The following is a 56,823-nucleotide window of genomic DNA, read 5'->3' as shown; positions in this document are numbered from 1 at the left end:
CAGGAGGTCCGGCAGAACGAGGCGGTGAAGCGCGTCTATCTCGGCCAGCGGGAGCACTGACGGGATGCTGCAGATCAGCAAGCTCAATGCCTGGTATGGCGCAAGCCACGCGCTGCAGGACATCAGTCTCGAGGTCGCCCGCGGCGAAATCGTCTGTCTGATCGGCCGCAATGGCGCCGGCAAGACGACGACGCTGAAATCGATCATGGGCTTGATGGGGCGGACGCGCGGCTCGGTCGCCTTCAAAGGTGAAGAGCTGCTGCGCCAGCCGGCCCATGTGCGCTTCGCGTTGGGGCTCGCCTATGTTCCCGAGGAGCGACGGATCGTGCAGGGGCTGTCGGTGCACGAAAATTTGCGGCTCGGGCTGGTGGCATCAAAGCAGAAGAAGCGGGAAACGGAACTGATCGACGAGATCGCAGTGATCTTCCCGCGACTGGCCGAGCGGATGGATCAGGAGGCGGTCACGATGTCCGGCGGCGAGCAGCAGATGCTGGCGATCGCGCGCGCGATGATCGCAAAGCCCGATTTGATCATGCTGGATGAGCCGTCGGAGGGCATCATGCCGGTGCTGGTCGACGAGATGTTCGAGCTGTTCCGCAGCATGAAGGCGCAGGGAACGACGGTTCTGCTGGTCGAGCAGAACGTCGAACTTGCGCTTGGTATCGCCGATCGGGCCTACGTCCTCGATCAGGGGGCCGTGGTGCACCATGCGTCCGCGCAAGAGCTGTTGGCCGACGACGAGATCAAGGAGCGATACTGTTCGGTGTGAGCCGGATCAGTGCTCCTGCGACCACGCGAACAAAGCGTTATTCCGCAGCGCTCGCGATTGCGTCAGCCTTACGATTGGTGACGACAACCTTGATCGCGTCATCGACGCGGTCTCGCGCATATCTCAGCGCCGTCGGCAGGTCGGCTAGCGGAAAAGTATGCGTGTGGATCTTGGTCGCGTCGAATCGCTTCGCGGCCATCAGTTCCATGGCGCGGTGGGTGGCGCTCTTGCCTTCGCCGCGGATGCCGTAGGCGTAGATGTTGTTCCGCACCAGATGCGCGATGTCCAGCGTCGCGGCCTCGTGTGGGAAGGCGGCCAGACAGATCTTGCCGCCGCGATTGGTCATGTGAATGGCCTGGTTGAGTGTCGCTTCGGTGCCGGCACATTCGACGACATAATCCGCACCGATCCCCCCTGTGAGTTGCTTCACGACCGCAACGGCGTCTTCGTCGTTGATGTTGATGACGCGATCGGCTCCCAATTCCCCGCCGATCGCGAGCCGCTTGTTGCGCGTGCCGGTCAGGATCACCGGGCTTGCGCCAAGCGCCTTGGCCACAGCAACTGCGAGAAGTCCGATCGGCCCCGGGCCGATCACCACGACGCTCTCGCCGGCCACCAATCCCCCCAATTCCGTCAAGCCATACATTGACGTTCCGGCAGTGACCACAAGCGTCGCTTCCGCGTCGCTCATGGTCTCCGGGACGCGCGCCAGCGTATTGATGTGATTGACCGCGTATTCGGCGAATCCGCCGTCAGTCGTAAAGCCGTTGGCGCGGTGACCCTTCTCCGGCTTTCCATAGTTGAGACAGGATGTGTACATGCCCTGGCGGCAGCGTTTGCATTGGCCGCAGCCTGCGTGGATTTCGACGCTGACCCGCTGACCGATCTTGAACTCGTCCACATCAGGACCGAGTGCGGCCACCATGCCCATATACTCGTGCCCCGGTGTGAAGTTCTTGTTGAAGGGCGCGCCGCCCTGAATGCTCGCCGGCGACCCGGCATGGATGATCTCAAGATCGGTGGCGCAGATCGCGACCGCGTCGATCCGTACCAGGACCTCGGCACGCGACGGGATCGGCGTTGGCTTCTCGCGAAGCAGGAGCTGGTCGGGGTCGCCAAGGACCCAGGCTTTCATCAGGTCGGGGACGGGAAGGTCGGACGATGTCTTGACGCCAGTGGGCTGGTACATGGGCGCTTCCTCTTTTGGCTGGCAGCCTAGCGCCAAACGACCGGCGGCGGCGAGGGTCCCATCGTTGACATTGCATTTGCTGCACGGCAGCAAGCGCGTCGCAAAACCTTCATACGCGGCCTATACTTGGTCGCCCGGTTGATGTTGAAATCCTCATTGCATCCTCTCCCAGACCGGAGCCTCCCATGAAGACCGTCCGCCTTGTCCTTGCGTTGCTGGCGCTGACACTGATCGCGCCGTGGCAATCCGCCAAGGCGGCCGACGTGATCTGCTACAATTGCCCGCCGGAGTGGGCGGATTGGGCCTCGATGCTGAAGGCCATCAAGGCGGACCTCAACTACGATATCCCGCACGACAACAAGAACTCCGGCCAGGCGCTGGCCCAGATCCTGGCCGAGAAGAGCAATCCGGTCGGTGATATCGGCTATTTCGGCGTGACCTTCGGCATGAAGGCCAAGGCCCAGGATGCGCTGGAGCCCTACAAGCCCGCGCATTGGGATCAGGTCCCCGCCGGCCTGAAGGACCCGGACGGCTATTGGACCACGATCCACTCCGGCACGCTCGGCCTGTTCGTGAACAAGGACGCGCTCGGCGGCAAGCCGGTGCCGGCCTGCTGGAAGGATCTCCTGAAGCCCGACTACAAGGGCATGGTCGGCTATCTCGATCCGTCGTCGGCGGCGGTCGGCTATGTCGGCGCGGTCGCCGTCAATCTGGCACTCGGTGGCTCGCCCAGCAATTTCGATCCGGCGATCAACTTCTTCAAGGAGCTGCGCAAGAACGATCCGATCGTGCCCAAGCAGACGTCATATGCCCGCGTCGTCTCCGGTGAAATGCCGATCCTGTTCGACTACGACTTCAACGCCTATCGCGCAAAGTATTCGGAGAAGGGCAACTTCGAGTTTGTGATTCCCTGCGAGGGCTCGGTGGTGTTTCCCTATGTTGTCGGTCTCGTGAAGAACGCGCCCGACAAGGAGAAGGCCAAGAAGGTGATGGACTATCTTCTGTCCGACAAGGGGCAGGCGATCTGGACCAATGCCTATCTGCGGCCGGCCCGCCCAATCGAACTGCCGGCTTCCGTGAAGGGCAAATTCCTCCCCGACAGCGACTACGCCCGCGCCAAGAGCGTCGACTGGGGCGAGATGGAAAACGTGCAAAAAGCCTTCGTCGACCGCTATCTCGCCGAGGTTCGCTGAGGCAATATGGTGTCCCTCGCGGGGCACCATTCTTCCAATGTCGCAAAAATCCTTCGTTTGGCTCTGCCTGCTGCCGCTCGCGGTCGTGACCTCGGCATTCTTTATGTTGCCGATGGCACGGCTGGTGGTCGCTGGCGCCGAAGGGCCGCACGGGCTCGCCGGATACCTCGCCATCCTGACCGAAGGCCGCTATCGCGCGACGCTGATCAATACCGTGCTGTTGGCGGCGGCAACCACGGTCGTCACGCTGATCGTGGCGACGATCGCCGGAATGTTCCTGCAGCGGCACCGCTTTCCCGGCAGGGCGGTGCTGATCGCGATGCTGACCTTCCCGCTGGCATTTCCCGGCGTGGTGGTCGGCTTCATGATCATCCTGCTTGCGGGCCGGCAAGGGCTGATCGGTGATCTCTCGAACCGGATTTTCGGCGAGAAGTTCGTCTTCGCCTATTCGATCTACGGGCTCTTCCTCGGCTATCTCTACTTCTCGATCCCGCGTGTGATCCTGACCATCATGGCCGCCGTGCAAAAGCTCGATGTCGGCCTGGAGGAGGCCGCGCGGTCGCTTGGCGCCAGCCCCTGGGCGGTGCAGCGCGACGTCGTGCTGCCGGCGCTGGCGCCGGCCTTCGTCGCGTCAGGTGCGATCGCGTTTGCGACTGCGATGGGGGCCTTCGGGACCGCCTTCACGCTGGCAACGAACATCGACGTGCTGCCGATGCTGATCTACACCGAGTTCACGCTGGCGGCCAATTTCGCGACCTCAGCCGCGCTGTCTGTCGGACTTGGCCTGATTACCTGGCTCATCCTTGCGCTCGCCCGCACCTTCAGCGGCAGCGCGGTTGCGGCAGCCGGGTGACCGAATGCGCGATCGCCTGATCTTCACCAGCCAGTTCATCTTCACGCTGCTCGTCGCGGCATTCCTGGTCGTGCCCGCAGGCCTTTCGATTTCCGCGGGGGTGACCGTCAACTATTTCCGGGGCATCCAGTCCGGCGTGACCCTGCAATGGGTCGCACAGGTCTGGGAGCTCTATGCCGGCACCATTCTGCTCTCCTTCGTGATCGCCTTTGCGACACTTGTCGTCACGCTGCTTGCCGGTGTTCCCGCAGCCTACGCCCTGCATACGCGGGGAGGCCGGCTTGCCCGCATCGTCGAGGAGATCATCACGCTGCCGCTGGCGATCCCCGGACTCGCGATTGCGCTCGCATTGCTGCTGACCTATGGGAGCTTTGGTGGCTTCCGCCGTTCCTGGCTGTTCATCCTGGTCGGACATGTGATCTTCACCATGCCGTTCATGGTGCGGTCGGTCATGGCGGTGTTTGCGACGGTGGACATCAAGACGCTCGATGAGGGCGCCGCCTCGCTGGGCGCCTCGCCGTGGCGGCGTTTTTGCGATGTCATCGTGCCCAACGCGTTGCCGGGAATCCTCGCCGGCGCATTGATGGTGGTCACGCTGTCGCTCGGTGAGTTCAATCTGACCTGGATGCTGCACACGCCATTGACGAAAACGCTGCCGATCGGGCTCGCCGACAGTTATGCCTCGATGCGGCTCGAAGTGGCCTCGGCCTATACTTTGATCTTCTTCGTGATGATCATTCCGCTCCTGGTCGCGATGCAACTGCTGGCCGACAGGGATCACAAGCGATGAGTACGACCAGTCACGGTGCAGCGGTGCGGATCGAGGCGTGCGGCAAGACTTTTGCCGACGGCACCCGCGCGCTGGATCCGGCAACGCTCGACATCGCGCGCGGCGAGACGCTGGTGCTGCTCGGCCCGTCCGGCTGCGGCAAGACCACAATGCTGCGCATCATTGCAGGCCTTGAGCTGCCGGATGCAGGCGGCAAGGTCCTGTTCGACGGCAAAGACATGACCTCGGTGCCGATCGAGCGGCGCAATGTCGGGATGGTGTTTCAATCCTACGCCCTGTTCCCCAACATGACGGTAGCGGACAACATCGCTTATGGCTTGAAGATCCGCGGTGTTGCCAGGGACGAGCGTGCCGCGCGCGTTGCCGAGCTGGTCGCCCTCACCAACATCACGGGATTGGAGAACCGCCGCATCGAGCAGCTTTCGGGCGGCCAGCGTCAGCGCGTCGCACTGGCGCGTGCGGTCGCGATCCGGCCCGGCATCTTGCTGCTCGATGAGCCCTTGACCGCCCTTGACGCCGCCCTGCGGGACCGGCTGCGAAGTGAGCTCAACCGGTTATTGCGCGCGCTTGGGATCACGACGATCTATGTCACCCACGATCAGGCCGAAGCCATGGAGTTGGGCGACCGCATTGTCGTGATGCGGAAAGGCGCGATCGCCCAGATCGGCACGCCGCGCGAAGTCTACTTCGCACCCAAGGATCGGTTCGTCGCGGAGTTCATTGGAGCGGCGAACATCGTGGAAGCCCCGATCGAGAACGGCGCATTGACCCTGCCCGGTGGACGATTGCAGGTCGAAGGTGGTCCGACGAGTGCGAACGCGACCGTGATGATCCGCCCCGAAACCATTCGTGTTGTGGACGCTGGGGGCGGGCGGCTCGCGGGCATCGTCGATTCCGTCAGCTTCATCGGCGACCGGCAGCGAATTGTCGTGAGCGGTGCATCGAGCAAGCCGCTTAATGTCGACGCGCCCAACACGATCCAGGCCAAGGTCGGCGATCGAATAGGGCTTTCAATCACGCCCGACGCTGTCCGTCTTCTCCCTTCCGAACCCTGAGATCCATCGATGCCGTCGAAACCGGTCCTGATCGCGCAGATATCTGACCTCCACATTAAGCCGCCGGGCGCGCTAGCCTATGGCCGGGTCGATACCGCGAAGGCTCTTGAACGCTGTGTGGCGGCGCTCAACGCATTCGAGCCTGCACCGGATTTCGTCGTCATCTCTGGCGACCTCGTGGATACGCCCTCGGTCGAGGAATACGACTATCTGAAGCGCTTGCTCGCTCCGCTGCGCGTTCCGTTTGCCGGAATTCCCGGCAATCACGACTCGCGTGAGTGGATGCGCGCCGCGTTTCCAGCCGCGCCCTATGTCCATGTAACGGGTCCGCTCGACCAGAAGATCGAGGTGAGCGGCCTCGATCTCCTGTTGCTGGATTCAAGCGTCGCCGGCAAGCCGCATGGTGTGCTCGAAGCGTCCACGCTGCAATGGCTGGATGCGGCGTTGGCGACAGGGGCAAACCGGCCGGCGCTGCTCTTCCTGCATCACCCGCCATTCAAGGGCGGCATCTGGCATATGGACCGGCAGGATCTTTTCAATGCCGACGCGTTGGCGGCAATCGTCAGGCGTCACCCGCGGGTGCGGTTGATCGGCTGCGGGCACGTCCACCGGGCCATGCTGACGACCTTTGCCGGGGTCCCCGTGACACTATGCCCCGCGCCGAACCACGCGGTCGATCTGGACCTTGGCCAGCTTCGCGAGCCGTCGTTCAAGGTGGAACCGGTTGCCTTTCACCTGCACACTTGGTTTCCTGGACAGGATTTCGGACAGCTGGTCACGCACCAGGTCCCGATCGGCCAGTTTGACGGGCCGCACCCGTTCTTTGGGCCGGACGGCAAGCTGCTGTGAGCCGGCTCGAACGGCCGTCAAACAGCGGCCGCTGCCTGCAATTGAGCGTTGTAAAGGAACATATTTATTCCAAATTGTACTTTGGATGCCCTCTATCCCGATGCTACCGGTCCGGACCTTTTGTTGCTGTAGGCCTCCGGCGGGGTTATAGTCGCGTCCACTTTCATTGATCGATGGCTTCGTCGGTGCCCGCGCTGCTGGCGCGCCGATCGAACGCAACATATTCAGTCTGGATCAATATGACCGGTGCGCTTCCCATAGAACGAACTGCCGGCGCGCCGTCGTTTTCGAACAACAAGCTGTCGGTGCTACGCAAGCATCCCTACTTCGCCGATCTCGAGCCCGAGGCGTTCGATCAGCTCTGCCGCTATGCCAAGCACACGACGCTGAAGCGCGGCACGACGATTTTCTCGAAGGGCGATCCGGGCACCAGCCTGATCGCGGTGATTTCGGGCACGGTCAAGATCAGCATCTCGTCGCCGGATGGTCGCAACGCGATCCTGAACCTGATCGAGGCGGGCGAAATCTTCGGCGAGATCGCGCTGCTCGACGGCTTGTCGCGGACCGCCGATGCCACCGCCAACACCAATTGCGAGCTGTTCGTCATCGACCGCCGCGAGTTCATTCCCTTCGTGCGCAGCCAGCCGACGCTGGCGATGAAGTTCATCGAACTGCTGTGCGCGCGGTTGCGTTGGACCAGCGACCAGGTCGAGCAGGTGATCCTGCAGGACTTGCCCGGCCGTCTGGCGAGCGCGCTGCTACGCCTGAGCGACAAGCACAAGCCGCAGGGGCGTACCATCTCGATCACCCAGCAGGAGATCAGCGAGATGGTCGGCATGACTCGCGAGAGCATCAACAAGCAGCTCCGCGCATGGGCGACCCGCGGTTGGGTCAGGCTCGAGCATGGCGCGATCGTCGTGCTGAAGCCCGAGTCGCTGCAAGAGCTGGTCGACGCCGGGGCTGACGACGGCGAGTAGCCGCTTCGGCGGCTCAGCCCGCTCGGGGTTCACGAAGCGGTGAACCGGACAAAGCCTGTGAAACCATTCACATAGTCCTCGCGTGCCCTGCGGTAAGTGAACCCTCGGTGGATCACATCCGCAATGTGGAGGAATCCATGCAGGGCTCATTCGACAATCGAGGGCAGGACCCGAAGCACAACTACCAAAGCTTCAGCATCAAGCTGATCGCTTTGCCGATGCTGGTGATCGTTGCGCTGTTCGGGATGCTGGTCAGCCACCCCGCGGCAGTGAAATGGATATCGGACGCGGCGCAAGCGGAGTTCGCTGGAACTGAAGCCGTGTACGCCGATCCGGTGCCCAACGTCGCTGAGCCGGCACCCACGGCTCAGCCGCGCAATCAGATGCGGACGGTGAGAGCCTACTGATCGTCCTCACGCCGCAACACCGAGCAGCTTGGCCGCGGTCCGGCCGAGAATATTGGCCTTGTCGTCATCGCTCAGCGACGCGCAGGCGAAGATGTGGTCGACCGGCGCCAACTGCCACGGATAGGGATAGTCGCTGCCCAGCACGATCTGGCCGGCGCCAACCTGGGCAGCGAGATGCCGGATCGCCTCGGGCGTGAAGATCAGCGAGTCGAAATAGATCTGCTTGAGGTATTCGGTCGGCGCCTTCTGCAGCTTGATCTCCGGATTGCATCCCTTGGGTCCAACAAGGCAGGGATGGTCCGAGCGATCGGCGTAAGACGGAAGGTAGCCGCCGCCATGCGCGGCAATGATCTTCAATCCCGGGAAGCGGTCGAGCGTACCCTCGAAGATCAAATGAGAGAGCGCGATCGTGGTCTCCAGCGGATTGCCGATGGTGTTGCCGAGCCAGCCATTGCCTGACAGCCGCTTGTTGAGCTCGGGCACGCCCTGCGGGTGGATGAACAGGGGAACGCCGAGTTCCTCGGCCTTGGCCCATACCGGGTGAAACTTCGGGTCGGAGAATTCGACGCCGTCGACCACGCCGCCGATCGCCGCACCCTTCAGGCCCTGCTTCTTGACCGCAGTCTCCAGTTCCTGGACCGCAAGGTCCGGCGCCTGCAACGTCAGCGAGGCGAAGGCCGCGAAGCGCTCCGGTTTCGAGCCGCAGAGTTCGGCGAGCTTTTCGTTCTGGATCTTCACGATCTTTCCGGCCAGATCGCGATCGCGATCGTACCAGAACGGGTTGATCGACAGCACCTCCATGTCGACGGCCTGCGCATCCATCGCGGCCAGGCGCTTGTCGATCTCGATGAACGCTTCAGCGGCGCCGTTGACCGGCGGCAGTTGGTATTTTCCGGCGTCAGCGCCGAGCAGGGCGCCCGCCTCGCGGAAGTGGCAATGCGAATGAATGTCGATCGTCTTGACGCGCTTGCCGTCGATGCTGACCGGCAACTTTTGGCGCGATTGCTGCGCGTTCGCGTCGTGGACGAGCCCACAGCCGCAGAACACGATGCCTGCCGCCGCCGTTGCGCCCGCCTTCAGGAAATCCCGCCTTGTGGTCATGACGATCGCCTCCCTGTCTTGTTTTGTTATGGGCGGGGAGCGTAGGGATGCCGGCTTGCGGTCGCAAGATCACACGCTGTGCGTGTCGCGCAATGTTGATCTGCTCAGACCGGCTTGATGCCGGCCTTCGCGATGATGTCGCGCCATTTCGGCACTTCGTCCGCGATGCGTTTGCGCATGCCGTCGGGGCCGTTCGCCAGCACCTCGAAGCCATCATTGCGCAGCTGCTCGGCGATCTCTGGCCGCTTCAGGATCTCGATCGACTTCGCCGACAGCAACGCGACGGCGGAGGAGGGCGTATTCGCCGGTGCGAGAAAGCCCTGGAAGGTGTCGGAAACGAAATCTTTGTAGCCGAGCTCGATCATGGTCGGGACATCAGGCAAATCGAACCAGCGATGAGTTCCGGTGACGGCCAGCGCCTTCAGCGCGCCGGACTCGATGTGTGGATGGGCAGGCGGCAGCGCCGCAAAGGCAACCTGGGTGGTTCCGCTCAGGATCGCCTGGATCGCCGGGCCAGCGCCGGAGAACGGCACATGCGTCATCTGGATCCGACCGATGATCTTGAACAGCTCGCCCGCGAGATGCGGCGTCGTTCCGAGGCCCGGGCTCGCATAGTTCAGTTCGTCCGGATTGGCCTTGGCGCGCGCGATCAGATCGACAATCGAATTGATGCCGAGCTTCGGATCGACCAGGATCACGTTCGGTGACGTGCCGAGCTCGGCAATCGGCGCAAAGTCCTTGTCGGGGTCGTACGGGATTTTGGCGTAGAGGCCCGGATTGACGACATAGGCGCTTGACGTGATCAGCAGCGTATAGCCGTCAGGCTCGGCATGTGCCGCAATGCCGATCCCGATATTGCCGCCGCCGCCGGGACGGTTCTCCACCACAATAGTGCCGCCGAGCGCTTGGCCAAGATGAGTGCCGAGGATGCGGGCCATGATGTCGGTCGGTCCGCCCGGCGCGAACGGCACGATGATCTTGATCGGGCGTTCCGGATAGCCGGCGGCCCTGGCCTCGCCGATGAGGCCCGCGATCGCGAGCGCGCCACCGGCTTTCAGGATGGAACGCCGCGAGCGAGGGGCCGATTGGCTGCCTGTCATCGGACATCCCTCATCCGCATCGCGGCGCTAAAGATCGAATACCGCTACCGCGCGGATCGGCGATGCCGTGCCGTCGCGCCATTTCATCGGCAGGCCGATGAAGGTGAATGGTCCCTGACCAAGGAGGGTTTCGAGATTGCACAGGCTTTCGATGTGGGTGATGTCGAGGTCGAGGCAGGCCTTGTGAACCAGCAGGTTCTCGTCGCTGTCGGGGCCCGGGCGCATCGAGTCGATGCCGAAATGAACGATGCCTTGTTTCGCCAGCCACTCGGTGGCCGCGACATTCACGCCGGAATTCTCGGTCGAATATTCCTTGCGCGGAAACGTCCGCGCATGATGGCCGGTGCAGAGCAGGACGGTACCGCCGTTCGGGATCGGCCGTCCGGCCGCCTTCACGGCCGTTTCGAGATCGGATGGCGTGATCTCGGCACGCGGTGCGATGTGGCGGAGGTCGAGACAGATGCCCGGCACAATGCACTTCTCCAGCGGATATTCATTGATCGGGATACCGCTTGGGCCGAAGTGCCGGGGCGCATCGATATGGGTTCCACCGTGATCGGGCATCGAGATGAACATCGATGCCAGCCCATAGACATTGCGCGACTCCGCCAGGGCTTCCTCGTGGTTCTTCCACATTCCGTGCATGATCGGCGGATGGCCGGGATAGCTCGGCGTGCGATGATAGAGCTCTCGGCTCAGGTCGACGATCCTCACGATGGCTGCCCTTTCTTGACGGAGCTGGCGCAGGCGCGCTTCTACCCGCAATGCTGACGGGTTTGCCGTGCTTGCGCAAGATGCCGCTTGCGCTCAGTGCAGGACCTGGAGCTGCCGTGGCAGCCATAGCGAGATCTCAGGGAGATAGGTCACGCACATCAGGACAAAGAACATCACCGCGTAGAACGGCCAGATCTTGCGCATCACCTGCTCGATCGTGACCTTGCCGACCGCGCAGCCGACAAACAGGATCGCACCGACCGGTGGGTGGCACAGGCCGATGCCGAGATTGAGCAGCATGATCATCCCGAAATGGACCGGATCGACGCCGAAGTTCTTCATGACCGGCAACAGGATCGGCGTTGCGATCAGGATCGACGGCGCCATGTCGACGAGCGTGCCGAGCACCAGCAGCAACACGTTGATCAGCAGCAGGATGACGTATTTGTTGTCGGAGATCGACAGGAAGAAGGCGGTCATCTTTGCCGGCATCTGCGTCAGCGCCATGATGTAGCCGACGCTGGAAGCGCATGCGATCAGCGTCATCACCATCGCGACGGTGCGCAGCGTGCGATGCAGCAGCACCGGCAGATCGCGCCAGCGGTAGTCGCGATAGATGAACATGGTGACGAAGAACGCCCAGATGCAGGCGACGGCGCCGGCTTCGATGGCGGTGAAGATTCCGCCGAGAATGCCGCCCAGGATGATGACGAGGGTGATCAGGCCCCAGGCCGCATCGATGGCGATCCGGATGGCGTCCTTCGCCGGCACGGTCTGGCCGTGCGGATGCTTTTCGCGGTAGGCGACGGCCAGGCACAAAATGATCAGCGAGAAGCCGAGCAGCAGCCCCGGGAATACGCCGGCCATGAAGAGGGCGCTGATCGAGATCGTTCCGCCCGTCGCAAGCGAGTAGAGCACCGCATTGTGGCTCGGCGGCACCAGCAGCGCCTGCACCGAGGAGGTGATCGTCAGATTGGTCGCGAATACGCGCGGATAGCCGTTCTTTTCCATCTGCGGGATCATCACCGAGCCGATCGCGGACGTATCGGCGACCGCCGATCCGGAAATGCCGCTCAGGAATGTCGTCGCCAGCACGTTGACGATCGAAAGGCCGCCACGCAGGCGGGTCAGTCCGACCAGCACGTCGGCAAACGCAACCAGGCGTCGGGCCATGCCGCCCTCCGCCATGATCGCGCCGGCCAGCACGAAAAACGGGATCGTCAGCATCGCGACCTTGCTGACGCCGTCCGAGATCTTCAGCATCACCGCTTCCAGGGGGATGCCGATCCACAAGGCGCCGACGATAGCCGCCATCGCCAGCGAGTAGGCGATCGGCATGCCGACCAGGAAGCAGAGCAGCATGGTCGCGAGCAGGATGGAGATATCCATGGTTGCTTCCCGTGGTCAGTCGATCGATGCGTCGCGATGCGGGCCGATCGGATCGGGCGGCGCACCCAGAAAAATCCGCTCGATGATGAACAGCAGCAGGCAGGCGCCGCCGATCGGGATCGGAAGATAGGTGACGCCGACCGACAACGACGGGAAGTCGGCGATAGTGTTGTACCAGGTCACCTCGACGAGCCGGGTGCCCCAGATGATCATGAACAGCGCGATCAGCCCCATCAGCAGCTGGACGACGAGGTCCGCGAGATTGCGCAGCGGGTCAGGCAGCTTGCCGGCGAAATATCCGACGTTCATGTGCAGGTTGAGCCGATAGCCGGCGGCCGCACCGATGAACGTCACGACGATGGTGAGCAGCACCGCGAGCGGCTCGGGCCAGGATGCTGCGCTGTTCAGCACATAGCGGGTGAACACCGCCCAGGGGATGACTGCAGAAATCAGTACCAGCGCCGCACAGCCTGTGATGACGCAGGCAAGGTACAGATAGTCCATCGCGCGGCGATATGATCCGGCCATATCCTTGTCCTGTCAGTTGTCGGTGTCCGGTTGACGCCGCGTCAGGCCGACTGGATACGCCCGATCATGTCCTGGTATTTCGGGCCATACTTGTCCCACACCGGTTTGACCGCGTTCTGGAATGGCGTCTTGTCCGCGATCTCGATGATCTCGCACCCGGCGGCCTTCGCCTTGTCCATCGCCTGCTGCTCGTAGGTGTTCCAGAGCCCGCGCTCTTCCATCTGTGCTTCGCGGGCAAGCTTTTTGATCAGCGTCTGGTCATCGGCCGAGAGCGCAGACCAGGCTCGCTTCGAGAACACCAGCACCTCGGGTACGATCAGGTGCTCGGTGAGCGAAAAGTGCTTCGCCGCGGTGTAGTGATTGCTGAAGACGTAGCTCGGCGGATTGTTCTCGGCGCCGTCGATAACGCCGGTCTGCAGCGCGCTGAACACCTGGTCGTAGCCCATCGCGACGCCATTGCCGCCAAGCGCGTTCATCATGTCGATGAAGATCGGGTTGCCGATCACGCGGAACTTGAGGCCCTTGATGTCGGCGATCGTCTTGATCGCGCGCTTGGTGTTGTAGAGGCTGCGCGCTCCGGAATTCATCCAGCACAGCGCAACCAAGCCTGCATTCGGGCTCGCCGTGATCTTGTCCAGCAACTCCTGGCCGATCGGGCCATCCATCATCCGCTCGGCATGAGCCATATGCTTGAACAGGAAGGGCATGTTGACGACGTTGATGTCGTCGACGATGGGGCCGATCGAGCCCGCGCTGACGCGCAGCATCTGGATTGCGCCGATCTGGGTCTGCTCGATGGTTTCCTTCTCACCGCCGAGCTGCATCGAGGGGAACATCTGCACCGACAAGCGGCCTTTGGTCGCCTCCGCGAGCTTCTTGCCGAGATTTTCCGTCGCGACCACGGTCGGGTAGCCAGGCGGCTGGACGTCCGATGCCTTCAACACCGCCTTCGACTGGGCGAGGGCCGTCTGCGTCGAGGTCGCCGCGACCGCGCCGAGGCCGGCAGCGATCTTGATGACGTCGCGGCGGTTGAGCCGGCCATCGCGGTGCTGCGCTCGATCAGGTGGGTTCATGTTGTTTCCTTCCAAAACTGTCTGGCCGGTGTCCGGCCGCGGTCATGTCGGCTCGCTTCGCTGGTCGAAGAATTCCGGATTGTTGTGTTGGGTGGCGGAGATGTCGGCCAGCAGCCGTTCGAGATGGGTGACCATCGCGGCGCCGGCGGATGTGGCGTCGCGCGCCTCGATCGCGGTCATGATGGCTTCATGCTCTGCGATGACCTCGGCCATCCGCCCGCGCTGGGGCAGGGTGAGGCGTCGGAAGCGGTCGACGTGAACTTTGACCTGCAAGATCAGTTTCCAGATGCCGGGGTGTCCGGCAACGTCGGCGATGGCTGCGTGAAAGGCTTCGTCGGCCTGATGGAATGCCTCGCGATCCCCGGCCGTCCCAGCCTCGCGCTGGCGTTCGAGGATCGCATGCAGGCCGAGGATCTGGCTGGAGCTGGCGCACTCGGTCGCCATCCGCGTCATGGTTTCCTCCAGCGATCTGCGGACGATGATCGCCTCGGGCAGGGCAGCGAGTGGGATGCGCGACACGAAGATGCCGGACTGCGGAAAAATTTCGACCAGGCCCTCGTCCGACAGCCGCAGGATGGCTTCCCGCACCGGTGTCCGGCTGACGCCATAGGAGCGCGCAATCTCGGTCTCGAGGATCGGGTCGCCCGGCTTGCGCTGTAATGAGACGAGTTCGGCGCGCAGCTCAGCATAGATTCGGGCGGCCGCTGTTGCAGCCCGTGGGCGGCCGGTCCGCCGGTGGCCGGCGCGGTTACGAAGCTCGGACTTTTTCGGTGAGCGGGCCGGCATTGTTGCTCCCAAAATTGATATATTAGTATATGAATCGATCGTGGAAGGCAAACGCGCATCGCTCGCATCCGGGGGGCTCATGACCGACTACCGCAAGCTGTTTGATCTCACCGGCAAGACCGCCGTGGTTTTGGGCGCCGCCTCGGGTATCGGCAAATCATCTGCTGAAGCATTGGCGTCGCTCGGCGCACGCGTGCTGTGTGCCGATCGCACGCTGGATGGCGCGGATGCGACGGCTGCTGCGATCTGCGAGCAGGGCGGATCGGCCACGGCCGCCGCTTGCGATGCTGCTGACCGTACCGATGTCGAGGCGCTGGCGGCGAAGGCGCAGGCGGAATTTCAGCGCGTGGACATCGCGGTGACGACGCCGGGGCTGAACATCCGCAAGACCATCCTCGATTACACCGAGGAGGATCTCGACCGCGTCATCAATCTCAATATCAAGGGCACGGTGTGGTTCTTCCAGGCCTTCGGCCGGATCATGGTCGCGCAGCAGGGCGGCAGCCTGATCGCCTGCTCCTCGGTGCGCGCGGTGACGATCGAGCCGGGGCTTGCGGTCTATGGATCGACCAAGGCAGCAATCGGTCTTCTGGTGAAGGGCTTCGCGTCCGAGGTCGGGCGGTCCGGCGTCCGCGTCAACGCGATCGCGCCGAGCATCGCGGAGACCGCGCTGACCGGCCCATTCAAGCAACGGCCCGATATCTACAATCTCTATGCCGGCCACACCGTGTTCAATCGCTGGAGCAGCGCCGACGAGGTCGCCACTGCTGTCGCCTACCTTGCATCTGATGCGGCGAGCTATGTCAGCGGCAGCACGCTGTTCGTCGATGGCGGCTGGACCGCGGTCGATGGCCCGCCGACGGGCCTCACGCAGCTGGCGCGCTGAGATGAGAGGGTGATTCAGCCGGAGACGAAGCCAACCCGGTTGCGTAGCTCCGACGTCGCCGGCGAGGTCAGCAGCGCGATCAAGCGTTGTGCCTGAGATGCGGCCGACGCCTGCGTCGCAACGGCGGCGGTGTACATGGTCGCTAGCCCGCATCCTGGCGGCAAGGTGCCCGACAGCACGACGCCCATTGTACTGATGATCTCGGTCGATTGCGTGCAGCCGATCGGTCGCCGGTCATTGGACTCGGCCAGATGCCGCATCGCCGTCGCGCCGTTTGGAAAGACCTTCAGCCGGTCCGTAACGACATCAGCGATGGCGAGTTGTGCAAGCACCTTAGCGACGTGAATGCCGGCGGTCGAGGCCTGGATATCCGGCACGAAGATCGCGTCCGCCGCAAGCAACTCCGCGCGCAGGCTGGCTGCATCCTCAGCGCGCGCCAGCGGATCGCCTGTGCGAACGGCGAGGGCGGTTTCAACGCGGCCGATGTCGGTGATCGACGACCGCGCAACGAGTCCTTCATCAGCAAGCGTCGCGATCAGGGCCGCGGTGAGGATGACGATATCGGTCGGAACGCCGGCGCGCAGTCTGTCGGCCATGGCTCCGACCGCACCGAAATCGCCGGCAATGCCGAGGCCGGTTTCAGATTCGAATGCCGGTCCGAGGCTGCGCACCAGGCCCTGCGCCGCGCCTCCGCTCAGGATGTTCAACGTCTTCATGTCCGCTGTTCCATTTGCCACGTCCTGCCGCAGCTCGCTTATTGGGCCTTGTCCAGCCGTTTGACGACGTCTGCCCACTTCACGATATCGGCGCGCAGGAAACTGTCGAATGCCTCCGGCGTCATCGGCATCGGCATCGCGCCTTGCGTGGCCCAAAGCTTCTCGACGTCCGGCCGTTTGATCGCGGCGTTGACGGCCGTGTTGAGCTTGTCGATGATCGGCTTCGGTGTCCCCGCCGGGGCCATCAGGCCAAGCCAGATCGTCGCCTCGTATCCGGCAACGCCGGCCTCGATCACGGTCGGAACGTCTGATAGCACCGTCGAGCGCGTCTTGCCGGTTGTTGCCAGTGCCCGCACCTGGTGTTCGGCGACATTCGGCGCCATCGCCGGAACGGCATCGATCATCATCTGGACCTGACCGCCGATGATGCCGCTGCGGGCTTCGCCACTGTTGCGATAGGGCACGTGCACGATGTCGATCCCGGCCATGGCTTTGAACAATTCGCCGGCCATGTGATACGGCGTGCCTTGACCGGACGAAGCATAGTTCAACTTTCCGGGCTGCGCCTTTGCAAGCGCGATGAATTCCTGCAGCGTCTTCGCCGGCACATCGGGGTGGACCACGATCACGAGGTCCGACGTGTTCAGCGATGCGATCGGCGTCAGATCGCGCATCAACTCATATTTGCGCTGCGGCACCAGCGATTCATTCGCGGTCTGGGTGTTCGACATCATCAGAAGGGTGTAGCCGTCGGCCGGTGCCTTGGCGACCTCGAGCGTGCCGATCACGCCGCCGGCGCCGGTGCGGTTCTCGACCACGAAGGGCTGGCCGAGACCTTCCTGCAGGATGCTGCCGATCTGCCGCGCCACGACGTCGGCCGGTCCGCCGGGACCAAAAGGAACGATGATCCTGACCGGCCGCGCCGGGTAGTCCTCGGCGGCCGCATGCGGGCCCGAGACGGACACGCTCAGCAACGCGGCGACGAACACCAAGGCGCACCGAAAGCCCGCCATCGATCGTTTCCCCCAACTTTAGTCTTGTTTCTTGGCGAGAAGTCTAGCTGCAACCTGAAGCGTCTGTCGACGACAGACTCCGTTTTCGCGCATCGGAATAAGGGCGGGAAGACGGTGTAGCCAACTTCGCCACGGAGTGCGGGGAATCATATGAGGAAACATCCTGGGCTATCGCGCCGCGCGATGCTGAAGGGCACCAGTGCCGTGCTGGCAGGGGCCGCTTTTTCAACGCGCGTGATGGCCGCCGCGCCGCCTGCGGAACCGGTGACGCCGACATTGATCGAGGCGGCGAAGAAAGAGGGGCAGGTCGTCTATTACACCTCGACCGATCTGCCGGTCGCGGAGAAATTGGCGAAGGCGTTCGAAGCCAAATACGCGGGTGTCACCGTGCGTGTTGAACGCACCGGCGCGGAGCGCGTGTTCCAGCGGGTCGGCCAGGAATATTCCAGCAACATTCACGCCGTTGACGTCGTCAACTCCTCCGATGCCGCGCATTTCATCGTGTGGAAGCGTGACGGCATTCTGGCGCCCTATGTCCCGGAGGAGGTCGCACGATTCTATCCGGAGGAGCATCGCGATCCGGACGGTCAGTTCGCGAGCTTCCGGGTCTGGCTGTCGATCATTGCCTACAACACCAATCTGGTGAAGGCCGAGGAGGCGCCGAAGAGCTTTGCCGATCTGCTCGACCCGAAATGGAAGGGCAAGATCGTCAAGGGGCATCCCGGCTATAGCGGCACCATCATGACCGCGACCTATCAGATGCAGCGCGATCTCGGCTGGAGCTTCTTCGAGCAGCTTGCCAAGCAGAACATCATGCAGGTGCAGTCCTCGACCGATCCACCCAAGAAGCTCGATCTCGGCGAACGCGCTGTCATGGCCGACGGCAACGAGTACAACATCTTTCAGATGAAAGAGATGGGCCGCCCGGTCGAGCCCGTCTACGCCACCGAAGGGTCACCGCTCATCGTTGGCCCGAATGGCATCTTCAAGGACTGTCCGCATCCGAATGCCGCCAGGCTGTTCCAGTCCTTCGCGCTTAGCCGCGAGGGGCAGCAGCTCAACATCGAGATCGGCGGCCTCAGGTCGGTCCACGCGCAGGTCCCGGAGAAGGCCGGACGCAAGCCGCTGAAGGACATCAAGACGATGAAGGATGATCCTGCCGCGGTGGAGCGGGAAGGGGATGCGATCAAGGCGCGCTACACCCGCATCTTCCGCGTTTGACTTGTGGATGGGGGATAGCAGGCCGGTCTCGGCGCTTGCCGCATGGCTCATGCGCCGTTTTCGCCCGGACTGGGTCAATAATGCCCCTCGGCGGAGCGGGCGTTTGATGTTACCAATCTCGCCATGAACCAGCATGCCAAGGTCGATATCCGCCATTCCACCTGTCCGCACGACTGCCCTTCGGCATGTGCGCTCGATGTTGAAGTCATCGAGGGACGATCGATCGGCAGGGTCCGCGGCTCCAAGCAGCAGACTTATACGGCCGGCGTGGTCTGCGCCAAGGTGGCGCGCTATGCGGAGCGGATTCATCATGCCGAACGGCTGATGTATCCGATGCGCCGGACCGGGCCGAAGGGCTCGGGCCAGTTCGCGCGGATTTCCTGGGACGAGGCGCTGGACGAGATCGCGGCGCGGTTCGACGCCGCCGAGCGCGAGTTCGGCGCTGAATCGGTGTGGCCCTATTACTACGCGGGCACGATGGGGCTCGTGATGCGCGACGGCCTCAACCGGCTGTCGCATGTGAAGAAGTATTCGCGCTTCTACGGCACGATTTGCGCAACCATCGCGCGCATCGGCTTTGCCGCCGGGACCGGCAAGATCGCCGGCGTCGATCCGCGCGAGATGGGCGTCTCCGACCTCGTCGTGATCTGGGGCACCAATCCGGTGAACACCCAGGTCAACGTAATGACGCATGCCTCGCGCGCGCGGAAGGAGCGCGGCGCGAAGATTGCGGCGGTCGACGTCTACAACAACGAGACCATGAAGCAGGCCGACATCAAGATCCTGCTGCGGCCGGGGACCGATGGCGCGTTCGCCTGCGCCGTGATGCACGTGCTGTTCCGCGAGGGATTTGCCGATCGCGAGTACCTGGCGCGCTACACCGATTGCCCCGACGAACTGGAAGCGCATCTGAAGACGCGGACGCCGGAATGGGCCTCGGCGATCTCGGGCGTGCCGGTCGAGGAGATCGAGGCGTTCGCGCGGCTGGTCGGAACCACCAAGCGCTCGTTCTTCCGTCTGGGCTATGGCTTCACCCGCAGTCGCAACGGTGCAGCGCAGATGCACGCTGCAACCTGCATTCCCGCGGTTACCGGTGCCTGGCAGTACGAGGGCGGCGGCGCGTTCTTCAACAATGCGGGAATCTGGCGCTTCGATGAGTCGATCATCGAAGGCCACGACGCGATCGATCCCTCGACGCGGGTGCTCGATCAGTCGAAGATCGGTCGTATCCTGACCGGCGATGCCGAAGCGCTACGCGGCGGCGGTCCGGTCAAGGCGATGCTGATCCAGAACACCAATCCGATGACGGTGGCGCCCGAGCAGGCGCTGGTGCGCCAGGGCTTTGCCCGCGAGGATCTGTTCGTCGCGGTGCACGAGCAGTTCATGACCGAGACGGCGCAGATGGCCGATATCGTGCTGCCGGCGACGATGTTCATGGAGCACGACGACCTCTATTACGGCGGCGGCCATCAGCACATCTCGGTTGGCCCCAAGCTGATCGATCCGCCCGGCGAGTGCCGCTCCAATCACGAGGTGATGCAGGGGCTCGGCCGTCGGCTCAACGCCGTGCATCCCGGCTTCGACATGACGCCGCGCGAATTGATCGATGCGACGCTGAAGAAGAGCGGGCACGGCGATATCGATACGCTCGAGGCCGAGCTGTGGCGCGACCTGCAACCGGATTTCCGCACCTCGCACTATCTCGACGGCTTTGCCCACGCCGACAAGAAATTCCACTTCAAGGTCGAGTGGGGCAAGGTGCCGGTCGGGACCGGCGGGCTGATGGGCGCCTGGGACAAGATGCCCTCGCTGCCCGACCACTGGACCATCATCGAGCAGGCGGACGCACAGCATCCGTTCCGGCTCGCGACGTCGCCGTCGCGCAGCTTCCTCAACACCAGCTTCAACGAAACGCCGTCGTCGCAGGCCCGCGAGGGCGCGCCGACCGTGATGATCCATCCCGATGATGCGGCCGCGCTCTCGATCGCCGATGGCGAGGCGGTGACGCTCGGCAACATGCGCGGCGAGACCACGTTGACTGCAAAACTGTTCGATGGGGTGCGCCGCGGCGTGCTGATCGCGGAATCGATTCACCCGAATAAATCCCATATCGGCGGCCGCGGCATCAACATGCTGACCGGGGCGGAGGCCGTCGCGCCGCTCGGCGGCGCCGCGTTCCACGACAACAAGGTCTGGATCAGGAAGGCGCAGGCCGCCGCTTAAATCCTGCTTGCAGTCGGCGCCGATCCTGCCGCAAATGTGGGCTGACAACAGCACACAGGCAAGAAACAGGCGGGAAACATGACCGACAACAGCGTCCTCTTGGAAAAGCGCGGGCAGGCGTACTGGATCACCATCAACCGCCCGGACAAGCGCAACGCGCTCAATGCCGGTGTGATCGCGGGTATCGCAAAGGGCTATCGCGAGGCGCATGACGACAAGGACGTGCGCGTCATCGTGCTGACCGGCGCGGGTGACAAGGCGTTCTGCGCCGGCGCTGATCTGCAGAACAGCGGCGCGGCATTCTCGATGGATTTCTCGCGACCCAATGTCGACTACGCCGATCTGCTGCGGCTGTCGCAGAACGCCACAAAACCCGCGATCGCGCGGGTCGGCGGCGTCTGTATGGCCGGCGGCATGGGACTGCTGTGCATGACCGACATGGCGGTCGCCGCCGATGGCGTGATCTTCGGCCTGCCTGAGGTGAAGGTCGGCGTGTTTCCGATGCAGGTGCTGAGCCTGCTGCAATCGATCGCCCCCGCACGTCTCATCAACGAATGGGCGCTGACCGGCGAGCCGTTCGACGCCAAGGCTGCCCAGGCCGCGGGCCTGCTCAACTATGTCGTGCCGGCGGCGGAGCTCGACGCCAAGGTCGATTGGCTGATCGGCCGCATCGTCGACAAGTCACCGACCGCGATCCGGCGCGGCAAATACGCCATGCGCGCGATCGCTGCGATGTCGTTCGACGAAAGCATCGCCTACACCGAAAGCCAGATCGCGCTGCTTGCGATGACCGAGGACGCCAAGGAAGGCCTCAAGGCTTTCGGCGAGAAGCGCAAGCCGACCTGGACCGGGCGCTGAGGCATCACCGGGCGTGTTCACGGCGGCCGCGTGCGGCCGCCGCAGGTCCGCACGATCAAAACATCGAAAACAACCCCATGCAAAGTAGCCGACGGCGGCTGGCGTTCGACAAGGCCGCTTGACACGTCGGGCAACTCAGTGCTTTATTTCCATTATTCCGAAATTGTGCAGTCTTGCTCGCAACGACCCGTCTGGGAAGAGTCGGAACGCATGATGCATTCCGGTGATGGGCCTCCGCGAACGCAACCATTTCCGCTTAGGCGGAGACAGCCCCTCACTCCAACCCTCTCCCCGTAAGAATGGGGCGAGGGGGCGCGGTGCCGTCGCGGCGGCAATTCGACTAAATCGATTGCGCTCTAGCCCGCGTTGGCCTTCAGGCCTGCGGCCTCGATGCCGGCCACGGCGCAGATCTCGTCATTGTCAGAGGTATCACCGCTGACGCCGACAGCGCCGAGCAGAGTGGCGCCGTCCATGATCAGCACGCCGCCGGGGACCGGCACCAGCCGGCCCTGCGCCAGCGTGTTCACGGAATCGATGAAGTAGGCCTGCTCCTGCGCACGCTGAAACAGTGCCCGCGATCCCATGCCGAGCGCCAGCGCGCCATAGGCTTTGCCATGAGCGATCTCGGCCCGCATCAGGCTGGTGCCGTCCTGCGCCGCGATCACCTTCACCGCCCCGCGCGCGTCGAGGATGGTGACGACCAGCGGCTTCAGCTTCTTCTCGACGCCCTTGGCGAGGGCGGCATCCAGAATCTTGCGGGCGGTGTCGAGAGTGAGCTCAGCCATGGGCCTCTTCCTTTATCGATTGATCTGAATTGGATTTCGCACGTTTCAGGCTCATCGCCAATACGCTGGCGACATGCAGCGGCGTGCGGCCGCTGCCGTCCTTGATCTGGTGCCGGCAGGAGGTGCCGTCGGCCACGATCAGCGTGTCCTGATCGGTAGCTCTAACCGCCGGGAGTAGCGACAGCTCGGCCATCTCGATCGAGGCCTGATAGGTGTCGGCGCCGTAGCCGAACGCGCCGGCCATGCCGCAACAGCTCGATTCAATCGTCTTGACCTCGAGCCCCGGCACCAGCCGCAGCACCTTCTCCACCGGCTTGAACGCGCCGAAGGATTTTTGGTGGCAATGGCCGTGCACGACGGCCTTGCCGGCAACTGCGCCGAGCGGCAACGCCAGTCGTCCGGCTTCAGCTTCGCGCACCAGGAATTCCTCGAACAGCAGAGCGTGTGCGCTGACGCTCTTCGCGGCGTCATCCGAACGCAGCGACAGCAGCTCGTCGCGCAAGGTGAGAAGGCAGCTCGGCTCCAGTCCGATGATCGGCACGCCGCGCGCTGCGAACGGCGCGTAGGTCGCAACCAGCCGGTCGAGCTCCGCACGGGCCTGCTCGACCAGTCCGGCCGACAGGAAGGTGCGGCCGCAGCACGGCGGCCGGGCGCCGTCCGATGGTTTGGGCAGATGCACGCGATAGCCGCCGGCAACGAGCACCTCGATCGCGGCGTCGAGGTTCTCTCGCTCATAACCGCGGTTGAACGTATCGGCGAACAGCACCACTTCGCGGCCGTCAGCCGGACCCAGCACGGTGGCGTCGGGCCGGAACGTGTCGCGGCGAAATTCCGGCAACGCACGCTTGGCGCTGATGCCGGCGAGCTTCTCGAACAGCGCGCGCAGCAACGGGCTGCGGTTGCGCCAGTTCGCGATCGGCGCGAAGCGTGAGGCGAGATCGACATAGTGCGGCAGATAGCCGACCAGCCGGTCGCGCAGCGACAGGCCGTGCGTTGCGGCGCGCGCCGCCAGCACCTCGATCTTCATCTTGGCCATGTCGACGCCGGTGGGGCATTCATGGCGGCAGGCCTTGCAGGAGACGCAGAGCTTCAGCGTGTCCATCATCTCGTCGGAGGCCAGCGCATCGGGCCCGAGCTGGCCCGAGATCGCAAGCCGCAGCGTATTGGCGCGGCCGCGGGTGACGTCCTTTTCATTGCGGGTCGCACGATAGGACGGACACATCACGCCGCCTTCGAGCTTCCGGCAGGCGCCGTTGTTGTTGCACATCTCGACGGCGCCCTGGAAACCACCGCCAGCGCCGGGATAGGCCGACCAGTCCAGCACCGTCTTCAGATCCTTGACGCGGTAGTCCGGCGAAAAGCGAAACAGCGAGCGGTCGTCCATTTTCGGCGGGTCGACGATCTTGCCGGGATTGAGCGTGTTGCCGGGATCGAAGCGCTGCTTGACCTCGCGGAAATCGGCGACGATGCGCTGCCCGAACATGGTCTCGTGGAATTCCGAGCGCACCAGGCCGTCGCCATGCTCGCCGGAATGCGAGCCCTTGTATTCGCGCACCAGCTCGAAGGCTTCCTCGGCAATGGCGCGCATTGCCTTGACGTCCTTCTCGAGCTTGAGATTAAGCACCGGGCGCACATGCAGGCAGCCTTCGGAGGCGTGCGCATACATCGTGCCGCGGGTGCCGTGCTTCGCAAATACCGCATTGAGCCGTTCGGTGTAGTCGGCGAGATGCGGCAGCGGCACCGCGCAATCCTCGACGAAGGAGACCGGCTTGCCCTCCTGCTTCATGGACATCATGACGTTGAGGCCGGCGGCGCGGAAATCGGCGATACCGGTCTGCAGCGCGGGCTCGACGATCTCGACCACGCCGCCCCATTTGCGTTGCGGCTTGTCCCAGCCGAAGCCGAGATCGCCCATCAGCGCACCGAGCTGCTTGAGGCGCGCGAGATTGTCGGCCTGATCTTCCTCGGCGAACTCGACCACCAGGATCGCATCGGGATCGCCGCGCACGGCGGCCGAAATGATCGGCTGGAACATCGCGATCTCGCGGCCAAGCGCGATCATGGTGCGATCGACCAGCTCCACAGCAATGGGCCGCAGCTTGACCAGATGCTGGGCCGCATCCATCGCCTCGTAGAAGCTGCCGAAATGGCAGACGCCGAGCGCCTTGTTGCGGATCACAGGCCACAGCTTCAGCTCGACCTGCGTCGTGAAGGCGAGGGTGCCCTCGGAGCCGACCAGAAGATGCGCCATGTTGTTCGGCGCGTTGCGAGGCACCAGCGCGTCGAGGTTATAGCCGCCGACGCGGCGCTGTACCTTGGGGAATTTGTCCGCGATCTCGGCCGCCTCGCGCTCGCCGAGATCGAGCATGTCGCGGAACAGCTTCAATCCGCTGTCGGACGCATTGATCCGCGTCAGGTCGCGCGGCACCTCGCCGAAATGCAGCAGCGTGCCGTCGGCGAGCGCGGCATCCATCGACAGCGTGTTGTCGCGCATCGTGCCGTAGCGCAGCGAGCGGCCGCCGCAGGAGTTGTTGCCGGCCATGCCGCCGATCGTGGCGCGCGACGCGGTGGAGACGTCGACCGGAAACCACAGCCCGTGCTTCCTGAGTTGCCGGTTAAGGTCGTCGAGCACGATGCCGGGCTCGACCACGCAGGTTCGGTTCTCGACGTCGAGCGAGACGATCCGGTTCAGGTGCTTGGAGAGATCGACCACGATGCCGTCATTGACGGTCTGGCCGCATTGCGAGGTGCCGCCGCCGCGCGGGGTGACGATCCGCCCGGCGTCGCGGGTGATCGAAAGCGTCCGCAGCGCCTCATCGATGGTGCGGGGCACCACCACGCCGGCGGGCATGATCTGGTAGAACGAGGCGTCGGTCGCGTAGCGGCCGCGATTGAAGGCGTCGAAGAAGACGTCGCCGGTCAGTTCGGACCGCAGGCGCTGTTCGAGCGAGGAGGCGTTCTTCATCCCAGATCCGATGTGATCCATGGCGCGATGCTGGCGCCTGCTCGTGGATTATGCATTCTCTCGATTTGAGAATTACATTATGAATTCAAAATGGGCAAGGATCGCGATCCCCTGGCGATTCCTTTGCTGTCCTTTGGGCTCACCCTTTAGTCGCCCTGAGGCGTCGTTTCCAGATTGGTGTCCTGGCCTTCCGCGAGGTGATCGATCGCCGCCGATCGCTTGTTGCGCAGGTGCTGGAACAGGATATCGCTGAGCTCGCTTGCCGCGCGCCGGCGCAGCGCATCGAGGATCGCCTCGTGCTCGCGCATCGCCTCGCCCCACCGTTGCCGCTTGCGGGCGAAATTGGCCGAATAGCGCACCCGGCGGATCCGGCCGGCGAAATTGGCGTAGGTCGTCTTCAGCGTTTCGTTGCGCGCGGCCGCGACGATGCTTTCGTGAATCTGCTGGTTGATTTGGAAATAGCCGTGCATGTCGCGGTGCAGATAGTGGCCGTACATCTCGTAATGCAGCCGCTCGATCGCGGCGATTTCCTCGTCGGTGATCAGCTCGCAGGCCAGTCGTCCGGCCAGGCTCTCGAGCCCTGCCATCACGTCGAACAATTCCTCGAGGTCGCGCTGGCTGAGCTGGCGCACCCGCGCGCCGCGGTTGGGCAACAGTTCGATCAGGCCTTCGGCGGCCAGCACCTTGAGCGCCTCACGCAGCGGCGTCCTCGAGATCCCGAGCATTTCGCAGAGCTGTCGTTCGGGAACGCGGGCACCTTCGGGAATGTTGCCTTCCACGACATAGTCGCGCAGCCGCAGCAGCACCTCGCCATGCAGCGAGGCCTCCTGGCGGTCGTTGGCATTGCCGGCGGTTGGCGGGGTGATCGGAACCCCGGTCTCGGGAATCGCGGATTTCATATTCTGAACAATAATTTGCCGGCGCGGTCGCGTCGATCTCCACAATCGAATACCAAATTTGGATTGAAAAGACAAAAAATGAATGCAAAAATGGAGGCCGAAGGGTCGAAATCCGGCGATTAGGAGGATCTCATGCATCAAGGGCGCCATTTTCTGCAGATTCCCGGGCCAAGCCCGGTCCCGGATCGCATTCTTCGCGCGATGGACATGCCGGTCATCGACCACCGCAGTGCCGAATTCGGCGAGCTCGGCCGGACGGTGCTGGAGGGCAGCGCCAGGATCTTCCAGACCAAAGGCCCGGTGGTGATCTTCCCGTCGTCGGGCACCGGCGCGTGGGAAGCCGCGATCGTCAACACGCTGTCGCCCGGCGACAAGGTGTTGATGGTCGAGACCGGCCACTTCGCCACGCTGTGGCGCCAGCTCGCCGGCCGCTTCGGCATCGAGGTCGACTTCGTCCCCGGCGATTGGCGCCGCGGCGCCGACCCCGCCCAGATCGAGGCCAAGCTCGCAGCCGACACCGCGCACAGCATCAAGGCGGTGATGGTGGTCCACAACGAGACCTCGACCGGTGCGACCAGCCGGATCGCGGATATCCGCGCCGCCATTGATCGCACGTCGCATCCGGCGCTGCTGATGGTCGACACCATCTCTTCGCTGGGTTCGGTCGATTACCGGCACGACGAGTGGAAGGTCGATGTCAGCGTCAGCTGCTCGCAGAAGGGCTTCATGCTGCCGCCCGGCCTCGGCTTCAACGCGATCTCGGACAAGGCCCGCGCCGCGTCGCGCAGCAACAAAATGCCGCGCTCCTATTTCGACTGGGAGGAGATGCTGAAGCCGAACGCCAAGGGCTTCTTCCCCTATACGCCGGCGACGAACCTGCTCTACGGGCTGCGCGAGGCGATCGCGATGCTGCTGGAGGAGGGGCTCGACAAGGTGTTCGCCCGCCATCAGCGGCTGGCCGCCGCAACGCGAGCCGCGGTCAACCAATGGGGGCTCGAGGTGCTGTGCCAGGAGCCTTCGGAGTTCTCGCCGGTGCTGACTGCGGTGTTGATGCCGCCCGGCCATGACGCCGATCAGTATCGCCAGGTCGTGCTCGAAAACTTCAATATGTCGCTCGGCTCCGGCCTGTCGAAGGTCGCCGGCAAGGTGTTCCGCATCGGTCATCTCGGCGAGTGCAACGAGCTGACCTTGCTCGGCGCGCTCACCGGCGTCGAGATGGGATTGTCGATCACCGGCGTGCCGCACCGCTCCGGTGGTGTCGAGGCGGCGATGCGGCTGCTGGAGCAGCGCGATCAGCGCAACGCGTCGCATCTGAAAGTCGTCGGCACGTAGCAGCCGGCGTCAACGAACTCAGAAAAATCACGGAGGGGAGGGGATATGAGGCTTCGGTTCAAGGCCACCCATGTCGTGTTGGCCATGCTCTGCGTGATGTATTTCATCACCTATGTGGACCGGGTGAACATCGGCACCGCGGCTGGCGATATCCAGAAGGAGCTGGGTCTTTCCAATACCCAGCTCGGTCTGGTGTTCTCGGCCTTCGCCTATCCGTATCTGCTGTTCCAGGTGATCGGCGGCTGGGTGGGCGATCGGTTCGGGCCGCGCCAGACGTTGTTCTGGTGCGGCATGATCTGGGCTGCGGCGACCATCATGACCGGCTTCGTCCATGGTCTTGCCGCGCTGTTCGTCGCGCGCTTTGCGCTGGGGTTCGGCGAAGGCGCGACGTTCCCGACCGCGACGCGCGCCATGCAGTACTGGACGCCTGCCAACCGGCGCGGCTTCGCGCAGGGCCTGACGCATTCTTTCGCGCGGCTCGGCAATGCCATCACCCCGCCGGTTGTCGCGCTCCTGATCCTCTGGCTGACCTGGCGCGGCGCGTTCATCGCGCTCGGCTTCGTCAGCCTGATCTGGGGCATCGTGTGGGTCTGGTACTTCCGCAACGAGCCGCGCGACCATGGCGCGATCACCGCGGCCGAGCTCGCGACATTGCCGCCGCGGCCGAAAGGAGAGCGGCCGAAGGTGCCGTGGGGACCGCTGCTGCAACGGATGTGGCCGGTGACCCTGACCTATTTCTGCTACGGCTGGTGCCTGTGGCTGTATCTCAACTGGCTGCCGCTGTTCTTCAAGAACAACTACAGCCTCGATCTGAAGAACTCGGCGCTGTTCGCATCCGGCGTGTTCTTTGCCGGCGTGATCGGCGACAGCATCGGCGGCGTCATCTCCGACCGCATCCTCGAACGCACGGGCAATGTGCGTCTGGCGCGGCTCAGCGTGACCATCGTCGGCTTCGCCGGCGCGCTGCTGTCGCTGATGCCGATCCTGTTCGTTCACGACATCACGGTGGTCGCGATCTGCCTGTCGGCCGGCTTCTTCTGCGCCGAGCTCGTGATCGGCCCGATGTGGTCGATCCCGATGGACATCGCACCGAAATATTCCGGCACCGCCGCGGGGCTGATGAACACCGGCTCGGCCTTCGCGGCCATCGTCTCGCCGCTGGTTGCCGGCTTCGTGATCGATGCCACCGGCAACTGGTACCTGCCGTTCCTGATGTCGATGGGCCTGTTGCTGCTCGGCGGCTTCTCGGCGTTCCTGATGCATCCCGAGCGGCCGTTCGAGGAGACCGGCGAGCTGGCCGCGCCGGGAAAGGTGGTGCCTGCCGAATGAGGCGCTGCCGGCTCCGGCCGAGCGCCTTCAGATATGCATGACGGACCCCCGCCGGGCCTAGGACAAACCCGGCGAATAGTGATATGCGAGCGGCTTACCAAGACCAAGGCAAGACCGGGAAGGACGCTCATGACCGTGCATACTGGAAGGCATTTTCTGCAGATTCCGGGACCGACGAACGTGCCGGACCGAGTCTTGCGGGCGATGGACATGCCGACCATGGATCATCGCGGCGCCGAATTCGCCGAGATCGGTTTTGCCGTGCTTTCGGCGATGCAGCGGGTGTTCCGCACCAAGCAGCCGGTGATCATCTATCCCTCGTCGGGGACCGGCGCTTGGGAAGCCGCGATCGTCAACACGCTGCAGCCCGGTGACAAGGTGCTGATGTGCGAGACCGGGCAGTTCGCCATGCTGTGGCACGGCATTGCCGACAAGTTCAAGCTCGACGTCGATTTCATTGCCGGCGACTGGCGCCATGGTGCCGACCTCGAGCAGATCGAGGCCAGGCTGTCCGCCGACAAGGCGCACAAGATCAAGGCGGTCTGTGTGGTCCATAATGAGACCTCGACCGCCTGCGTCACCTATCCGCGCGACGTGCGCAAGATCCTCGATACGCTGAAGCACCCGGCGCTCTTGATGGTCGACACCATCTCCGGCCTCGGCTCGCTCGAATATGAGCACGACGCCTGGGGCATCGATGTCTCGATCGCCGGCTCCCAGAAGGGGCTGATGCTGCCGCCCGGCCTCGGCTTCAATGCCGTGTCGGAGAAGGCGTTGGCGGTGGCCAAGGCCAATCCGGGCATGCGCTCCTATTGGGACTGGCAGGAAGTCATCAACATCAACAAGGCCGGCACCTGGCCCTACACCCCCGCCACCAACCTGCTGTTCGGCCTGCGCGAAGCCGTCAAGATGCTGGAGGAAGAGGGGCTCGATAACGTGTTCGCCCGCCACAAGCGCCACAGCGAAGCGACCCGCGCCGCGATCAAGGTCTGGGGCCTGGAGACGCAGTGCCAGGAGCAGGGCGCGCATTCGCCGGCGCTGACCGCGGTGCGCGTGCCTGACGGCCATGACGCCGACCACTTCCGCAAGGTCGTGCTGGATAATTTCGACATGTCGCTCGGCACCGGCCTCAACAAGGTCAAGGGCAAGGTGTTCCGGATCGGCCATATCGGCCATTTCAACGACCTGATGCTGATGGGCACGCTGTCCGGCGTCGAGATGGGTCTCGATCTCGCCAAGGTGCCGCATCGCGCTGGCGGCGCGCAGGCCGCGATGGAGGTCCTCAAGGACCACGCGGCTGCGCACACGCCGAAAGCTGCCGTCGCCTAGCAATTTGCATCAAGAACAGAAAGAGCGAGACATGAACGCGCCCGTCACTTCGACCGAAGACCTGATCTATTCCGTCGAGGACGGGATCGCGCGCATCACGTTCAACCGGCCACAGGCGCGCAATGCGCTGACCTTTGCGATGTACGAGCAGATGGCTTCGATCTGCGAGAGCATCAATCAGGATCACTCGATCAAGGCGCTGATCATGACCGGTGCCGGCGACAAGGCGTTCGCCTCGGGCACCGACATCTCGCAGTTCCGGGCGTTCAAGACCGCCCAGGATGCGCTCGACTATGAGGCGCGGATCGACCGCGTGCTGGGAACGCTCGAACAGTGCCGCGTGCCTGTGATCGCGGCGATCGCCGGCGCCTGCACCGGCGGCGGCGCCGGAATCGCTGCCTGCTGCGACATTCGCATCGGCACCGAGGCGACACGGATCGGCTTCCCGATCGCGCGCACGCTCGGCAACTGCCTGTCGATGTCGAACATCTCGCGGTTGGTGTCGCTGATCGGTCCGGCGCGGACCAAGGACCTGATCTTCAAGGCGCGCCTGGTCGAGGCGCCGGAAGCGCTGGCGCTCGGGCTGTTGAACGAAGTCGTTCCCGACGTGGAGACCTTGCAGCGCCGCGCCACCGAGACGGCGAAGCTCGTCGCCGGCCATGCGCCGATCACGCTCGAGGTGACCAAGGAAGCGGTGCGCCGCATCCGCCGCACGCTGTCGCGCGAGGAAGGCGAAGACCTGATCCTGCGCGCCTATATGAGCGAGGATTTCCGCGAAGGCATGGACGCCTTCCTCAACAAGCGCGCGCCGAACTTCAAGGGCAAGTAGCGGCTGCGAGAGGCTTGGGAGGCGGAGGCTCGCTAAACGAGTTCTCCGTCGTCATTCCGGGGCCTGCGAAGCACGGCGTAAGGCAGCAAGACTCGGACGATTCATGTCGCGAGAATGCGGATGTACGGCCCATCGGCCGCGCAACATACTCGCTGTCGTCCCGGCGAAGGCCGGGACGACGATGGTGTATGCCGCGCCAGTGAGACTCCATTCGCAATGACGCGCCCACCTCATTCCAAAGTCATACGCCATGCGGCAGTTCGCGGCTTGAACTCACCCTTATTCTCGGCACAATGCCGCGAGCTCTCCGCTACGCAGGTTTTGCCAAGCCGAACAAATAGATAGGGAAGAAACACGTGGGACAGATTGTAAAAACCACGGCTGCAATCGCGGCCCTCTTGCTGAGCACGCCGGCGTTTGCCGGCTGGGAGCCGAGCAAGCCGGTCGAGATCGTGGTTGCGGCCGGCGCCGGCGGCGCCTCCGACCAGATGGCGCGTATGATGCAGGCGGCGATCCAGAAGAATAATCTGATGAAGCAGCCGATGGTGGTGTCGCTGAAGGGCGGTGCGTCGGGTGCGGAAGCGCTGATGTACATGAAGTCCAGCGAGGGCGATCCCAACAAGGTGCTGATCGCCTATTCGCTGATCTACATGCTGCCGCTGTCGGCCAAGATCCCGTTCAACTGGCGCGACCTGACGCCGGTGTCGGTGATTGCGCTCGACCAGTTCGTGCTGTGGGACAACGCGTCGGGTCCGAAGACCGTGAAGGAGTTCATCGATGCCGCCAAGGCAGCGAGCGCGCCGTTCAAGATGGGCGGCACCGGCTCCAAGCGCGAGGACCACGTGCTGACCGTGTTCATGGAGCAGAAGACCGGCGCGAAATTCTCCTATCTGCCGTACAAATCCGGCGGCGAGGCCGCGACCCAGTTGGTCGGCGGCCACACCGAATCCAACGTCAACAATCCCAGCGAGAACCTCGAAGTCTGGCGCGCCGGACAGGTTCGCGCGCTCTGCGTGTTCGACAAGGAGCGGATTTCTTACAAGACCAAGGTCACCGACACGCAATCCTGGAACGACATCCCGACCTGCAAGGAGGAGGGGCTGGACGTGCAGTATCTGATGCTGCGCGCGATGTTCCTGCCGGGCAAGGTCACCCAGGAGCAGCAGGCATTCTACGTCGACCTGTTCCAGAAGGTGACGCAGACGGCTGAATACAAGGACTACATGGAGAAGCAGGCGTTGAAGCCGATCTTCCTCACCGGCAAGGACATGGTCGAATTCCTCGAGGATGACGACAAGCAGAATGCCGCGCTGATGAACGCGGCGGGTTTTGTCGCGAAATAGGTCTGCCACTGGCGCCGACACATGCATCGACCGGGATGTGTCGGCGGCCGCAGGGCATGCTTTACCTTCCGTTCGGAAACGCCTTGCATCGTGCGGCGGCGGCATCGATATTGCGCCGCATGATGCCGCCGCCGTTGCGGGAGCGTGAGGACCGATCATGACCAAAGCCGTTCTCGGAATTATCGGCGGATCCGGCATCTACGACTTGCCGGGCCTGGAAAATGTCCGCGACGAGGCGATCACGAGCCCCTGGGGCGAACCGTCAGCGACGCTGCGCCGTGGCGAGATGGCCGGATTGCCGATCGTGTTCCTGCCGCGGCATGGCCCGGGACACGCGCTGTCGCCGTCCGACATCAATTATCGCGCTAATATCGACGTGCTGAAGCGGGCGGGGGTGACCGACCTCATCGCGCTGTCCGCCTGCGGCTCGTTCAAGGAAGAGCTGCCGCCGGGCACCTTCGTGCTGGTCGACCAGTTCGTCGATCGCACCCACAAGCGCGAGAGCTCGTTCTTCGGCAAGGGCTGTGTCGCGCACGTCTCGATGGCGCATCCGGTATCGCCGTTGCTGGTGAAGCATCTTGCGGCCGCGGCCGAAGCCGAGCGTATCGCGTTTGCGCGCGGCGGCACCTATCTGTGCATGGAAGGCCCGCAATTCTCGTCGCTGGCGGAAAGTCTGACCTACAAGGCGCAGGGTTATTCGGTGATCGGCATGACCAACATGCCGGAAGCCAAGCTCGCCCGCGAAGCCGAGATCTGCTACGCCAGCGTGGCGATGGTCACCGATTTCGACTGCTGGCATCCGGCGCATGATGCCGTGACGGTGCAGGATATCATCCGCGTGCTGAATTCGAACGCCGAGAAGGCCAAGGCGCTGGTCGCGCGGCTGGCGCGGGATTTCCCGCGCGAGCACGAGCTCTGTCCGATCGGCTCGGATCGCGCGCTGGACACCGCGTTGATCACGGCAGCTGCGGCCCGCGATCCGCAGCTGCTTGCCAAGCTCGACGCAGTCGCCGGAAGGGTCTTGCGCACATGAAAGTGGACGGACGCCATTTCCGCAGCATCTGGCTCGAACCCGACGGCTGGTCCGTCGGTGCAATCGATCAGCGACGATTGCCACATGAGTTCATCATTGCAAAAGTCACGACGGCGGACGAGGCCGGCGAGGCGATCAGCTCGATGCTGGTCCGCGGCGCGCCGCTGATCGGCGCGACCGCCGCCTATGGCATGGCGCTGGCGATGCGCGCCGATGCCTCCGACGCCGCGCTCGACCGCGCCGGCAAGATGCTGGCGGCGACCCGGCCGACCGCGATCAATCTGAAATGGGCGGTTGACGAGATGCAGCGCGCGCTCGCGCCGCTCGCCGCTTCGGCCCGCGCCGAAGCGGCCTATGCTCGCGCCCGCGAGATCGCCGATGAGGATGTCGAGATCAACCGCGACATCGGCCGCCATGGTCTCGGCCTGATCGAAAAGATCGCCGCGACCAAGAAGCCGGGCGAGCCGGTGAACGTGCTGACGCATTGCAATGCCGGCTGGCTTGCAACCGTCGATTGGGGAACGGCGACGTCACCAATCTATCAGGCGCATGATCGCGGTATCCCGGTCCATGTCTGGGTCGACGAGACCCGGCCGCGCAATCAGGGCGCCTCGCTCACCGCCTGGGAGCTCGGCCACCACGGCGTGCCGCACACCGTAATCCCCGACAACACGGGCGGCCATCTGATGCAGCATCGCATGGTTGATCTGGCGATCGTCGGCACTGACCGCGTCGCCGCCAATGGCGACGTCTGCAACAAGATCGGGACTTATCTCAAAGCGCTCGCGGCGCACGACAATGGCGTGCCGTTCTATGTCGCGCTGCCGTCGCCGACCATCGACTTTAGTATCGACGATGGCATCAGGCAGATTCCGATCGAGCAGCGTGCGGCCAGCGAGGTCACGCACCTTACCGGGCGTACGGCGGATGGACGGATCGAAACCGTGCGCGTGGTTCCGGACGGCTCTTCTGTCGCCAATTTTGGTTTCGATGTCACGCCGGCAAGGCTGGTGACGGGATTGATCACCGAGCGCGGTGTGCTCGACGCGAATCGTGCTGCACTTGCGAGCGCGTTTCCCGAACGATCCAGTTAGCTGAAGGCTGCATTGACGGTGATTGTATCTGCGCGCTATCCCCATCGTTGCCCTCGCAACCCAGACCGTCTCGTCCATGTCCAACACCGAACTTGAGATCGTCGTCGACGATCCGACCGCGCCTGAAGAGAATTCCCCCGCCGTCGTCTCCACCGGCGTCGTCGACGTCGTCGTCTCGCTGCTCCTGCTTGCGCTCGCTCTCGTGCTCGGCTGGGACAATTGGCGCACCGGCGCCTCGTGGGATTCGACCGGGCCGCAACCGGGCTATTTTCCGTTCTATCTTTCGGTGATCCTCGGCGCCGCCAGCCTCTATGGCCTGGGCGCGGCCTTCGTGTCGCGCCGGGAAGCCGCCGAGACCTTCGTCACCCGCGCCCAACTGCGGCGGGTGATGGCGGTGTTCGTGCCGACATTCCTGTTCTGCCTCGCGACCCAGTATCTCGGCCTCTACGTCGCGAGCTTTCTCCTGATCGCGGGCTTCATGCGCCTGGTCGGCAAGATCGCGCTGTGGAAGTCGCTGCTGACCGCCTTCATCTTCACCGCCGTGATGTTCGTGACCTTCGACATCGCATTCGACGTCATCATGCCGAAGGGGCCGCTCGAAGCGGCCTTCGGTTACTGAGCTAACCGACAGGATTTCGGAACATGGAAGCCTTCGGTCTCCTGCTGCACGGCTTCGCCGTCCTTTTGACGTGGAAGACGTTGCTGTTGATGATGGTCGGCCTCGTGCTCGGCATCTTCGTCGGCGTGCTGCCGGGCCTTGGCGGTCCGAACGGCGTCGCGATCCTGCTGCCGCTGACCTTCACGATGGACCCGACATCCGCCATCGTGATGCTGTCCTGCATCTACTGGGGTGCGCTGTTCGGCGGCGCCATCACCTCGATCCTGTTCAACATCCCCGGCGAAGCCTGGTCGGTTGCGACCACCTTCGACGGCTATCCGATGGCGCAGCAGGGCAGGGCGGCCGAAGCGCTGACCGCGGCGTTCACCTCGTCGTTCATCGGTTCGCTGGTCGCGGTGCTCTTGATCACCTTCCTGGCGCCGATGATCTCGTCATTCGCGCTGAAGTTCGGCCCGCCGGAATTCTTCGCCGTCTACCTGCTGACGTTCTGCTCGTTCGTCGGCCTCGGCCGCGAAGCCAAGCACAAGACCGTCATCTCGATGTCGCTCGGGCTTTTGCTCGCCGGCGTCGGCATGGACACGGTGTCCGGTCAGCTCCGCATGACCTTCGGCTCCGCGGAGCTGCTGCGCGGCATCAACTTCCTCGTCGCCGTGATCGGCTTGTTCGGCATCAGCGAGATCCTGCTGACGATGGAGGAGCGCCTGGCACTGCGCGGACACGCCGCCGGCATCTCGCTGCGCGTGGTGCTGTCGGTGTGGAAGGACCTGCCGAAATACTGGGTGACGCTGCTGCGCTCGTCGGTGATCGGCTGCTGGCTCGGCATTACGCCGGGCGGCGCGATCGCGGCCTCCTTCATGGGCTACAATCTTGCCAAGCGCTTTTCCAAGGACCAGGAAAGTTTTGGCAAGGGCCGCATCGAGGGTGTGTTCGCGCCGGAGACTGCCGCCCACGCCTCGGGCACCTCGGCGCTGCTGCCGATGCTCGCGCTCGGCATTCCCGGCTCGGGCACCGCGGCGATCCTGCTCGGCGGCTTGATGGTGTGGGGCCTCAATCCGGGGCCGCTGCTGTTCGTCGAGCACAAGGATTTCGTCTGGGGCCTGATCGCCTCGATGTATCTCGGCAATGTCGTCGGTCTCGTGCTGGTGCTGACCACGGTGCCGATCTTCGCCTCGATCCTGCGCGTGCCGTTCGCGGCCGTGGCGCCGATGATCGTGGTGTCCTGCGCAATCGGCGCCTACGCGATCCAGAATGCGATGTTCGACATCTGGCTGATGTTGGGCTTCGGCGTCGTCGGCTATGTCTTCAAGAAGATCGGGATTCCGCTTGCGCCATTCACGCTCGCATTGGTGCTCGGCAGCCGCGCCGAAGACGCGTTCCGGCTCTCGATGATCGGCTCCGGCGGCGACATGAAGGTGTTCTGGTCGAACGGTCTCGTCGGCAGCATCACGACCTTGGCGATCGTGCTGCTGTTCTGGCCGGTGATCGATCGGGCCTTTGCCGGCGTCGCGCGTCTGCTGCGGCCGGCAAAGGCGTGAGGTTCCAGGGCGTTTTCGAGCGGAGTGGACGCCGGTTCGCGTGAAGAAAACGCCGTTCCGATTTGATCGGAACGGAGTTCTAGACGACCTTGCGCTGGCGCAGCTCGGCGATCTCGTCGCTGCCGAAGCCGAATTCGGCCAGCAGTTCCTCGGTCTGCTCGCCGAATTCCGGCGGTCGCGCCACCATCTTGCTCGGCGTCCGCGACAGCGTCACCGGCTGGCTGACCAGCTGGATCTGCCGGTTCTCGTCGTTGGGCACGTGCTGGGCCATGCCGAGATGCTTGACCTGGGCGTCCTCGAACATCTGGTCGATCGAGTAGATCGGTCCGCACGGCACGCCGGCGGCGTTGAGCTCCTGCACCCAGGTCTCGGTCGACTTCTTCTCGGTCAGCGCGTTGATCCGCGCATTCAGCGCGTCGCGGTTCTTCGAGCGCGCCGGCGCGGTGGCATAGTCGGGATCGGTGACCAGGTCGGGCGCGCCGATCGCCTGGGCGCAGCGCTCCCAGATCCGCCCGCCTGTGGTGGCGATGTTGATGTAGCCGTCGGAGGTCTTGAACACGCCGGTCGGGATCGAGGTCGGATGGTTGTTGCCGGCCTGCTTGGCGACTTCCTTCTCCATCAGCCAGCGCGCCGCCTGGAAATCCAGCATGAAGATCTGCGCCTGCAGCAGCGAGGTCTGCACCCACTGGCCTTCGCCGGAGACGTCGCGCTCCAGCAGCGCGGTGAGGATGCCGATCGCGCAGAACAGGCCCGCGGTGAGGTCGGCGACGGGAATGCCGACCCGCATCGGGCCTTCGCCGGGCGCGCCGGTCACCGACATCAGGCCGCCCATGCCCTGCGCGATCTGATCGAAGCCCGGGCGCTTGTGATAGGGTCCGTCCTGGCCGAAGCCGGAGATGCTGCCATAGACAATCCTGGGATTGATCTTGCGGATGCTCTCATAGTCGATGCCGAGCTTGCCCTTCACGTCCGGCCGAAAATTCTCGACGATGACGTCGGCCTGCTCGGCCAGCCGCTTGAACACCTCGAGCCCCTTGGGGTCCTTCAGGTTCAGCGTCATGGCGCGCTTGTTGCGATGCAGGTTCTGGAAATCGGAGCCGCCGCGGGGGCCGCCCGGCTGCTCGCCGCCGCCGTCTTCCAGCAGCGCATCGATCTTGATCACATTGGCACCCCAGTCGGCGAGCTGGCGCACGCAGGTCGGCCCGGAGCGGACCCGGGTCAAGTCCAGCACGGTGAAGCGGGACAGGGCTTGGGATGCGCGGGGAAAGGGCATTGAGACACCTCTTGTTTGGCGGGCCGCTGTGGGGGCTATTGCTTATCTGCCATAGACAATTTGGCAGGCCTTTCCAACTGTTACCCGGATAACAACGTGCGGAAACGAACAGTCACGGTTCCGCGAAGACCGACTCTGCGTGCGGCGCGATTCGGACCTGCCCACACCTGTGCGCCGGTCCGCCGTCCGCCAACTCTCGACAAGCGCTGTGCTGGCTGCTAGCCCGTCGCCCGACCGATTGAGTTTTGCCCTTATGGAAGAGGGACTTGAGGCGTTTCGACGTGATGGACCGAAAGCGGACATGGCAGTGAAGAGAGGTCCGTCCCATCTGCTCGGCAATTCGGCGTGGAACGCGACCGCCTTTGCGGTCGCGGTGCTGCTCAATCTGGCAATTCTCCCGTTCGTGATTTTCCGGCTCGGGCTTGCCGCGTTTGGTGTTGCGGGCCTGGTGACGGCCTGTGTCGCGCCGGCGCTGATGTTCAGCAATGCGCTGGGTCTTTCGACGGCGCGCGAGCTTGCGCAGCGGCTGGAACCATCAGACCGCGAGGCGGCGCGGCGCTTCTTCGCGACCGCCCTTGCGCTCGCCATCGCCGTCGGCGGCCTGATCGCGGTCGTGCTGATCCTTGCCGGCGCGCCGCTGGCGCGACTGGGATTTCACCTCGGCGGCCCGGCCGGCGACGATCTCAGGCTTGCCTTCGCCTTGGCCGGCGCCGGCTGGCTGTGCCAGTGCCTGTTCGCGGTGTTCCTCTCGCTGTTCACGGCGCGTCAGGATTACCGGCGGATCGCGTCGATCAGCATCACCGGCACGGTGGTGACGACGATGTCGATGCTGCTGTTGATCCCATACGCGCCGCGCGCCTCGACCTTCCTCGGCTGTCAGGCTTTGGGCTTCGCGACCAATCTCGTGATGGCGTTCGCCTGGTCGCGACACGCGATCAGTGACTGGCTGGCACGACCGGCGCTCGATCGCGGCGCGCTGCGTGCACTGGTCAAGCTCGGCGGCTGGCAGGTCGCGGCACAAAGCGGCGCGCTGTTCGCAGGCCAGGCGGACCGCTATCTGCTCGGCGCGCTGCTGCAGCCGCAATTCGTCGGCTTCTACAGTGTCGCGCAGCGGCTGGAGGAGGCGGTCTACATCGGCGTCTTGAAGATCGGCGAGATCCTGTTCCCGTTCTTCAGCACGCTGCAAAAGGAAGACGATGATCGCAAGGTCGACCTGCTGTTGCGCTCGTCCTGGATTCTCAACGTGCTGGCCGCCAGCGCGCTCGGCGGCCTGATCCCGGTCGCGGGTGCATTGCTGTATCGATGGACCGGTGCCGAGGTCGCCGCCGAGGCGCAACTGGTGCTGGTGGTGCTTGCGATCAGCGGGATCTTGGGCTCGAGCGCCAATGTGTTCGCGTACTATCTGTTGTCGCAGGGGCGCTCCAGCTACAACGCGCTGATCTCGCTCGTCACGGGCGTCTTCACGCTGGCGACCAGCGCCGTCGCACTGCCGTATTTCGGCTGGCAGGCCGCCGGCTGGAGCTCCTGTGTCGGCATGGCCGCGCAGATGGCGATCACGGTGCTGCTGTTGCGGCGGACCTTCAGGCTTTCGGGGATGTGGTCACGGATGCTGCACTTCGTCCTGATCCCGCTCGGCACCGGTGTCGCCATAGCGCTGGCGCTGCGCTCGCAGCTTGGCCATGTGTCATTCGACCAGGCGCCGTCATGGTGGTATGTGGTGTCGCTCTACGGGGTATCGGCGGCGGTGATCTTTGTCGCTGCTGTCGCCGTGTCGCAGCTGGGTCCCTATCGCGCCGTCTGCTGGCGGGATCTCCGCATCATCATCACCCGCTTCTTGCCCTTCAAGGCCGCCTAGACATGTGTGGTATCGCAGGCATCGTCAATCTCCGGGGCAATCCCGTGGAGCCGGCCGAGATCTCGCGGCTCACCAGCCTGATCGCGCATCGCGGGCCGTTCGGCGAAGGCACCTGGTTCAATGCCAAGCGAAACGTTGCCTTCGGCCATCGCCGGCTAGCCATCATCGATCCCGGCGAGGGCGGCTATCAGCCGATGGCATCGGGCGATGGCCGCCATGTGATCGTCTACAATGGTGAGATCTACAACTTCCTCGAGCTGCGCCGCGAGCTCGAGGCGAAGGGCGCGGTGTTCCGCAGCCAGTCCGACACCGAAGTGATCCTCGCTGCCTGGCAGGCGTGGGGCGAAGACATGCTGCTGCGCTTCAACGGCATGTGGGCGCTGGCGATCTATGACACGGTCACGGATGATCTGTTCCTTGCGCGCGACCGTTTCGGCATCAAGCCGATGCTGTACGCGCTGTCGTCCGAGCGGTTCGTGTTCGCATCCGAGCAGCGCGCGCTGGCGCGGAGCGGGCTGGTTGAGACGTCGCTCGACGTCGATGTGGCGCGGCGGCTGTTGCTTGATCCATTCGGCATCGAAGGCAGCGAGCGGACACTGTTCTCGCAACTCCGCCGCCTGCAGGGCGGCCACTGCATGTGGCTGCGTCAGGGGCGGGCGCAGGTGCGGCGCTGGTGGCGGACCGTGGATCATCTGTCTGCGATCCCGACCAGCGAAGCCGAACGCGTCGCGCGCTTTCGCGAGCTGTTTCAGGATTCCGTTGCCTTGCGCATGCGCAGCGACGTTCCGATCGGGACCTGCCTGTCCGGTGGCTTCGACTCGTCCGCGGTGATCTGCGCCATGGCGAGCCATGAGAAGGCCGGCATGGGGCCGCGTGACTCGACCGCCTGGCGGCACGCCTTTGTCGCGACCTTTCCTGGCGCCAGCAATGACGAGCGGCCGATGGCGGAGCAGGCGGCCGCGTGGGCCAATGTGGCGCCGAGCTTTCTCGAGATCGGGCGCTCCGACGCGCTCACCGACCTTGATCGCATCCTTGATGACAATGACGACGTCTATATCGGGTTGCCGAGCGCACCGTGGCTGATCTATCGCGAGCTGCGGCGCCAGAACGTCACCGTCTCGCTTGACGGCCACGGCGCAGACGAATTGATGGGCGCCTACCTGCAGGAAGGGAAGTCGGCCGCATTCAAAATCCGCAACGCTGCGGCCGCGCTCACATCACGATCGCAACTCGCGCAGCGCGGCATCGATCTGCTGCGGGCGCAGATGATCAGGCGCCAGGGGCACTATTTCCTGCGCGGAGGCCTGACGGCGATGCCGGCGCCGCTGCCGCTGGTCGCCGAGGATGACGCGTTGCCGAACACATGGGGCGCGCTGAACCGGCGTCTCTACCGGATGTTCCACTCGACCACGCTGCCGACCATCCTGCGCAATTTCGACCGGCTTTCGATGGCGCACGGGATCGAGGTCCGCATGCCGTTCATGGACTGGCGGCTGGTGACCTATACGATGGCGCTGCCGGAAACCAGCAAATCGGCCGATGGCATGACCAAGGTGGTGGCGCGGCAGGCGATGGCGAATTTGATGCCCGAAAGCATCCGCACCGCGCGCCGCAAGGTCGGGTTCAATTCGCCAATGCCGGAGTGGCTCAACGGACCGTTGGCGGGCTGGACCGCGGAGCTGCTCGATCGGAAGGTCCCGGCATTTGCCGAATTCGTCGACGAGGCGCCGCTGCGAAAGGCGGTCGGCCGCATGACGGCGTCGCAAAGCTGGGATTGGGAATCCGTCGGCCGGATCTGGCCGTATCTGAACATGAAATGGATGTTGGCAAGGACCGCGTAACCGATGCGTCTGTTTCAGAATAGCGGTCTCTATCCGTCATACCTGCCGCGGCTGAACCAGCTCGCGGCGAAGGCATCGACCTTCGCGGCGCGCCGCGACGCCTTTCTGCATGATCGCTTTGGCGCGGCGCATTTCCTCAAGCCTGTGCTTGACGGCGCACCTGAAGCCTTCTTCACCAATGCCGACGACGAAGTGCTGCAGCGCCAGTGGGCGCGCGAGCAAGGCATGCAGGGCACGCCGACGCTCGAAGCCATCTTGCTCGCGCAAATCGAGCATCACAAAACCGAGGTGTTCTACAATCTCGATCCTGTGCGTTATCCCAGTGCGTTCGTCGCCAAGCTTCCCGGCTGTGTGAAGAAGACGCTGTGCTGGCGCGCGGCGCCCTCGGGAAATGCCGACCTGAGCGCTTACGGCGCGGTGCTTGGAAACTTTCCCTCAATCCTTGAGGCGTGGCGCGGCAAGGGCTGCCGGGCGGAGCTGTTCTTTCCCGCGATCGATCCTGTGATGGCGCAGTACGGCAACGGCGAACGGCCGATCGACGTGGCGTTTGTCGGCGGATATTCGCGGCATCATAGCGCGCGGGGCCGCACGCTTGAGCAGGTCGCGGCCTTGGCGGCTGACCGCAACATCGTGTTCTGCCTCGATGCCTCGCGGCTGACGCGGCTAGCCGAAAGCGCGATCGGGCGATTGCTGCCGCTGGGGAAGCACCGGCGTCCCGACGTCATCGCGCGCATCGCAAGGACGCCGCTGTTCGGCAGGGACCTCTACGAGCTGTTCGGATCAGCGAAGATCGTGCTCAACGGCGCCATCGACATGGCCGGCAATGATCGCGGCAACATGCGCTGCTTCGAGGCGATGGGCTGCGGGTCACTGCTGGTGTCGGATTCGGGCAACTATCCGGAGGCGATGCAGGACGGCGTCACAATGCGCACCTATGATGCTCCAGAAAGGGCCGCCGCTGCGATTTCAAGCAGCCTGCAGGATTGGCCGCAATGGGCCGGGGTTGCCGCCTCCGGCCGGAGCCGCGTGCGGGAGACCTACAGCAAGGCCTCGCAATGGGCACAGTTTATCGATCTCGTCGCGCGGATTGAGCCGTAACAGAGCGTTTTCGAGCGAAGTGGTGCCGGTTCGCGTCAAGAAAACGCGTAAAAACGAGATTCCAGAGCCCCGTTCCGATTCCATCGGAACGGAAAAGGCTCTACACGGGGCACAGAGCCGGCCAGAGGGCGGGCGATCGGGCCGGAATGATGTCTGCAAGTGATTTGATCTATCAGCTGAAATGGGTTGCCGACGGGCTTGCCGTGCCGTTGTTCAGGATGCGGCCGCGGCCGTTTGGCCCGGGCTATCAGACGGTCAAACGCGACACCATCACGGCCGCGATCGACGGCGGCCTGCTTCAGGCGGGGAAAGAGCTTCCGCCCGGCTACGGCGTCGCGATGGATGAACGCGTGGTGGAATATCCCTGGGTCTATGGCCGATTGAGCAATGTCGGCAAGATGCTGGACGCGGGATCGACGTTCAACCACGACTTCCTGCTGCAACGTCCGCCGCTGCGCGGCGCGGATCTCACCATCATGACACTGGCGCCGGAGCGGCGTTGCTATTGGCATGATGGCTATTCCTACGTGTTCGGCGATCTCCGCAAGACAATGTTCGGCGATCAGGTGTTCGACACGGTCGCCAGCATTTCGACGATCGAGCATATCGGGCTCGACAATCAGATGCTGTACACCGGTGATCCGCGTGATGCCGAGACCGATCGGGAGGGCTTTGTCCCGGCGGTGAAGGAGTTCAAGCGCATCCTCAAGCCCGGCGGGACCTGCCTGATCTCCGTGCCGTTCGGCAAGCGCGACAATCTCGGTTGGTATCAGGTGTTCGATCTCGCCATGATCGAGCGGATCATCGAGGCGTTCGGCGCGACATCGCACCATGTCGACTATTTCGGCTATTCGCGGCAAGGCTGGTCGCGCCAGAGCGCCGAGGCGCTCGCCAATGCGACCGTGTTCGACATCCATACCGGCAAGGGGCAGGGCGACGACCTTGCGGCGTCGTCGCGCGCCGTCGCCTGCCTGCAGTTGACCGCATGAATATCGATTACCTGATCCAGCGTCTGATCGGTCGCCCGACCTGTCGTCTGCAGGCCGACGCGGCGCTCGGCAGCACCGCCAGGATCAGGAACATTCGCGGCGATGCCGACAAGATCGTCGTCGGTCGCAACAGCCGCATCCTCGGCGAGCTCCTGACCTTCGCACATGGCGGGGAGATCAAGATCGGCGAATGGTGCTATGTCGGCGAGGGCACCCGGATCTGGTCGGCGGCCTCGATCGAGATCGGCAATCGCGTGCTGATCTCGCATTCGGCCAATGTGTTCGACAACCTGACGCATCCGCTGCGGGCAGGGGAGCGGCACCGGCAGGTGCAGCAGATTTTCACGCGCGGCCATCCGAGCGACATCTCGCTTGATGAGGGCCCGGTCAGGATTTGCGATGATGCCTGGATCGGCGCGGCTGCGATGGTGTTGCGCGGGGTGACGGTCGGGCAGGGCGCCATCGTCGCGGCCGGCGCGGTCGTCACAAGAGATGTCGCGCCGTTCTCGATCGTCGCGGGCAATCCAGCCGTGCTGGTAAGGGAGCTTGGCGCTGATGAACGGTGAGCGCAAGTTTACCACCTGGGAGGAAGCGGTGGTCTGGCTGCGCAATCAGCCCGACCAGCACCAGCTTGTGCTCGATGCGTTCTACGACGATCCGCTGGCCGCTGCCGCTGAACGTTATTTCCAGAGCTCCGAGTGGCGGGCGGTCGCCGCGCTGCTGGCTGGCCGATCCGGCACCGCGCTCGATGTCGGCGCCGGTCGCGGCATTGCGAGCTACGCGCTCGCCCGCAGCGGCTTTGCCGTGACGGCGCTCGAGCCGGATCCCAGCGCGATCGTGGGCGGGGCGGCGATCCGGGCGCTGGCGCAACAGGCGCAATTGCCGATCCAGGTGGTTGAGGAGTTCTCCGAGCGGCTGCCATTCGCGGATGCGACGTTCGATGTCGTGTTCGCCCGTGCCGTGCTGCATCACACGCGCGATCTCGAAGGCGCATGCCGGGAGATGTTTCGCGTGCTGCGGCCGGGCGGCGTGCTGATCGCGGCGCGCGAGCATGTCATCAGCAAGGAGGCGGATCTTCCGCAGTTCCTTGCGCAGCATCCGCTGCATCATCTCTACGGCGGCGAGCATGCCTTCTTGCTCGATCGCTATACCGGTGCGCTGGCCACCGCCGGATTTTCGAAGATTGATACGCTGGCGCCGCTGCAAAGCCCAATCAACCTGTTTCCCTATACGCTGGAGACTCTGAAGGCCGCGATCGTGACCAAATTGTCGCAAAAGATTCCGGTGGCGCCGCTGTGGCGAACCGCGTTTGCGTCCCGCCAGGTGTTCAGCTCGCTGCTGTCGATGGCCGAACGCTTCGACAATCGGCCGGGCCGGCTGTACTCCTTTGTCTGTCACAAGGCCTGAGCGATGATCGTCTGGGTCACCGGCGCGAACGGGTTCATCGGCCGCCATCTCGTGCATGAGTTGGCAGGCGCGGGCCATGCGGTGCATGGCGTCGGCCACGGCGCGCTCGACGCAGCGGAAGTCCGCCGGCTTGGCTTGCAGAGCTGGATCAACGGTGAGATCGACGCGGCCAATCTCAACGCGCTTGCGGCGGCGCACGGGCTGCCGACACGTGTCTTTCATCTGGCCGGTGGCTCATCCGTCGGTGTCTCAATCGAGCGGCCGTTCGAGGATTTTTCGCGGACGGTTGCGAGCACGGCGCGGCTGCTCGAATGGCTGCGCGGGTCCGCGCCTGACTGCGCGGTGATCGCGGCGTCGAGCGCGGCCGTTTATGGCGCCGACCATGCCGGCCCGATCGCTGAGACCGCCGTCGCAACGCCGATGTCGCCCTATGGGCAGCACAAATTCATGATGGAGCAGCTGTGTCGCAGCTACGCGCAGTCGTTCGGCATGCATTGCACGATCGTGCGGCTGTTTTCGGTCTATGGCCCCAATCTGCGCAAGCAGTTGCTGTGGGACATCTGCTCGCGGCTCGAGGCCGGGAAGACGGTGCTGACGCTCGGCGGGACCGGTCAAGAAATCCGCGACTGGACCGACGCTCGCGATGTCGCAAGGCTGCTTGCCGATGTCGCGGAAGCGTCGTCGCTGCAGAACTTTCGGGTCATCAATGGCGGTTCAGGCCGCGGGACGAGCGTTGCCGACATCGCAGCGCACCTCGTCAAGCAGTGGGGCGGCAACACGGTTGTATGGCACTCCGGCATCAGCCGGCCCGGTGATCCCGTGAGCCTGTTGGCCGACGACGCGATGCTGCGCGGAATCGGATTCGATTGGCGCATTCCGCTCGACCAGGGCCTTGCCGACTATGTGGCCTGGTTCAAGGGACATGCTTCGTGACGACCCGCCCATTGCGGTTCGCGTTTGGTCACATTTCGCGACGGCTTTGGGCCGGCGGGTTTAATTATCAGCGCAACCTGTTTGCTGCGCTCGACCGGTTTCTGCCCGGCGAATTCACTCCGGTCGTCTTTGCGGGGACTGGGGCCGATGCAAATGAACTCGCGGAGCTTGCCGCAGTGCCGAGCGTCGAGGTTGTGCGATCCGAAGCGTTCGACGGACAGCCGGGTCTCGCCGCCGCGCTCGGGCTTGGTCTGGACAGCGGAGCCGCGGCGGCGTTTCGCACGGCGCGCATCGATGTCGTCGTCGAGGCCGCGCGCTTCTTCGGCTGGCGGCTGGCGATCCCGGCGGTGGCCTGGATTCCGGATCTGCAACACCGGTCGCTGCCTCAGCTGTTTCCGACGGCCGCACGCTGGCGCCGCGAGATCGGCTTTCGCGTTCAGATCGCGTCCGGGCGAAGCATCATGCTGAGCAGCGAGAGCGCGTTCCGCGATTTCAGGGCATACTACCCGCATGCTAGGAGCCGCGTCAGCGTCGTCCGCTTCGCGACTCAGCCACCGGCTGCGTTCCTGAACACGGACCCGTCGGACGTCATCGCGACCCATAACCTGCCGCAGAACTACTTCTATCTGCCCAATCAGTTCTATCGCCACAAGAACCATCAACTCGTCGTCGACGCCTTGACGATCCTGAAGCGGCGCGGGGTCGACGTCGTTGTCTGCGCATCCGGCAGCACGGAAGATCGGCGCGAGCCGGGCTATTATGATCTGGTCAATTCCGAGATCAAAAACCGCGGCCTCGAAGCGCATTTCCGGCATCTCGGCGTGATCCCGTTGCCGCATGTCTACGCGCTGCTGCGGGCCTCAACCGCGCTGCTCAACCCATCTCGCTTCGAGGGATGGAGCACGACCGTCGAGGAAGCGAAGTCATTCGGTGTTCCAATGATCCTGTCCGACATCGACGTGCACCGGGAGCAGACCTCGGGTGCCGCCCGCTATTTCGGCGTCGATGATCCCGATGCATTGGCAGACCACCTGATGCAAGCCTCGCAGGAGGCGCGGGGACTCGTGGTTCGGAATGTCGTTCCGCATCAGGACGAACGCGTCCGTGCATTCGCGGCGAGTTTTGCGGACGCCGTCCGGCAGACGGTTCGTCGGGATACTCGTGTGCTGCCGCAAGACGAGCGCGGAAGCTGAGCGGCGTGATCTCCGAAGCCCAGGCAGAGTACAACGTCGTAAACCCGACGTTTGCAAACTCTGTCAATGAGAAATCCGGTCAGGGGTCTGGTATGCCGATCATCGATGACCGAAATTGTCGGTTCCATCATTGCAATCTGTGAACTGCGGCCAATCAACTTGTCTGATCTGTGACTATTGGCTCCGAGTTTCGCACGAGTGTTTCGGCAGATTTCTGTCGGGTCAAATTTGCGTAGCGTGATAGCTCATTTGGACTATTCACGCTCTCGCTGTTCGAAATATTGTGATGTCTTGGCGTGAAGCGTTTGGCTCTCGTTTCTTGTAAGCGTAGCACGGAACTCGAGAGCGTCTCAACGAAGAGCACCGTCGCTGATGAACTGGCTGAAGAGTCGGCAAGAGCTCAAAGTATTGGCTCGATCGGGGACGATTGTCGCAGTTTTGCTGATGGCTGTTTCTGCCTCGCAACTTCTGCCCAGGCAATCGCGAGGCCGGCAAGTCGGTGTGCCCGGATACGACTATGTTAAGGGGCGCACGCTCGGCGAGGTTCCGGACGCCGAACTGGTAAGGCATCCTTCGGAGACCGACGACATCGCCTATGCGAATCGGGTCGCGCTCGCAGTTCATAGCTCCAGCTACAACTGCGAGCCGGGGAACTTCTCATTGACGCCAATCGAGCGGGTTATTTCCGGAGCGCTTGCTCAGTTCCGGCTCATCGACGGGAAGCTGATCTGGAGCGAAGGCCTTCTTGAGAAACATGCGCTGATATGCGGCTTTTGTGGCCAGCGGGCAGTGATCGCTTCCGAGATTCTTCGCAAGAATGGAATCAATGCCTGGGCGTTCGGTGTCGGCGGCCACGTGCTGGTGAAGTTTGCGGCTGGCGGGCACGAGTACCTGGTCGATCCGGATTATGGGATCTCGGCTTACAGATACGACGTGCGTCGCGGCATCTTGCGAGGCGAGATTGTAACAAAGTATACGAAAGCGGGCTGGACAAACGCCAGTCAAATCTACGGCTATGTATCAAGTCGAGCCGACAATGAGGATTATCTGAATCCCGAATACGCCTCGCACATCGAGGCGATGCAAGAGTCCGTTTTCTACTACGCAAACTCAATCGCGATAGGATTGATCTTGCTTGCTCCGTGCGTCGCTTTTGGCGTCCGATCAAAATCTCCCCGATCCACCTAGCGGCAAGATCGAGCTGCTCAGTGATTGAACCTGGATGGGAACAGCCGGCTCAACAAGCTTGGACGATGCGCAGTTCGGAGAGATGTGAAGGGATCCTTGGCTCCGGAATCGAAAACGCGGTAGACGCGCCCGTTCGTATTTGGGTTGCTGTTGTCGCTGGTCGAGAAAATGAGGGACGATAACCAATAGGAGTATCGTCCACTTCCCTTCTCGGCGATGTCTACGTGCAAGCTATGGGCTGGTCCGAGCGGGTGATTGTCTTCTGTCAGCTCAAGTCGAGATCGATTTTGCGCATCATTGCTGTCCGAGACGGAGCCGGGGATCAGGGTCAGATATTGCCAGGCATTGCCGCCATAATGCTTGAAGGGCGGACGGATGACCCCCGGGTCTGGTTCGCGCCAGGGTGGTAATGTGTCCAGGTAGAGCGCGAGCGGAACGTACAGGATCGCGCCAACCATGCTTGCGAGAATGAGCCTTCGCTGAAATTGCTTCGACATGTCGTGTCCAGTTGGCAGATCAGGATGAAGGATCGAGCGGCGCGACATGCGGCGCTGCCTTGCTCCGGGTGCGATCGCTAGCCGGCATCGAACGCTTGACGGTCATGCGAGGCGCTCTTCAAGCCGTTCACCGACGGCGGCAGGAGCTGACATTCCGCTCTGCGATGCAAACGCCGTGCGCGGCGTTAGATACCATAGCAGGAAAAGAACGGCTCCGCCGTGCGAAAGCAAGGTCGTTGTCATTGGGACATTCAGGAGGATATGCGGAAGGATCGAACCCGATATGAGGATGAAGCGGGGAGGAAGACCCGAGGAAAATCGATTGGCAAGTGCGATCACAAGCCCGCAGGCCAGAACCGGGATCGGCGCCAGCAGGGAGCCGACCGACGCGATCCCCTCAGTCGAGAACAGCGAGGCATTGAAATTGCCGAGCGCGTAGGCCTTCTGCATGACTTCGCCTAGCTGATGGGAATAGGGACACGAGACAAGGACTTTGACAAATGTGATCTGGCAGAAGGACGTAAGGGGGTGACTGAAGAAAAAGTCGTTGTAGATGTCCATCGCATTTGAAGGTGTCGCAATCATCCGAAGATTGACGATTTCGAGATAGCGCGTGTCGTGTAAGCCGAGGACTGCGTACAACACGATACCGACGAGGAGCGGCACGAATAGCGAGACGACAACCGTGATCCGGCTATCGAGCAGGCGCGTGAGCACAGCCATGGCCAAAAGCCACGTCGGCGTGAAGAAGGCAACCTTGTTCAAGGTGATCGGGTAGAAAAGCAGCAGCACGACGAGCGTAAGCCCGGCTCGCCAGTAGCTTCGGCGCTCCACAAAGCAGGCAAAAGCGAACGGCAGCAGGGCGTTCGAAACGACTCCAATGCCGTAGATGAGCACGGAAGGCATGTTGATCTTGTCGCGGAAGTCGTACATCTCATCCAGCGAGACCATCTTGAAGCTATAGCTCGCTGCTATCAGGATCGTGATCACGCCGAGTGCCAGGATCAATGTCAGCGCGCGATCGAAGGTCGCATCGCCAATCGTGAACCTTCGTCGGATCGGGGAGGTCACGAACAGCGATGGGATGAGGAATGCTATTATCGATGCGGCCGCGGAGGCCCCGCTGAGCCAGTGATTGTACTCGAAGCGGGAGAAGCAATTCAGCCACAGGTACCCAAGGACCATGGTGTAGAAATAGAAACCGAGAAAGTAGCCAAAGCTGAACGGAACGAGGAGGAACAGGTAAGAGAGAATGGCAAACGGGACGATCGTGGCGATCGCGGTGCCAAGCAATGCGGGATCATAATAAATGTGGTAGCTGCCGTAGCCGCGGCTGAGGTAGGCGAGCGAAACGCAGCAGGCGACGATGTGGAAGGATATCAGTGCGGTCAAGCTCGCGCGTGTTGAAATCTTGCCTTCCATCGCGGTCTCACTCGTGTTCATGCTGGTCCTGCTGCAGGTTGTATGCGGCAAAATGATTACGGCTGGTGATCGGCAGACCTGAAGATCGGAGAATTCAACCTGCTAGGGCAGTGGGCGCGCTTCAGTTGGCTCAGGGAGGCAATCTTTGCCGCGAAGGCTTTCGCCCTCTTTTCGTTGATCTGATGCGCGGATGCGGAGCATATTGAGCATGTTGCAGTGTATCGTGACCTGGCTATGGCTTCAGCGCGGCGGGATCGGTTCAGGCCGGCTGCCGCCGCAATTCGGCGCTGATGCCGCCGACGGGTAGATCGTTGCCTCGACCCGATCTCAGCGAGATGGCGTGTACGGATTTGTTCGGGCGTTCGAAGTAGCCAACAATATCTCACCATGCGTTAATATGTCACCATACAGCCGAGTGATCGCGTGACCGATGATCCTTGCCGAGAACCGCTCCGATACGCGGCGCCTCGCCGCCGCACCGTAGCTTGCCCGCAGCTCGGGCGATTCAGCAAGCTGCAGAATTGCTGCCGACAGGGCCGCTGGATCCTCAAGCGGGACCAGCAGGCCGGTTTGGTTGCTGAGGACGATCTCGCGGCAACCGGGAGTGTCCGTTGCAATCAGGGGCCTGCCGCAGGCGGCCGCTTCCATCAACGCTCCCGGAAGCCCTTCACGATACGAAGGCAATACCGCGATATGCGAAGCCCGCCACAGCGAGACGATGTTGTCGATGTGTCCGAGCCAGGTGATGCCCGGCCGCGCCACCCAAGCATCGATCTCTTCGCGTGACACGGACGATGGATTGGCCGAGTCGGGATTTCCTGCGATGATCAGGTTGATGTCGTGCCCCTGATCGCGCAGCAAATCATAGGCGCGGACCAGCGTGCGGATACCCTTGTCGACCAGCAACCGTCCCGCGAATCCAACCGTGATGGGGGCTTCCGGTTCAGGCAGCGGCTGCAATGATTCGTCGTCAACGCCGGATCCTGGGATCAATGACATGCGGTCGGGGTTGGCGCCGAGAGCCAGAAGCGCTTCACGATCGTCGGGATTTTGCACGATCGTGTAACTTCGATCCCGATTGAGCAGCCAGGGGAGCAGTCGCGTCAGGACTCGCTTCAGCAAACGCGACCGCGAGCTCGATGACGTGAAGATGTAGCCGAGCCCGGTGATCGCGTTGACGACAGGGAACGTTTGATCGAGTGCCGCCAGCGAGCCAAAGACGCAGCACTGAACGCCGGAGTGATGCACGATGCTTGGCTTGATCTTGCTCTCTATCTCCCGGATGGCTTTCAGGGTCGCCGCGGCGGTCGGCATCGCCCGCTGACCGCGCTGGAATGGAATATGGTGAAGAACGAAGCCCTCCGCCTCGATCGAAGCGGCGCCGCTGCTCACATTGGTTGCCACATGAACTTCAAGGCCTGCGTCACGCGCGGCCCGCGCCATCGGGAGGCGATTGAGCAGGAAGGCCCAGTCCTCGTTTACGATGTAGAGGATGCGACCCTGTAGCTTGGTGTCTTGGGAACTCATCGGTCAGTCGAATCAGGATCGTGGAAAGCCCGGTCACCGGTAAGCGGGGGCATGAGAAATCTGTATCGTCTCGAAAGCAGAGCGCGGTTCAGCGCCGCAAGCCGCAGATCTGGTACGACGGGCCGATCAGCATCGCCGCCATCGTCACGAATGGCCTAAACCGTAACACGGGACAATGCATCGCCGCCAGCATTGCAGGTGGCAGCGACATGGTTGGCGTGCATCATCGGCTTGGACGTGGGCAATAACCCGCATGGACGCCGGTGGCGCCGCACGGGTCTGTCCACCAGCGGCTGCCGAGCAGATGAGAGTGTGGTCGTTTTCGATGTCGCTACTTTTGAGTTGCGCGGTGCGGCCACCGATCGCATCGGCTGACCGCTCATCCCAAGGCGGAAGGCGAATTGCAGGCGCGCGGCGTCGTTCGTTCGATGCTGTCGTCAGCATGTCATTCAATCTGACTCTTGGCGATCTGGCCGCTGGAAAAATTCATACATAATATCAAATGATTATGGTGTTCGTGTAATGAACATCGGACTTGACGTTCACGACGTGAACGCGGTATCAGTCGCGGACGGAAAAGGAATTTCAATGGACCGCGCGTTGCCAGGAACTAGCGGCGAGGACGAAAGGATCGTCCTCAATCTGCTTAATTCCGTCGATGATGGCGCGCAATCGCAGCGTCGCATCGCGGAAGAGCTCGGTATCGCGCTCGGTCTCGTGAACGCGTATCTCAAGCGATGTATCAAGAAGGGCCTCGTCAAAGTCAGTCAGGCGCCGGCGCGCCGCTACGCCTATTACCTGACGCCAAAGGGCTTCGCTGAAAAATCGCGCCTGACCGTGGAGTACCTGTCGTCTTCGTTCTCGTTCTTTCGTCAGGCCAAGGCTGATTGTGCGCGAGTCCTGCAGTTGGCGAGGGCGCAGCAGTTCCAGAATCTCGTACTTTGCGGAAAGTCGGACCTGGCCGAGATTGCCATGCTGTCGGCGGTCGATTGCGGCGTTTCGATTGTCGCAATTGTCGATCAAGACGCGGGTGAGACGCGCTTTGTCGGGGTGTCGGTGGTTTCTGGCTACGATCGTGTTGCCGCTGCATTTGACGCGGTGATGATCACCGATGTGGTCAATCCCGGGCGGGCCTTCGATGAGGCGGTGCGCCTCTACGGACCGGGCCGTGTGCTGGTTCCAAGCCTCCTGGGCTTGAATGTCCCCGAGCGTCAGGATGTGGCGCAATGAGCGTTGTCGATGCCTGGTACGTCGTCCAGACGCATGTCAATGCAGAAGCGAAAGCAGCTTGCAATCTGCTGCGCCAAGGCTTCGAGCCGTACCTGCCTCGCTATCTGAAGCGCCGGAGTCATGCTCGGAAGGTCGATCAGGTCGCCGCGCCGCTGTTCCCGCGTTATCTCTTCGTTCGAATCGATATGCAGGCCCAGCGCTGGAGTTCCATTCAGTCGACCTCGGGTGTTGCGCGGCTTGTCTGCAACGGCTCGGATCCTGCGCCGGTCGCGCGACATGTCATCGCCTCACTGAAGGCGCGCGAGGGTGCGGGCGGCTACGTTAAGCTTGATGAACGCCCCAGGTTTTCGCTGGGTGAGAAGGTGCGTGTGTCGGCGGGAATATTCGCCGACAGTCTCGGATTGTTTGACGGGTTGGCTGATCGCGATCGTGTCGCGATCTTGCTTGACCTGTTGGGGCGAAAGGTCCGGGTCTCGATCGAGGCCGGCTTGGTTGCGGCTGCTTGAAGTGGCCTGACGTGTGCGGATCAATCGGCCGCATGCAAATCGGGCATTCCGTTCCGGTGGCTTCAGTGCCACCCGGACTGCGGTAGCTTGGAAAGTTCACACCTTCGGTGTTGGGGGCGACGTAGTCTGATGATTTCATTTGCTCTGAGTGACCGGTGTTGCCTGTGATGTTGATCATTCCGCGGAAGCCGCGCGTTTCCAGCCGCAGCAGCATCGTGGCCTGTCTGTCGGTCCGGTATTCGTTGCGCAAGATGCCGATTGCTCGCCGTGCGGCTTTTTGCGGTGATCTGTTTACGTCGACCGCCAAGGGCAGGGGGGCGTAGCGATGTGCGGCATTGCGGGATTCTTGCGGCTTCGGCCAACTGGCCGTGGGCCTCTATCGCAGCGCGTCCTCGACGACATGACGGACAGCCTCGCATACCGTGGGCCGGATTCGCGGGGCACATGGCTGGACAATGAGCGGGGGGTGGGCTTCGGCCACCGACGTCTGGCGATACGCGATCTGTCCCCGACGGGCGCGCAACCGATGACGTCGGGATGCGGTCGATTTGTCATCATCTACAATGGCGAGGTTTACTCCCACACCGAGATTGCGGCTGATCTCGAGCGGACAAATCGTCGGCTCAAAGGCCATTCGGATACCGAGATCATCCTTGAGGCTTGCGCGGAATGGGGCATCGCGAATGTCGTGCCGCGCTTGATCGGCATGTTCGCCATCGCCCTCTACGACAAGCAGACCGGCGACCTGGTTCTTGTGCGCGATCGCCTTGGAATCAAGCCGCTGTACTGGAGCGTGATTGACGGGGTGCTGACCTTCGGCTCGGAATTGAAGGCGTTGCGCGCGGTTCCGGGCTGGACGCCGGTCCTGGATCGAAACGCGATGGCCGCGTTCATGCGCCACAACTACATTCCAGCGCCCCATACGGTCTATAAGGATACCTACAAGCTTGAGCCGGGCACCATGCTCAAGACCGGGCGTGGCGGCGAAATTTCGATTGAGCGCTTCTGGAATCTCCGAAGCATCGTTGAGAACTCAGTGCGCGGCAGATCGGATATCGGCGAGAACAAAGCGATCAATCGCCTTGATGCCTTGCTCTCCGATGCGGTGAGACGCCGCTTGGTTGCCGACGTGCCGATCGGCTCGCTGTTGTCGGGCGGCATCGACTCCTCGCTCGTCACCGCGTTGATGGCCGAGACCGCAGATCGGAAGATCAATACATTCTCGATCGGTTTTGCGGAGAAGGGGTTTGACGAGGCGCCGTTCGCGCGCGAGGTCGCGCGTCATCTCGGGACCGACCACACCGAATTGTACGCCGATGCCTCGCACGCCTTGGACATGGTTGAGCATCTGCCGCAATGGTACGACGAACCGTTCGCGGATTCCTCACAGCTGCCGACGGCTCTGGTGTGCGAGCTGACCCGCCAGCACGTCAAGGTCGTGCTTTCGGGAGATGGGGGCGATGAATTGTTCGCGGGCTACGGCCGTTATGCCTACGCGCTCGACATGCGAAAGGTCGCCGGCCCCACCCCGGGGGCTTTGCGCGGCGTGCTGGCGCGTGGTCTCCGTGCGGTCCCGTCGCGCGCCCTGGATCAGATTGGCCAGGTGCTGCCGGGCCGCTGGCGGATAAATGGTCTTGGCTCGAAAGTTGAACGGTATGCCCCGGCCATCCTCGAAGACGATCCCGACACACTCTATCGCGGGATGCTGAGCCATTGGCATAGCCCGGACGATCTGGTGATCGGAGCCTCCGAGACCAAGGGCGTGCTGTGGGATCCGCGTCTTCCGAGCGATGTTCCGAACTTTCTCGACCGGATGATGCTGATCGACACGCTCACCTATCTGCCTGACGACATCCTGACCAAGGTCGACCGCGCGAGCATGATTGTTGGGCTGGAAGCGCGGGTTCCGCTGTTGGATCATCGGGTCGTGGAATTCTCCTGGACCTTGCCCAGGCATCTGAAGTACCGCGATGGCGTCGCCAAATGGGCGTTGCGCGAGGTGCTGTATCGTCGCGTCCCGCGTGGACTGCTTGACCGTCCAAAGATGGGGTTCGGTGTGCCGTTGGCGGAATGGCTGAGAGGGCCACTGAGGAATTGGGCGGAAGAATTGTTGGCTGAGAAAAGGCTGAAGGACCAGGGATTGTTCGCTTACGCCCCGATCCGTGAGCGATGGCAGGCGCATCTGGACGGTGCCAACTGGGCTTATCCGCTGTGGAACGTCCTGATGGCACAGGCCTGGCTGTCGGCTAATCCGGAGGTCTCACTGTGATAGCGGCGCCGTCACTTCTTGGCTCGATGTACGGGCATCGCGAACTCGTGGCTGAGCTCGTGAAGCGTGAATTGCGTGATCGTCACGCGGGACAGCTCCTGGGCGCGCTGTGGGCCTATGGCCATCCGCTGCTGCTCATGCTGATGTACTCGCTGCTGTTCGCTTATGTATTCCCGACCCGCGTAGGCGGCAGCGGCAGTCATCCCGATTTTGCCGTCAATGTCCTGATCGGCATAGTCTCGTGGCTGGCGTTTCAGGACTTGCTGGCCCGCTCCACCACGATATTGACCGCTCATGCGAGTCTCGTGAAGCAAATCATCTTCCCGGTCGTGGTATTGCCGGTCAAGACTGCGATCGCCTCCGCGCTTCCATACTCGATCGCGCTCCTGTTCACGATCGGCTACGCCGCGGTTGGTGGAACTCTGACGTTCATGGTTCTGACTGTCCCGTTCCTGATTGCGATCCAGCTCATTGCGATGACCGGCGTCGCTCTGATGCTGTCGGCCCTCGGTATCTTCTTCCGCGATTTGCGCGACATCGTGACGATCTTCTGCACCGTCAATCTGTTCGCGCAGCCGATCCTGTTCAACCCGTTTGCGACGCCGTCCTGGATGAACTGGGTCTTTCACCTGAATCCGTTCAGCTACCAGGTTTGGTGTTGGCAGGACGCGCTTTATTTCGGAGGCTTTCAGCATCCGGCGGCCTGGATCGTCTTTCCCCTCGGCGCCTTTTCCTGCCTGGGAATTGGCTACGCGGTGTTCACCCGCTTGCAACACGGCTTTGGCGACGCGCTATGACCGGAAAAGAAATCGC

54 protein-coding genes (2 of these 54 running past the window's edge) are annotated in these 56,823 nt (G+C 63.2%); 37 read left to right on the top strand and 17 right to left on the bottom strand.

What is annotated here, in order from left to right; translation table 11 throughout:
* Together JQ616_RS16420 and JQ616_RS16415 are read left to right on the top strand one after the other, a co-directional pair.
* Window positions 1–60 carry the 3' end of an ABC transporter ATP-binding protein gene (locus tag JQ616_RS16420; RefSeq protein ID WP_212016342.1) on the top strand. The gene continues 711 nt to the left of window position 1, outside the view, so the window shows 60 of its 771 coding nt (coding positions 712–771); its start codon lies beyond the left edge, outside the window; the stop codon is at window positions 58–60.
* 4 nt (window positions 61–64) lie between these two features.
* On the top strand, window positions 65–769 hold the full coding sequence (locus tag JQ616_RS16415) for an ABC transporter ATP-binding protein (protein ID WP_212015888.1): 705 nt from the start codon (window positions 65–67) through the stop codon (window positions 767–769).
* A gap of 37 nt (window positions 770–806) precedes the next feature.
* Here the strand turns inward: JQ616_RS16415 and JQ616_RS16410 are convergent, their stop codons facing one another.
* Window positions 807–2,051: a zinc-dependent alcohol dehydrogenase gene (locus JQ616_RS16410; RefSeq protein WP_249136814.1), complete on the bottom strand. Its 1,245-nt coding sequence runs from the start codon at window positions 2,049–2,051 to the stop codon at window positions 807–809.
* Window positions 2,052–2,143: 92 nt separating this feature from the next.
* Here JQ616_RS16410 and JQ616_RS16405 point away from each other — a divergent pair, with 92 nt between their 5' ends.
* The 7 genes from JQ616_RS16405 (at window position 2,144) to JQ616_RS16375 (ending at window position 8,082) form a co-directional block, all read left to right on the top strand.
* Complete coding sequence (locus JQ616_RS16405; protein WP_212015887.1) at window positions 2,144–3,151, top strand: ABC transporter substrate-binding protein; 1,008 nt, start codon at window positions 2,144–2,146, stop codon at window positions 3,149–3,151.
* Between the two features lie 37 nt (window positions 3,152–3,188).
* Window positions 3,189–4,004 (top strand): ABC transporter permease, encoded by an 816-nt coding sequence (locus tag JQ616_RS16400; RefSeq protein WP_212015886.1) that lies wholly within the window; start codon window positions 3,189–3,191, stop codon window positions 4,002–4,004.
* Window positions 4,005–4,008: 4 nt separating this feature from the next.
* Window positions 4,009–4,794, top strand: coding sequence for an ABC transporter permease (locus tag JQ616_RS16395; RefSeq protein ID WP_212015885.1), 786 nt, complete (start codon window positions 4,009–4,011; stop codon window positions 4,792–4,794).
* Window positions 4,791–5,849, top strand: coding sequence for an ABC transporter ATP-binding protein (locus JQ616_RS16390; RefSeq protein WP_212015884.1), 1,059 nt, complete (start codon window positions 4,791–4,793; stop codon window positions 5,847–5,849). Before JQ616_RS16395 ends, JQ616_RS16390 begins: the two co-directional genes overlap by 4 nt.
* 9 nt (window positions 5,850–5,858) lie before the next feature.
* The gene (locus tag JQ616_RS16385) at window positions 5,859–6,698 is read left to right on the top strand and encodes a phosphodiesterase (RefSeq protein WP_212015883.1); all 840 of its coding nucleotides are present in this window, start codon (window positions 5,859–5,861) and stop codon (window positions 6,696–6,698) included.
* A 239-nt stretch (window positions 6,699–6,937) separates the two neighbouring features.
* Window positions 6,938–7,675, top strand: coding sequence for a Crp/Fnr family transcriptional regulator (locus JQ616_RS16380; RefSeq protein WP_212015881.1), 738 nt, complete (start codon window positions 6,938–6,940; stop codon window positions 7,673–7,675).
* A 137-nt stretch (window positions 7,676–7,812) separates the two neighbouring features.
* Window positions 7,813–8,082, top strand: a complete 270-nt coding sequence (locus tag JQ616_RS16375; protein WP_212015879.1) for a hypothetical protein — start codon at window positions 7,813–7,815, stop codon at window positions 8,080–8,082.
* 6 nt (window positions 8,083–8,088) lie between these two features.
* Here JQ616_RS16375 and JQ616_RS16370 read toward each other — a convergent pair whose 3' ends face one another.
* The 7 genes from JQ616_RS16370 to JQ616_RS16340 form a co-directional block, all read right to left on the bottom strand.
* Window positions 8,089–9,183 (bottom strand): amidohydrolase family protein, encoded by a 1,095-nt coding sequence (locus JQ616_RS16370; protein WP_212015877.1) that lies wholly within the window; start codon window positions 9,181–9,183, stop codon window positions 8,089–8,091.
* Between the two features lie 104 nt (window positions 9,184–9,287).
* On the bottom strand, window positions 9,288–10,283 hold the full coding sequence (locus JQ616_RS16365; protein WP_212015874.1) for a Bug family tripartite tricarboxylate transporter substrate binding protein: 996 nt from the start codon (window positions 10,281–10,283) through the stop codon (window positions 9,288–9,290).
* 27 nt (window positions 10,284–10,310) lie between these two features.
* Window positions 10,311–10,997 carry a cyclase family protein gene (locus JQ616_RS16360; protein WP_212015872.1) on the bottom strand — a complete coding sequence of 229 codons (687 nt, stop codon included), beginning with the start codon at window positions 10,995–10,997 and terminating at the stop codon, window positions 10,311–10,313.
* Window positions 10,998–11,090: 93 nt separating this feature from the next.
* Window positions 11,091–12,386 (bottom strand): TRAP transporter large permease, encoded by a 1,296-nt coding sequence (locus JQ616_RS16355; protein WP_212015870.1) that lies wholly within the window; start codon window positions 12,384–12,386, stop codon window positions 11,091–11,093.
* 15 nt (window positions 12,387–12,401) lie between these two features.
* Entirely contained in the window at window positions 12,402–12,914 is a 513-nt protein-coding gene (locus JQ616_RS16350) for a TRAP transporter small permease (protein WP_212015868.1), read from the bottom strand.
* 41 nt (window positions 12,915–12,955) lie between these two features.
* Complete coding sequence (locus tag JQ616_RS16345; RefSeq protein ID WP_212015866.1) at window positions 12,956–13,987, bottom strand: TRAP transporter substrate-binding protein; 1,032 nt, start codon at window positions 13,985–13,987, stop codon at window positions 12,956–12,958.
* A 42-nt stretch (window positions 13,988–14,029) separates the two neighbouring features.
* Window positions 14,030–14,773 carry a GntR family transcriptional regulator gene (locus JQ616_RS16340; protein ID WP_212016338.1) on the bottom strand — a complete coding sequence of 248 codons (744 nt, stop codon included), beginning with the start codon at window positions 14,771–14,773 and terminating at the stop codon, window positions 14,030–14,032.
* A gap of 79 nt (window positions 14,774–14,852) precedes the next feature.
* Here JQ616_RS16340 and JQ616_RS16335 point away from each other — a divergent pair, with 79 nt between their 5' ends.
* Complete coding sequence (locus JQ616_RS16335) at window positions 14,853–15,659, top strand: SDR family NAD(P)-dependent oxidoreductase (RefSeq protein WP_212015865.1); 807 nt, start codon at window positions 14,853–14,855, stop codon at window positions 15,657–15,659.
* Between the two features lie 14 nt (window positions 15,660–15,673).
* Here the strand turns inward: JQ616_RS16335 and JQ616_RS16330 are convergent, their stop codons facing one another.
* Both JQ616_RS16330 and JQ616_RS16325 read right to left on the bottom strand, forming a co-directional pair.
* On the bottom strand, window positions 15,674–16,375 hold the full coding sequence (locus JQ616_RS16330) for a molybdate ABC transporter substrate-binding protein (protein ID WP_212015864.1): 702 nt from the start codon (window positions 16,373–16,375) through the stop codon (window positions 15,674–15,676).
* Between the two features lie 38 nt (window positions 16,376–16,413).
* Window positions 16,414–17,388, bottom strand: coding sequence for a Bug family tripartite tricarboxylate transporter substrate binding protein (locus JQ616_RS16325; protein WP_212015863.1), 975 nt, complete (start codon window positions 17,386–17,388; stop codon window positions 16,414–16,416).
* A gap of 150 nt (window positions 17,389–17,538) precedes the next feature.
* Here JQ616_RS16325 and JQ616_RS16320 point away from each other — a divergent pair, with 150 nt between their 5' ends.
* The 3 genes from JQ616_RS16320 to JQ616_RS16310 all read left to right on the top strand — a co-directional run bounded on the left by JQ616_RS16320 (window position 17,539) and on the right by JQ616_RS16310 (window position 21,690).
* Window positions 17,539–18,609, top strand: coding sequence for an ABC transporter substrate-binding protein (locus tag JQ616_RS16320; protein WP_249136812.1), 1,071 nt, complete (start codon window positions 17,539–17,541; stop codon window positions 18,607–18,609).
* Window positions 18,610–18,732: 123 nt separating this feature from the next.
* On the top strand, window positions 18,733–20,832 hold the full coding sequence (locus tag JQ616_RS16315) for a molybdopterin oxidoreductase family protein (RefSeq protein ID WP_212015862.1): 2,100 nt from the start codon (window positions 18,733–18,735) through the stop codon (window positions 20,830–20,832).
* A gap of 78 nt (window positions 20,833–20,910) precedes the next feature.
* Window positions 20,911–21,690 (top strand): enoyl-CoA hydratase/isomerase family protein, encoded by a 780-nt coding sequence (locus JQ616_RS16310; RefSeq protein ID WP_212015861.1) that lies wholly within the window; start codon window positions 20,911–20,913, stop codon window positions 21,688–21,690.
* A gap of 356 nt (window positions 21,691–22,046) precedes the next feature.
* On the opposite strand, the gene JQ616_RS16305 is transcribed toward JQ616_RS16310, so the two are convergent.
* From JQ616_RS16305 to JQ616_RS16295, 3 genes are all read right to left on the bottom strand, one after another.
* Window positions 22,047–22,475, bottom strand: a complete 429-nt coding sequence (locus JQ616_RS16305) for a GlcG/HbpS family heme-binding protein (RefSeq protein ID WP_212015860.1) — start codon at window positions 22,473–22,475, stop codon at window positions 22,047–22,049.
* A complete protein-coding gene (locus JQ616_RS16300; protein ID WP_212015858.1) occupies window positions 22,468–25,440 on the bottom strand; it encodes an FAD-binding and (Fe-S)-binding domain-containing protein in 2,973 nt (990 codons plus the stop codon). The genes JQ616_RS16305 and JQ616_RS16300 overlap by 8 nt, the downstream gene beginning before the upstream one ends.
* A 146-nt stretch (window positions 25,441–25,586) precedes the next feature.
* Entirely contained in the window at window positions 25,587–26,339 is a 753-nt protein-coding gene (locus tag JQ616_RS16295) for a GntR family transcriptional regulator (protein WP_212015856.1), read from the bottom strand.
* Window positions 26,340–26,471: 132 nt separating this feature from the next.
* Between JQ616_RS16295 and JQ616_RS16290 the strand changes: the two genes are divergently transcribed.
* From JQ616_RS16290 to JQ616_RS16250, 9 genes are all read left to right on the top strand, one after another.
* Window positions 26,472–27,671 (top strand): pyridoxal-phosphate-dependent aminotransferase family protein, encoded by a 1,200-nt coding sequence (locus JQ616_RS16290; protein WP_212015854.1) that lies wholly within the window; start codon window positions 26,472–26,474, stop codon window positions 27,669–27,671.
* Window positions 27,672–27,716: 45 nt separating this feature from the next.
* Window positions 27,717–29,000 (top strand): MFS transporter, encoded by a 1,284-nt coding sequence (locus tag JQ616_RS16285; RefSeq protein ID WP_212015852.1) that lies wholly within the window; start codon window positions 27,717–27,719, stop codon window positions 28,998–29,000.
* Between the two features lie 129 nt (window positions 29,001–29,129).
* Window positions 29,130–30,329 carry a pyridoxal-phosphate-dependent aminotransferase family protein gene (locus tag JQ616_RS16280; RefSeq protein WP_212015850.1) on the top strand — a complete coding sequence of 400 codons (1,200 nt, stop codon included), beginning with the start codon at window positions 29,130–29,132 and terminating at the stop codon, window positions 30,327–30,329.
* Between the two features lie 31 nt (window positions 30,330–30,360).
* Complete coding sequence (locus JQ616_RS16275; RefSeq protein ID WP_212015848.1) at window positions 30,361–31,158, top strand: enoyl-CoA hydratase/isomerase family protein; 798 nt, start codon at window positions 30,361–30,363, stop codon at window positions 31,156–31,158.
* 365 nt (window positions 31,159–31,523) lie between these two features.
* On the top strand, window positions 31,524–32,501 hold the full coding sequence (locus JQ616_RS16270; protein ID WP_433995980.1) for a Bug family tripartite tricarboxylate transporter substrate binding protein: 978 nt from the start codon (window positions 31,524–31,526) through the stop codon (window positions 32,499–32,501).
* A gap of 157 nt (window positions 32,502–32,658) precedes the next feature.
* Window positions 32,659–33,534: an S-methyl-5'-thioadenosine phosphorylase gene (locus tag JQ616_RS16265; RefSeq protein ID WP_212015843.1), complete on the top strand. Its 876-nt coding sequence runs from the start codon at window positions 32,659–32,661 to the stop codon at window positions 33,532–33,534.
* Window positions 33,531–34,628, top strand: coding sequence for an S-methyl-5-thioribose-1-phosphate isomerase (gene mtnA / locus JQ616_RS16260; RefSeq protein ID WP_212015841.1), 1,098 nt, complete (start codon window positions 33,531–33,533; stop codon window positions 34,626–34,628). Before JQ616_RS16265 ends, mtnA begins: the two co-directional genes overlap by 4 nt.
* A gap of 76 nt (window positions 34,629–34,704) precedes the next feature.
* Window positions 34,705–35,247 (top strand): tripartite tricarboxylate transporter TctB family protein, encoded by a 543-nt coding sequence (locus JQ616_RS16255; protein ID WP_212015839.1) that lies wholly within the window; start codon window positions 34,705–34,707, stop codon window positions 35,245–35,247.
* A gap of 23 nt (window positions 35,248–35,270) precedes the next feature.
* Window positions 35,271–36,782 carry a tripartite tricarboxylate transporter permease gene (locus JQ616_RS16250; RefSeq protein WP_212015837.1) on the top strand — a complete coding sequence of 504 codons (1,512 nt, stop codon included), beginning with the start codon at window positions 35,271–35,273 and terminating at the stop codon, window positions 36,780–36,782.
* 79 nt (window positions 36,783–36,861) lie between these two features.
* On the opposite strand, the gene JQ616_RS16245 is transcribed toward JQ616_RS16250, so the two are convergent.
* Window positions 36,862–38,055, bottom strand: coding sequence for a CaiB/BaiF CoA transferase family protein (locus tag JQ616_RS16245; RefSeq protein ID WP_212015835.1), 1,194 nt, complete (start codon window positions 38,053–38,055; stop codon window positions 36,862–36,864).
* Window positions 38,056–38,356: 301 nt separating this feature from the next.
* On the opposite strand from JQ616_RS16245, the gene JQ616_RS16240 reads away from it, so the two are divergent.
* The 9 genes from JQ616_RS16240 (at window position 38,357) to JQ616_RS16200 (ending at window position 48,559) form a co-directional block, all read left to right on the top strand.
* A complete protein-coding gene (locus tag JQ616_RS16240) occupies window positions 38,357–39,910 on the top strand; it encodes a lipopolysaccharide biosynthesis protein (RefSeq protein ID WP_212015833.1) in 1,554 nt (517 codons plus the stop codon).
* Window positions 39,911–39,912: 2 nt separating this feature from the next.
* Window positions 39,913–41,751 carry an asparagine synthase (glutamine-hydrolyzing) gene (gene asnB / locus JQ616_RS16235; RefSeq protein ID WP_212015831.1) on the top strand — a complete coding sequence of 613 codons (1,839 nt, stop codon included), beginning with the start codon at window positions 39,913–39,915 and terminating at the stop codon, window positions 41,749–41,751.
* Between the two features lie 3 nt (window positions 41,752–41,754).
* A complete protein-coding gene (locus JQ616_RS16230; RefSeq protein WP_212015830.1) occupies window positions 41,755–42,849 on the top strand; it encodes a glycosyltransferase in 1,095 nt (364 codons plus the stop codon).
* Window positions 42,850–42,995: 146 nt separating this feature from the next.
* Window positions 42,996–43,838, top strand: a complete 843-nt coding sequence (locus tag JQ616_RS16225) for a methyltransferase domain-containing protein (RefSeq protein ID WP_212015829.1) — start codon at window positions 42,996–42,998, stop codon at window positions 43,836–43,838.
* A complete protein-coding gene (locus JQ616_RS16220) occupies window positions 43,835–44,404 on the top strand; it encodes an acyltransferase (RefSeq protein ID WP_212015828.1) in 570 nt (189 codons plus the stop codon). Before JQ616_RS16225 ends, JQ616_RS16220 begins: the two co-directional genes overlap by 4 nt.
* Window positions 44,394–45,245, top strand: a complete 852-nt coding sequence (locus tag JQ616_RS16215) for a class I SAM-dependent methyltransferase (RefSeq protein ID WP_212015827.1) — start codon at window positions 44,394–44,396, stop codon at window positions 45,243–45,245. Before JQ616_RS16220 ends, JQ616_RS16215 begins: the two co-directional genes overlap by 11 nt.
* Window positions 45,246–45,248: 3 nt before the next feature.
* On the top strand, window positions 45,249–46,178 hold the full coding sequence (locus tag JQ616_RS16210; protein ID WP_212015826.1) for an NAD-dependent epimerase/dehydratase family protein: 930 nt from the start codon (window positions 45,249–45,251) through the stop codon (window positions 46,176–46,178).
* Window positions 46,112–47,371 carry a glycosyltransferase family 4 protein gene (locus JQ616_RS16205; RefSeq protein ID WP_249136810.1) on the top strand — a complete coding sequence of 420 codons (1,260 nt, stop codon included), beginning with the start codon at window positions 46,112–46,114 and terminating at the stop codon, window positions 47,369–47,371. Before JQ616_RS16210 ends, JQ616_RS16205 begins: the two co-directional genes overlap by 67 nt.
* 372 nt (window positions 47,372–47,743) lie before the next feature.
* Window positions 47,744–48,559, top strand: a complete 816-nt coding sequence (locus JQ616_RS16200) for a hypothetical protein (protein ID WP_212015824.1) — start codon at window positions 47,744–47,746, stop codon at window positions 48,557–48,559.
* 17 nt (window positions 48,560–48,576) lie between these two features.
* Here the strand turns inward: JQ616_RS16200 and JQ616_RS16195 are convergent, their stop codons facing one another.
* The 3 genes from JQ616_RS16195 to JQ616_RS16185 form a co-directional block, all read right to left on the bottom strand.
* A complete protein-coding gene (locus tag JQ616_RS16195) occupies window positions 48,577–49,104 on the bottom strand; it encodes a hypothetical protein (RefSeq protein ID WP_212015822.1) in 528 nt (175 codons plus the stop codon).
* A 54-nt stretch (window positions 49,105–49,158) separates the two neighbouring features.
* Window positions 49,159–50,478, bottom strand: coding sequence for a hypothetical protein (locus JQ616_RS16190; protein WP_212015820.1), 1,320 nt, complete (start codon window positions 50,476–50,478; stop codon window positions 49,159–49,161).
* A gap of 327 nt (window positions 50,479–50,805) precedes the next feature.
* On the bottom strand, window positions 50,806–52,005 hold the full coding sequence (locus JQ616_RS16185) for a glycosyltransferase family 4 protein (RefSeq protein WP_212015818.1): 1,200 nt from the start codon (window positions 52,003–52,005) through the stop codon (window positions 50,806–50,808).
* Window positions 52,006–52,025: 20 nt separating this feature from the next.
* On the opposite strand from JQ616_RS16185, the gene JQ616_RS16180 reads away from it, so the two are divergent.
* From JQ616_RS16180 to JQ616_RS16155, 6 genes are all read left to right on the top strand, one after another.
* The gene (locus JQ616_RS16180; RefSeq protein ID WP_212015817.1) at window positions 52,026–52,253 is read left to right on the top strand and encodes a hypothetical protein; all 228 of its coding nucleotides are present in this window, start codon (window positions 52,026–52,028) and stop codon (window positions 52,251–52,253) included.
* Window positions 52,254–52,527: 274 nt separating this feature from the next.
* On the top strand, window positions 52,528–53,235 hold the full coding sequence (locus tag JQ616_RS16175) for a winged helix-turn-helix transcriptional regulator (protein ID WP_249136809.1): 708 nt from the start codon (window positions 52,528–52,530) through the stop codon (window positions 53,233–53,235).
* Window positions 53,232–53,741, top strand: coding sequence for a transcription termination/antitermination protein NusG (nusG, locus tag JQ616_RS16170; protein WP_212015815.1), 510 nt, complete (start codon window positions 53,232–53,234; stop codon window positions 53,739–53,741). The genes JQ616_RS16175 and nusG overlap by 4 nt, the downstream gene beginning before the upstream one ends.
* A gap of 325 nt (window positions 53,742–54,066) precedes the next feature.
* Entirely contained in the window at window positions 54,067–56,010 is a 1,944-nt protein-coding gene (asnB, locus tag JQ616_RS16165; protein ID WP_212015813.1) for an asparagine synthase (glutamine-hydrolyzing), read from the top strand.
* A 47-nt stretch (window positions 56,011–56,057) separates the two neighbouring features.
* A complete protein-coding gene (locus JQ616_RS16160) occupies window positions 56,058–56,807 on the top strand; it encodes an ABC transporter permease (RefSeq protein ID WP_212015811.1) in 750 nt (249 codons plus the stop codon).
* Window positions 56,804–56,823 carry the 5' end (the start) of an ABC transporter ATP-binding protein gene (locus tag JQ616_RS16155; RefSeq protein ID WP_212015809.1) on the top strand. The gene runs 1,324 nt beyond the window's last position, so 20 of the gene's 1,344 nt are visible here — the first part of the coding sequence; its start codon is at window positions 56,804–56,806; its stop codon lies off the right edge, out of view. Before JQ616_RS16160 ends, JQ616_RS16155 begins: the two co-directional genes overlap by 4 nt.

The organism is Bradyrhizobium tropiciagri, from assembly GCF_018130545.1.
In the GTDB taxonomy this organism is placed as follows: domain Bacteria; phylum Pseudomonadota; class Alphaproteobacteria; order Rhizobiales; family Xanthobacteraceae; genus Bradyrhizobium; species Bradyrhizobium tropiciagri_A.
This window is presented reverse-complemented; position numbering and strand designations above follow the sequence as displayed.

Coding starts and splice junctions, on each gene's coding strand:
- JQ616_RS16415 (WP_212015888.1), top strand. CDS start 65: ATGCTGCAGATCAGCAAGCTCAATGCCTGGTATGGCGCAAGCCACGCG.
- JQ616_RS16405 (WP_212015887.1), top strand. CDS start 2,144: ATGAAGACCGTCCGCCTTGTCCTTGCGTTGCTGGCGCTGACACTGATC.
- JQ616_RS16400 (WP_212015886.1), top strand. CDS start 3,189: ATGTCGCAAAAATCCTTCGTTTGGCTCTGCCTGCTGCCGCTCGCGGTC.
- JQ616_RS16395 (WP_212015885.1), top strand. CDS start 4,009: ATGCGCGATCGCCTGATCTTCACCAGCCAGTTCATCTTCACGCTGCTC.
- JQ616_RS16390 (WP_212015884.1), top strand. CDS start 4,791: ATGAGTACGACCAGTCACGGTGCAGCGGTGCGGATCGAGGCGTGCGGC.
- JQ616_RS16385 (WP_212015883.1), top strand. CDS start 5,859: ATGCCGTCGAAACCGGTCCTGATCGCGCAGATATCTGACCTCCACATT.
- JQ616_RS16380 (WP_212015881.1), top strand. CDS start 6,938: ATGACCGGTGCGCTTCCCATAGAACGAACTGCCGGCGCGCCGTCGTTT.
- JQ616_RS16375 (WP_212015879.1), top strand. CDS start 7,813: ATGCAGGGCTCATTCGACAATCGAGGGCAGGACCCGAAGCACAACTAC.
- JQ616_RS16370 (WP_212015877.1), bottom strand. CDS start 9,183: ATGACCACAAGGCGGGATTTCCTGAAGGCGGGCGCAACGGCGGCGGCA.
- JQ616_RS16365 (WP_212015874.1), bottom strand. CDS start 10,283: ATGACAGGCAGCCAATCGGCCCCTCGCTCGCGGCGTTCCATCCTGAAA.
- JQ616_RS16355 (WP_212015870.1), bottom strand. CDS start 12,386: ATGGATATCTCCATCCTGCTCGCGACCATGCTGCTCTGCTTCCTGGTC.
- JQ616_RS16350 (WP_212015868.1), bottom strand. CDS start 12,914: ATGGCCGGATCATATCGCCGCGCGATGGACTATCTGTACCTTGCCTGC.
- JQ616_RS16345 (WP_212015866.1), bottom strand. CDS start 13,987: ATGAACCCACCTGATCGAGCGCAGCACCGCGATGGCCGGCTCAACCGC.
- JQ616_RS16340 (WP_212016338.1), bottom strand. CDS start 14,773: ATGCCGGCCCGCTCACCGAAAAAGTCCGAGCTTCGTAACCGCGCCGGC.
- JQ616_RS16335 (WP_212015865.1), top strand. CDS start 14,853: ATGACCGACTACCGCAAGCTGTTTGATCTCACCGGCAAGACCGCCGTG.
- JQ616_RS16330 (WP_212015864.1), bottom strand. CDS start 16,375: ATGAAGACGTTGAACATCCTGAGCGGAGGCGCGGCGCAGGGCCTGGTG.
- JQ616_RS16325 (WP_212015863.1), bottom strand. CDS start 17,388: ATGGCGGGCTTTCGGTGCGCCTTGGTGTTCGTCGCCGCGTTGCTGAGC.
- JQ616_RS16320 (WP_249136812.1), top strand. CDS start 17,539: ATGAGGAAACATCCTGGGCTATCGCGCCGCGCGATGCTGAAGGGCACC.
- JQ616_RS16315 (WP_212015862.1), top strand. CDS start 18,733: ATGAACCAGCATGCCAAGGTCGATATCCGCCATTCCACCTGTCCGCAC.
- JQ616_RS16310 (WP_212015861.1), top strand. CDS start 20,911: ATGACCGACAACAGCGTCCTCTTGGAAAAGCGCGGGCAGGCGTACTGG.
- JQ616_RS16305 (WP_212015860.1), bottom strand. CDS start 22,475: ATGGCTGAGCTCACTCTCGACACCGCCCGCAAGATTCTGGATGCCGCC.
- JQ616_RS16300 (WP_212015858.1), bottom strand. CDS start 25,440: ATGAAGAACGCCTCCTCGCTCGAACAGCGCCTGCGGTCCGAACTGACC.
- JQ616_RS16295 (WP_212015856.1), bottom strand. CDS start 26,339: ATGAAATCCGCGATTCCCGAGACCGGGGTTCCGATCACCCCGCCAACC.
- JQ616_RS16290 (WP_212015854.1), top strand. CDS start 26,472: ATGCATCAAGGGCGCCATTTTCTGCAGATTCCCGGGCCAAGCCCGGTC.
- JQ616_RS16285 (WP_212015852.1), top strand. CDS start 27,717: ATGAGGCTTCGGTTCAAGGCCACCCATGTCGTGTTGGCCATGCTCTGC.
- JQ616_RS16280 (WP_212015850.1), top strand. CDS start 29,130: ATGACCGTGCATACTGGAAGGCATTTTCTGCAGATTCCGGGACCGACG.
- JQ616_RS16275 (WP_212015848.1), top strand. CDS start 30,361: ATGAACGCGCCCGTCACTTCGACCGAAGACCTGATCTATTCCGTCGAG.
- JQ616_RS16265 (WP_212015843.1), top strand. CDS start 32,659: ATGACCAAAGCCGTTCTCGGAATTATCGGCGGATCCGGCATCTACGAC.
- mtnA (WP_212015841.1), top strand. CDS start 33,531: ATGAAAGTGGACGGACGCCATTTCCGCAGCATCTGGCTCGAACCCGAC.
- JQ616_RS16255 (WP_212015839.1), top strand. CDS start 34,705: ATGTCCAACACCGAACTTGAGATCGTCGTCGACGATCCGACCGCGCCT.
- JQ616_RS16250 (WP_212015837.1), top strand. CDS start 35,271: ATGGAAGCCTTCGGTCTCCTGCTGCACGGCTTCGCCGTCCTTTTGACG.
- JQ616_RS16245 (WP_212015835.1), bottom strand. CDS start 38,055: ATGCCCTTTCCCCGCGCATCCCAAGCCCTGTCCCGCTTCACCGTGCTG.
- JQ616_RS16240 (WP_212015833.1), top strand. CDS start 38,357: ATGGCAGTGAAGAGAGGTCCGTCCCATCTGCTCGGCAATTCGGCGTGG.
- asnB (WP_212015831.1), top strand. CDS start 39,913: ATGTGTGGTATCGCAGGCATCGTCAATCTCCGGGGCAATCCCGTGGAG.
- JQ616_RS16230 (WP_212015830.1), top strand. CDS start 41,755: ATGCGTCTGTTTCAGAATAGCGGTCTCTATCCGTCATACCTGCCGCGG.
- JQ616_RS16225 (WP_212015829.1), top strand. CDS start 42,996: ATGATGTCTGCAAGTGATTTGATCTATCAGCTGAAATGGGTTGCCGAC.
- JQ616_RS16220 (WP_212015828.1), top strand. CDS start 43,835: ATGAATATCGATTACCTGATCCAGCGTCTGATCGGTCGCCCGACCTGT.
- JQ616_RS16215 (WP_212015827.1), top strand. CDS start 44,394: ATGAACGGTGAGCGCAAGTTTACCACCTGGGAGGAAGCGGTGGTCTGG.
- JQ616_RS16210 (WP_212015826.1), top strand. CDS start 45,249: ATGATCGTCTGGGTCACCGGCGCGAACGGGTTCATCGGCCGCCATCTC.
- JQ616_RS16200 (WP_212015824.1), top strand. CDS start 47,744: ATGAACTGGCTGAAGAGTCGGCAAGAGCTCAAAGTATTGGCTCGATCG.
- JQ616_RS16195 (WP_212015822.1), bottom strand. CDS start 49,104: ATGTCGCGCCGCTCGATCCTTCATCCTGATCTGCCAACTGGACACGAC.
- JQ616_RS16190 (WP_212015820.1), bottom strand. CDS start 50,478: ATGGAAGGCAAGATTTCAACACGCGCGAGCTTGACCGCACTGATATCC.
- JQ616_RS16185 (WP_212015818.1), bottom strand. CDS start 52,005: ATGAGTTCCCAAGACACCAAGCTACAGGGTCGCATCCTCTACATCGTA.
- JQ616_RS16175 (WP_249136809.1), top strand. CDS start 52,528: ATGAACATCGGACTTGACGTTCACGACGTGAACGCGGTATCAGTCGCG.
- nusG (WP_212015815.1), top strand. CDS start 53,232: ATGAGCGTTGTCGATGCCTGGTACGTCGTCCAGACGCATGTCAATGCA.
- asnB (WP_212015813.1), top strand. CDS start 54,067: ATGTGCGGCATTGCGGGATTCTTGCGGCTTCGGCCAACTGGCCGTGGG.